This window comes from Leptospira kemamanensis, assembly GCF_004769665.1.
Lineage (GTDB): Bacteria > Spirochaetota > Leptospiria > Leptospirales > Leptospiraceae > Leptospira_A > Leptospira_A kemamanensis.
Map to the genome: position 1 here is coordinate 57,672 of NZ_RQGG01000029.1, position 57,671 is coordinate 115,342.

At 39.3% G+C, this 57,671-nt stretch carries 52 protein-coding genes and 1 tRNA gene (1 of these 53 only partly in view); 31 read left to right on the plus strand and 22 right to left on the minus strand.

Annotation, left to right across the window (positions count from 1 at the left end; genetic code table 11):
* Nucleotides 1-1,497, minus strand: the 5' portion of a protein-coding gene (nadB, locus tag EHQ59_RS09760) for an L-aspartate oxidase (RefSeq protein ID WP_135619471.1). Its footprint begins 105 nt before the window's first position; 1,497 of the gene's 1,602 nt are visible here — the first part of the coding sequence; the start codon lies at nt 1,495-1,497; its stop codon lies off the left edge, out of view.
* 51 nt (nt 1,498-1,548) lie between these two features.
* The gene (locus EHQ59_RS09765) at nt 1,549-3,390 is read right to left on the minus strand and encodes a S41 family peptidase (RefSeq protein ID WP_135619472.1); all 1,842 of its coding nucleotides are present in this window, start codon (nt 3,388-3,390) and stop codon (nt 1,549-1,551) included.
* A 112-nt stretch (nt 3,391-3,502) separates the two neighbouring features.
* Here EHQ59_RS09765 and EHQ59_RS09770 point away from each other — a divergent pair, with 112 nt between their 5' ends.
* The gene (locus EHQ59_RS09770; protein WP_135619473.1) at nt 3,503-4,507 is read left to right on the plus strand and encodes a tetratricopeptide repeat protein; all 1,005 of its coding nucleotides are present in this window, start codon (nt 3,503-3,505) and stop codon (nt 4,505-4,507) included.
* Here the strand turns inward: EHQ59_RS09770 and EHQ59_RS09775 are convergent.
* Entirely contained in the window at nt 4,476-5,255 is a 780-nt protein-coding gene (locus EHQ59_RS09775) for a pyridoxine 5'-phosphate synthase (protein ID WP_135619474.1), read from the minus strand. The two genes, EHQ59_RS09770 and EHQ59_RS09775, sit on opposite strands and share 32 nt — an antisense overlap.
* A gap of 104 nt (nt 5,256-5,359) precedes the next feature.
* On the opposite strand from EHQ59_RS09775, the gene EHQ59_RS09780 reads away from it, so the two are divergent.
* The 9 genes from EHQ59_RS09780 to EHQ59_RS09820 all read left to right on the plus strand — a co-directional run bounded on the left by EHQ59_RS09780 (nt 5,360) and on the right by EHQ59_RS09820 (nt 12,666).
* Entirely contained in the window at nt 5,360-5,863 is a 504-nt protein-coding gene (locus EHQ59_RS09780) for an FYDLN acid domain-containing protein (RefSeq protein WP_135619475.1), read from the plus strand.
* Entirely contained in the window at nt 5,860-6,750 is an 891-nt protein-coding gene (gene miaA / locus EHQ59_RS09785) for a tRNA (adenosine(37)-N6)-dimethylallyltransferase MiaA (RefSeq protein ID WP_135619476.1), read from the plus strand. Before EHQ59_RS09780 ends, miaA begins: the two co-directional genes overlap by 4 nt.
* 21 nt (nt 6,751-6,771) lie before the next feature.
* Complete coding sequence (gene hfq, locus EHQ59_RS09790) at nt 6,772-7,023, plus strand: RNA chaperone Hfq (RefSeq protein ID WP_135619477.1); 252 nt, start codon at nt 6,772-6,774, stop codon at nt 7,021-7,023.
* Nucleotides 7,024-7,075: 52 nt separating this feature from the next.
* Nucleotides 7,076-8,146, plus strand: coding sequence for a mannose-1-phosphate guanylyltransferase (locus tag EHQ59_RS09795; protein ID WP_135619478.1), 1,071 nt, complete (start codon nt 7,076-7,078; stop codon nt 8,144-8,146).
* Between the two features lie 171 nt (nt 8,147-8,317).
* On the plus strand, nt 8,318-9,055 hold the full coding sequence (locus tag EHQ59_RS09800; RefSeq protein ID WP_135619479.1) for a hypothetical protein: 738 nt from the start codon (nt 8,318-8,320) through the stop codon (nt 9,053-9,055).
* A 20-nt stretch (nt 9,056-9,075) separates the two neighbouring features.
* Nucleotides 9,076-9,552 (plus strand): chemotaxis protein CheW, encoded by a 477-nt coding sequence (locus tag EHQ59_RS09805; protein WP_135619480.1) that lies wholly within the window; start codon nt 9,076-9,078, stop codon nt 9,550-9,552.
* A gap of 127 nt (nt 9,553-9,679) precedes the next feature.
* Nucleotides 9,680-10,396 (plus strand): phosphate signaling complex PhoU family protein, encoded by a 717-nt coding sequence (locus EHQ59_RS09810; protein ID WP_208652358.1) that lies wholly within the window; start codon nt 9,680-9,682, stop codon nt 10,394-10,396.
* Between the two features lie 168 nt (nt 10,397-10,564).
* Nucleotides 10,565-12,340, plus strand: a complete 1,776-nt coding sequence (locus EHQ59_RS09815) for a methyl-accepting chemotaxis protein (protein WP_135619481.1) — start codon at nt 10,565-10,567, stop codon at nt 12,338-12,340.
* The gene (locus EHQ59_RS09820; RefSeq protein ID WP_135619482.1) at nt 12,337-12,666 is read left to right on the plus strand and encodes a hypothetical protein; all 330 of its coding nucleotides are present in this window, start codon (nt 12,337-12,339) and stop codon (nt 12,664-12,666) included. The genes EHQ59_RS09815 and EHQ59_RS09820 overlap by 4 nt, the downstream gene beginning before the upstream one ends.
* A 21-nt stretch (nt 12,667-12,687) precedes the next feature.
* Here EHQ59_RS09820 and EHQ59_RS09825 read toward each other — a convergent pair whose 3' ends face one another.
* Both EHQ59_RS09825 and EHQ59_RS09830 read right to left on the minus strand, forming a co-directional pair.
* On the minus strand, nt 12,688-14,802 hold the full coding sequence (locus EHQ59_RS09825; RefSeq protein WP_135619483.1) for an ATP-binding protein: 2,115 nt from the start codon (nt 14,800-14,802) through the stop codon (nt 12,688-12,690).
* Between the two features lie 187 nt (nt 14,803-14,989).
* Nucleotides 14,990-15,658: a hypothetical protein gene (locus EHQ59_RS09830; protein ID WP_135619484.1), complete on the minus strand. Its 669-nt coding sequence runs from the start codon at nt 15,656-15,658 to the stop codon at nt 14,990-14,992.
* A 124-nt stretch (nt 15,659-15,782) separates the two neighbouring features.
* On the opposite strand from EHQ59_RS09830, the gene EHQ59_RS09835 reads away from it, so the two are divergent.
* A complete protein-coding gene (locus tag EHQ59_RS09835) occupies nt 15,783-17,816 on the plus strand; it encodes a tetratricopeptide repeat protein (protein ID WP_135619485.1) in 2,034 nt (677 codons plus the stop codon).
* On the opposite strand, the gene EHQ59_RS09840 is transcribed toward EHQ59_RS09835, so the two are convergent.
* From EHQ59_RS09840 to pgsB, 5 genes are read right to left on the minus strand one after another with little or no spacing between them, the layout of a single operon-like run.
* The gene (locus tag EHQ59_RS09840; RefSeq protein ID WP_135619486.1) at nt 17,800-18,351 is read right to left on the minus strand and encodes an LIC_12238 family plasminogen-binding lipoprotein; all 552 of its coding nucleotides are present in this window, start codon (nt 18,349-18,351) and stop codon (nt 17,800-17,802) included. The two genes, EHQ59_RS09835 and EHQ59_RS09840, sit on opposite strands and share 17 nt — an antisense overlap.
* Nucleotides 18,352-18,403: 52 nt before the next feature.
* Complete coding sequence (locus EHQ59_RS09845; RefSeq protein WP_135619487.1) at nt 18,404-18,592, minus strand: hypothetical protein; 189 nt, start codon at nt 18,590-18,592, stop codon at nt 18,404-18,406.
* A 2-nt stretch (nt 18,593-18,594) separates the two neighbouring features.
* Nucleotides 18,595-19,725 (minus strand): poly-gamma-glutamate system protein, encoded by a 1,131-nt coding sequence (gene pgsW / locus EHQ59_RS09850; RefSeq protein ID WP_135619488.1) that lies wholly within the window; start codon nt 19,723-19,725, stop codon nt 18,595-18,597.
* On the minus strand, nt 19,725-20,189 hold the full coding sequence (gene pgsC, locus EHQ59_RS09855) for a poly-gamma-glutamate biosynthesis protein PgsC (RefSeq protein ID WP_135619489.1): 465 nt from the start codon (nt 20,187-20,189) through the stop codon (nt 19,725-19,727). The genes pgsW and pgsC overlap by 1 nt, the downstream gene beginning before the upstream one ends.
* Nucleotides 20,182-21,378, minus strand: coding sequence for a poly-gamma-glutamate synthase PgsB (gene pgsB, locus EHQ59_RS09860; protein WP_135619490.1), 1,197 nt, complete (start codon nt 21,376-21,378; stop codon nt 20,182-20,184). Before pgsB ends, pgsC begins: the two co-directional genes overlap by 8 nt.
* A gap of 84 nt (nt 21,379-21,462) precedes the next feature.
* Between pgsB and EHQ59_RS09865 the strand changes: the two genes are divergently transcribed.
* Nucleotides 21,463-23,859 (plus strand): SpoIIE family protein phosphatase, encoded by a 2,397-nt coding sequence (locus EHQ59_RS09865; RefSeq protein WP_135619491.1) that lies wholly within the window; start codon nt 21,463-21,465, stop codon nt 23,857-23,859.
* A gap of 40 nt (nt 23,860-23,899) precedes the next feature.
* On the opposite strand, the gene EHQ59_RS09870 is transcribed toward EHQ59_RS09865, so the two are convergent.
* The 5 genes from EHQ59_RS09870 to EHQ59_RS09890 form a co-directional block, all read right to left on the minus strand.
* Nucleotides 23,900-24,238 carry an STAS domain-containing protein gene (locus EHQ59_RS09870; RefSeq protein ID WP_135619492.1) on the minus strand — a complete coding sequence of 113 codons (339 nt, stop codon included), beginning with the start codon at nt 24,236-24,238 and terminating at the stop codon, nt 23,900-23,902.
* Nucleotides 24,239-24,282: 44 nt separating this feature from the next.
* The gene (locus EHQ59_RS09875; RefSeq protein ID WP_135619493.1) at nt 24,283-26,331 is read right to left on the minus strand and encodes a serine hydrolase domain-containing protein; all 2,049 of its coding nucleotides are present in this window, start codon (nt 26,329-26,331) and stop codon (nt 24,283-24,285) included.
* A gap of 14 nt (nt 26,332-26,345) precedes the next feature.
* The gene (gene gpmI / locus EHQ59_RS09880; RefSeq protein WP_135619494.1) at nt 26,346-27,998 is read right to left on the minus strand and encodes a 2,3-bisphosphoglycerate-independent phosphoglycerate mutase; all 1,653 of its coding nucleotides are present in this window, start codon (nt 27,996-27,998) and stop codon (nt 26,346-26,348) included.
* Between the two features lie 35 nt (nt 27,999-28,033).
* The gene (locus tag EHQ59_RS09885) at nt 28,034-29,149 is read right to left on the minus strand and encodes a hypothetical protein (RefSeq protein ID WP_244245476.1); all 1,116 of its coding nucleotides are present in this window, start codon (nt 29,147-29,149) and stop codon (nt 28,034-28,036) included.
* Between the two features lie 167 nt (nt 29,150-29,316).
* Nucleotides 29,317-31,395, minus strand: coding sequence for a TonB-dependent receptor plug domain-containing protein (locus tag EHQ59_RS09890; RefSeq protein ID WP_135619495.1), 2,079 nt, complete (start codon nt 31,393-31,395; stop codon nt 29,317-29,319).
* Between the two features lie 83 nt (nt 31,396-31,478).
* Between EHQ59_RS09890 and EHQ59_RS09895 the strand changes: the two genes are divergently transcribed.
* Entirely contained in the window at nt 31,479-32,480 is a 1,002-nt protein-coding gene (locus tag EHQ59_RS09895; RefSeq protein ID WP_167481396.1) for an adenosine kinase, read from the plus strand.
* A gap of 9 nt (nt 32,481-32,489) precedes the next feature.
* Here EHQ59_RS09895 and EHQ59_RS09900 read toward each other — a convergent pair whose 3' ends face one another.
* Together EHQ59_RS09900 and EHQ59_RS09905 are read right to left on the minus strand one after the other, a co-directional pair.
* A complete protein-coding gene (locus tag EHQ59_RS09900; protein WP_135619496.1) occupies nt 32,490-32,885 on the minus strand; it encodes a response regulator in 396 nt (131 codons plus the stop codon).
* Nucleotides 32,882-34,396, minus strand: a complete 1,515-nt coding sequence (locus tag EHQ59_RS09905; protein ID WP_135619497.1) for a PAS domain-containing sensor histidine kinase — start codon at nt 34,394-34,396, stop codon at nt 32,882-32,884. The genes EHQ59_RS09900 and EHQ59_RS09905 overlap by 4 nt, the downstream gene beginning before the upstream one ends.
* 32 nt (nt 34,397-34,428) lie before the next feature.
* Here EHQ59_RS09905 and EHQ59_RS09910 point away from each other — a divergent pair, with 32 nt between their 5' ends.
* Genes EHQ59_RS09910 through pheS form a run of 7 tightly spaced genes read left to right on the plus strand, consistent with a single transcriptional unit; the run spans nt 34,429 to nt 42,060 of the window.
* The gene (locus EHQ59_RS09910) at nt 34,429-35,358 is read left to right on the plus strand and encodes an ABC transporter ATP-binding protein (RefSeq protein ID WP_135619498.1); all 930 of its coding nucleotides are present in this window, start codon (nt 34,429-34,431) and stop codon (nt 35,356-35,358) included.
* On the plus strand, nt 35,355-36,086 hold the full coding sequence (locus tag EHQ59_RS09915) for an ABC transporter permease (protein WP_135619499.1): 732 nt from the start codon (nt 35,355-35,357) through the stop codon (nt 36,084-36,086). The genes EHQ59_RS09910 and EHQ59_RS09915 overlap by 4 nt, the downstream gene beginning before the upstream one ends.
* 3 nt (nt 36,087-36,089) lie before the next feature.
* Nucleotides 36,090-37,961 carry a motility-associated ABC transporter substrate-binding family protein gene (locus EHQ59_RS09920; RefSeq protein ID WP_135619500.1) on the plus strand — a complete coding sequence of 624 codons (1,872 nt, stop codon included), beginning with the start codon at nt 36,090-36,092 and terminating at the stop codon, nt 37,959-37,961.
* Nucleotides 37,958-39,031, plus strand: coding sequence for a hypothetical protein (locus EHQ59_RS09925; protein WP_135619501.1), 1,074 nt, complete (start codon nt 37,958-37,960; stop codon nt 39,029-39,031). Before EHQ59_RS09920 ends, EHQ59_RS09925 begins: the two co-directional genes overlap by 4 nt.
* A 1-nt stretch (nt 39,032) precedes the next feature.
* Complete coding sequence (locus tag EHQ59_RS09930; protein ID WP_135619502.1) at nt 39,033-39,647, plus strand: hypothetical protein; 615 nt, start codon at nt 39,033-39,035, stop codon at nt 39,645-39,647.
* Nucleotides 39,644-41,038 (plus strand): UDP-N-acetylmuramate--L-alanine ligase, encoded by a 1,395-nt coding sequence (locus EHQ59_RS09935; protein ID WP_135619503.1) that lies wholly within the window; start codon nt 39,644-39,646, stop codon nt 41,036-41,038. The genes EHQ59_RS09930 and EHQ59_RS09935 overlap by 4 nt, the downstream gene beginning before the upstream one ends.
* Nucleotides 41,035-42,060: a phenylalanine--tRNA ligase subunit alpha gene (gene pheS / locus EHQ59_RS09940; protein WP_135619504.1), complete on the plus strand. Its 1,026-nt coding sequence runs from the start codon at nt 41,035-41,037 to the stop codon at nt 42,058-42,060. Before EHQ59_RS09935 ends, pheS begins: the two co-directional genes overlap by 4 nt.
* Nucleotides 42,061-42,258: 198 nt before the next feature.
* On the opposite strand, the gene EHQ59_RS09945 is transcribed toward pheS, so the two are convergent.
* The 4 genes from EHQ59_RS09945 to EHQ59_RS09960 are packed head-to-tail and all read right to left on the minus strand — an operon-like array spanning nt 42,259 to nt 46,003.
* Nucleotides 42,259-43,788 carry a thiolase family protein gene (locus EHQ59_RS09945; RefSeq protein ID WP_135619505.1) on the minus strand — a complete coding sequence of 510 codons (1,530 nt, stop codon included), beginning with the start codon at nt 43,786-43,788 and terminating at the stop codon, nt 42,259-42,261.
* Nucleotides 43,789-43,803: 15 nt separating this feature from the next.
* On the minus strand, nt 43,804-44,598 hold the full coding sequence (locus EHQ59_RS09950) for a hypothetical protein (RefSeq protein ID WP_135619506.1): 795 nt from the start codon (nt 44,596-44,598) through the stop codon (nt 43,804-43,806).
* Entirely contained in the window at nt 44,595-45,722 is a 1,128-nt protein-coding gene (locus EHQ59_RS09955) for an LIC_10450 family protein (RefSeq protein WP_135619507.1), read from the minus strand. Before EHQ59_RS09955 ends, EHQ59_RS09950 begins: the two co-directional genes overlap by 4 nt.
* On the minus strand, nt 45,719-46,003 hold the full coding sequence (locus EHQ59_RS09960; RefSeq protein WP_135619508.1) for a hypothetical protein: 285 nt from the start codon (nt 46,001-46,003) through the stop codon (nt 45,719-45,721). The genes EHQ59_RS09955 and EHQ59_RS09960 overlap by 4 nt, the downstream gene beginning before the upstream one ends.
* 119 nt (nt 46,004-46,122) lie before the next feature.
* Between EHQ59_RS09960 and rpsT the strand changes: the two genes are divergently transcribed.
* The 8 genes from rpsT (at nt 46,123) to EHQ59_RS10000 (ending at nt 53,826) form a co-directional block, all read left to right on the plus strand.
* Nucleotides 46,123-46,398: a 30S ribosomal protein S20 gene (gene rpsT / locus EHQ59_RS09965; RefSeq protein WP_100715767.1), complete on the plus strand. Its 276-nt coding sequence runs from the start codon at nt 46,123-46,125 to the stop codon at nt 46,396-46,398.
* Nucleotides 46,399-46,502: 104 nt separating this feature from the next.
* Nucleotides 46,503-46,575: transfer RNA gene (locus EHQ59_RS09970), tRNA-Val, on the plus strand.
* A gap of 103 nt (nt 46,576-46,678) precedes the next feature.
* Complete coding sequence (gene glmM / locus EHQ59_RS09975; RefSeq protein WP_135619509.1) at nt 46,679-48,055, plus strand: phosphoglucosamine mutase; 1,377 nt, start codon at nt 46,679-46,681, stop codon at nt 48,053-48,055.
* Nucleotides 48,040-49,875 carry a glutamine--fructose-6-phosphate transaminase (isomerizing) gene (gene glmS, locus EHQ59_RS09980; protein WP_135619510.1) on the plus strand — a complete coding sequence of 612 codons (1,836 nt, stop codon included), beginning with the start codon at nt 48,040-48,042 and terminating at the stop codon, nt 49,873-49,875. Before glmM ends, glmS begins: the two co-directional genes overlap by 16 nt.
* 3 nt (nt 49,876-49,878) lie before the next feature.
* A complete protein-coding gene (locus tag EHQ59_RS09985; RefSeq protein WP_135619511.1) occupies nt 49,879-50,910 on the plus strand; it encodes a GlmU family protein in 1,032 nt (343 codons plus the stop codon).
* A 3-nt stretch (nt 50,911-50,913) separates the two neighbouring features.
* Nucleotides 50,914-51,819: an alpha/beta fold hydrolase gene (locus EHQ59_RS09990; RefSeq protein ID WP_135619512.1), complete on the plus strand. Its 906-nt coding sequence runs from the start codon at nt 50,914-50,916 to the stop codon at nt 51,817-51,819.
* Nucleotide 51,820: 1 nt separating this feature from the next.
* Nucleotides 51,821-53,422, plus strand: coding sequence for a carboxyl transferase domain-containing protein (locus EHQ59_RS09995; protein WP_135619513.1), 1,602 nt, complete (start codon nt 51,821-51,823; stop codon nt 53,420-53,422).
* 44 nt (nt 53,423-53,466) lie between these two features.
* Entirely contained in the window at nt 53,467-53,826 is a 360-nt protein-coding gene (locus EHQ59_RS10000) for an STAS domain-containing protein (protein WP_135619514.1), read from the plus strand.
* A 65-nt stretch (nt 53,827-53,891) separates the two neighbouring features.
* Here EHQ59_RS10000 and EHQ59_RS10005 read toward each other — a convergent pair whose 3' ends face one another.
* On the minus strand, nt 53,892-54,449 hold the full coding sequence (locus tag EHQ59_RS10005; protein ID WP_135619549.1) for a DJ-1 family glyoxalase III: 558 nt from the start codon (nt 54,447-54,449) through the stop codon (nt 53,892-53,894).
* A 123-nt stretch (nt 54,450-54,572) separates the two neighbouring features.
* Here EHQ59_RS10005 and EHQ59_RS10010 point away from each other — a divergent pair, with 123 nt between their 5' ends.
* Genes EHQ59_RS10010 through EHQ59_RS10020 form a run of 3 tightly spaced genes read left to right on the plus strand, consistent with a single transcriptional unit; the run spans nt 54,573 to nt 57,646 of the window.
* Nucleotides 54,573-55,724: a S1C family serine protease gene (locus EHQ59_RS10010; RefSeq protein WP_208652359.1), complete on the plus strand. Its 1,152-nt coding sequence runs from the start codon at nt 54,573-54,575 to the stop codon at nt 55,722-55,724.
* 22 nt (nt 55,725-55,746) lie between these two features.
* Nucleotides 55,747-56,751, plus strand: a complete 1,005-nt coding sequence (gene ruvB, locus EHQ59_RS10015) for a Holliday junction branch migration DNA helicase RuvB (RefSeq protein ID WP_208652360.1) — start codon at nt 55,747-55,749, stop codon at nt 56,749-56,751.
* Nucleotides 56,732-57,646 (plus strand): energy transducer TonB, encoded by a 915-nt coding sequence (locus EHQ59_RS10020; protein WP_135619517.1) that lies wholly within the window; start codon nt 56,732-56,734, stop codon nt 57,644-57,646. The genes ruvB and EHQ59_RS10020 overlap by 20 nt, the downstream gene beginning before the upstream one ends.
* Nucleotides 57,647-57,671: the final 25 nt, after the last annotated feature.

The window sequence follows — 57,671 nt, forward strand, 5'->3', positions numbered from 1 at the left end:
TCGAACAATTAACTCTGCTACCTTTACTAAATTACGAAGTTCTAATAGTCCAATAGAGACTGTGGTACGATTGTAATAATCTTTTACTTCTTCTGAGATGAGTTTTAAGCGGCGAAGGGCTCGTTCCAAACGCATATCAGACCGAACAATTCCCACATAATTACTCATAATGGTTTTGATTTCGATTAAGTCATGAGAGATGAGCACCCATTCTTCTGTATTGGTTGTGCCTTCTTTGTTCCAATCAGGAATCAAATCTGTTTCACTAGAATAACTCAATTTTCCTTGTGACCGTATGTCTTCTGCTATGCGATGAGAAAAAACTAAACATTCCAACAAACTATTCGAAGCCAGTCGATTGCCCCCGTGAACTCCCGTACAAGTGGTTTCTCCACAGGCATATAAATCAGCGATATTGGTTCTTCCCAGTAAATCAGTAGCGACTCCACCACACATATAGTGAGCCGCAGGAACTACAGGAATCGGATCGGTTGTGATATCAATCCCCAGTTTTTTGCAACGTTCGTAGATAGAAGGAAAATGGCTTATGATATCATTGGCAGGGCGATGTGTGATATCCAATAGGACATGAGGTTCCCCTCTTTTTTTCATCGTATCATCAATCGCACGAGCAACGATATCTCTTGGTGCCAGTTCCCCCATCTCATGGTAGTCTTTCATAAAAGGTCGACCACTGATTTCGCGAAGGATTCCTCCGTGGCCTCGAACTGCTTCCGAAATTAAAAAACTATTCCCTTGTTCATGAAACAAGGATGTAGGATGGAATTGATAAAATTCCATATTTTTGACAATGGCACCTGCTCGGTAAGCACTGGCTACACCATCTCCAGTTGCTATATTGGGATTGGTTGTGTGAAGGTAAACTTGACCCGCACCACCTGTTGCCAAAATCGTTTTTTTTGCAAGCACCGGGAATACTTCACCTGTTTCTGTATCTACGATATAAGCTCCGTAACAACGTAATGGCAGATTTTCTTTGTTCTTTAAATGGTGTTTGGTGATTAGATCAACACAAGCATGGTTTTCTAAAATTTGGATGTTTTTGTTGGCATGGACATGATCAAGTAACGACTGTTCAACGGCGCTTCCTGTTCTATCAAGTGAATGGATGATTCGATTTTTGCTATGACCACCTTCGCGAGCCAAATCCAATTCACCGGTTTGGTTTCTGGTAAAAGGAACACCTAAGTCTAAAAGTTCTTTGACTCGAGTGGGACCTTCTTCTACTAAAACTCGGACGGCCTCGGGATCACATAAACCTGCTCCTGATTCTAAAGTATCTTTGATATGTTCTTCAAATTTATCTTTATCATCAAAAACAGATGCAATCCCACCTTGGGCATAATTAGTATTCGATTCGTAATCAGCTTTTTTGGTAACAACAACAACGGTACCAAGTGGAGCCAATTTTAATGCGGTAAAGAGTCCACTCACTCCGCTGCCAATGATCAAAAAATCTGATTTAATTCGTGTCACATTGTATCCAATTCAATTCTATTTCAAACAACCAAAATTCAAATAGTGACTCTATTTTGAATTTAACATACCTTCAATGTAATCCAAACTACGAATCAACATGTAATCAGGTTTAATCGCATCATTGGAATGTTCTTTGAGGTAACTATCTGCTTTTCCATTTTTCTTAGCGTATTCTTTGATTGCGTTTAAGTTAAACTTAGATTTCACAACACCTTCGTGAGGGATCAGTGGTAAGTGATTCCACATATCTTCTTCTCGGTATCGGAAAGGAAAAGATCCATCAGCTTCTTCTGAAACTTCGATATCTGGAGAAACACCAACTACTTGGATGGTTTTTCCGGAAGGAGAGTAGTAGCGAGCGTTAGTGATTTTTAAAAGGTAATTTGGGTTATTGTCCAAATGTTTTAAAGTTTGTACAGTTGCTTTTCCAAACGTACGTTCTCCAAGTAGGATTCCTCTTCCATGGTGTTGGATGGCACTTGCAACAATTTCAGAAGCAGAAGCAGATTTGGAATTCATCAATATCGCTAACGGAAGTTTTGTGATGTCTTTGATTTTTGCATATTTTTCATCGTCACTTCGACCAGGAGTTCTTGTGGAAACAATCACACCCTTTTCGATGAACATATCAGCGATATCCACAGCTAAATCTAAAAATCCACCAGAGTTTCCGCGAAGGTCGAGGATCAACGCCTTTAAAGGTTTTCCATTTTCTTTGGCAGTGCGTTCCATTTCGGCATATGCTTCTGCGATTTGTGTGTCAATTGGAGGTTCGCCATTCCCTGGTTTCACAAATCCCGTAAGTTTGATATAAGCGACTTGTGGATTTTCTTTTACGAGATGGTAAGTTACGTTTTTGATCGTGATTTTATCACGAACTACTTCGATATCAATTTTACCCGTGTTTCCTTTTCTGGAAATGGTTAACACCACTTTGGTGGCCTTTGGGCCTTTGATTTTTTTGACGACTTTATCGAGTGAAAGGTTTTTGATGAGTTTTCCATCAACTGCAACGATACTATCGCCACTCCGAATTCCCGCACGAAGCGCTGGACTTCCTTCTAACGGATTTTCAACGATGACTTCACGGCTTCCACCACCAGAAAGGATGGCACCGATCCCTTCAAAGGAGCCATCACTAATTTTGGACATGGACTCTTCCCAAACTTCTTCCAAAAATACATTGGAATGTGGATCCAAAGAATTTAAATATCCATTGGCTGCGGCAACAAATACTTGTTCCATGCGGAATTCTTTTTTGTCTTCTTCCTCTTCTTCAGGAAGTTCACCATCGAGTTCCACTAGACCTTTTAGAACAGGAGTTTTGTATTTTTCTAAATTGTCATTGATGTAAGTGATGACTCGATCAAATTCTTTCCGTGAAAAATTGATTTCTTCCCAACGAGCTGAAATCACTGATTTTTTTAATTTCTCTTTTTCAATGAGTTTTTTCAGTTCTGCATCAGAGAGTTTTCTGTTTTCGTTTTTTTTCCGTTTTTCTTTTTGGATTTTTTCTACCTGCGCATAGTCAGGATCAAAAATCACAAACTTATCGGAAGGAGAGATTTTGAAAGTGGAACCTGGCCAGAGGTCTTCCTTTTCATCATACTTTTCTCTTTCTTTGAAATAACTTTCTGGATAAATATAGAGTGGGTGAGGCAAACTCAACGCCGCAAAACTAGCAGCATCGGTGTAAGCGCGGTTTACATTGATGTGTTTGTCAATGTACAATTTGTCTACTGTCCGAATGACAGTCTCAAAATCTTTATAATCAAATTTCGTTTCGGTTTTTTGCGCTTTTTTCGCTTCTGGTTCGCAGGAAATAAACCCAACTGGGAGGGCAAAACTAAGTAGTGTCAAAAAGGATAGTAGATAAACAAATCGTTTCAAGGGATCTCTCGTAAAGTGGATAGATTATCCTAAGAATTTCCGAATTTCCAGTGTAGGCAACACAAAAAAAATTGGGACAAAACTAGGACACACGTATATCATAGACGGTGGCATGCCCATATTCGTTGTCCTGATTTTTGCCCTTTCTCTCGGGTTTTGTACCTCGGAACCTGAAAAGAATCCCAATCGTGATCCTTACAGTTTGGAGACATTACTTTTTTTAGAAGAGGTGTTACTGGATGTCTGGGAAAATCCTTCGGCAAAAGAAGAAGCAATGTCTCGGCTAAGATATGTTTGCCGAACAAAAGATACCGATGATGGGTATTTATGTTATATGTGGGGACTTTTGGAATTCCAACGAGGGAATTACAATGAGAGTTACACGGGTTTTCGAAAGGCCTTGGACAAAAGTCCAAATGATACCCTATACAAGAATATGTTGCGGATCGCCGCTGAAAAGTCGGGAAACTTATCAGATTTAAAAGCCCACTCGTATGATGGAGAGGTACTTGCCACTCTTTCGGAACTACAAAAGGAATGCCAGGAAGGAAAAACGAGTGTCTATCCTAAGTTTCAATTCCTGATCGGTCGTGGAGTTTTTACCAAGGAATCATTGAAACGAGGTTCGTTTGTTTCCTGTTACCAATCCTTGGAGACTTCCGAACAAACTGCACTCTTAAAAGAAGTCAAACAAGCAAATGTCTCCTATAAAGAGAGACTGATTGCCGACCAAATGAAATCAGATCCTTTTACCAAAATTTGGGACACATCTAGTTATCATAGAGGTGACACAGGAAAGGAAATGGTGGGTGCCACATCCGGTGCCGTGACTGCAAGTGTCAGCTCTACTGCTGAGACAAATTCCCAATCCAGTTTGTCATCCAGGTCTCAAACTCTCGTGACCGATGCTTGGCGAAAAGTAAAACAAGCATCTATTTCTGGAAACGAAGCCCAAGCCAAAGAGGCGTTGAAACAATTTCTTTCCGAGGTGCAATCTTCCAAAAAAAAGGGAAAGTCAGAAGCGATGATGGCAACCGCTTTAGAAAGAGCTGCCAAACTTTTACTCGAACAAGACCCTCAGTATGTCAAAATTCGTTCCCTTGCGAAAGAACTTTGAGATAGTCTTTTACCGTTTTTTCTAAACCATCCACAAGGCTTTGCGAAATCAACCTGTGGCCAATGGAAACTTCGGCTAAATGAGGGAGTTTCGCAAACACTGACAAATTATTTGTATCTAAATCATGTCCGGCATTGACAGCTAACCCCAGTTTGTTTGCCTCCAAAGCTGCTTTTTCATATGTGGCAAAGATTTGGATTCCTTCTTTTGTCGATTGATCGTAAGCATGAGCAAAAGGTCCCGTATAGAGTTCAATTCGTTCGGCTCCTAAAGCGACAACTTGGTCATAAAAACGAAAATCAGTTTCCATAAACAAGGATACTCGAATCCCAGCTTCTCGGATGGTTTTTACGATTGGTTGTAATTGGGCAAAGGTTTTGGGATCACGAAAATCAAAACCATGATCCGAGGTGATTTCCCCAGGTTTTACTGGAACGAGTGTGGCCTGGTCCGGTTTTGCCGAAAGGACTAGTTCCAAAAAACGTTCACTAGGTTCGCCCTCGATATTGTATTCTTTTTTAGAAATTCCTAATTTAGTAATTTTTTGATTGTAAGACTTCAAAAACTCCTGTAATTCGAATACATCTTGTTTGGTGATATGCCTTTCGTCTGAACGAGGGTGAACAGTGATTCCATGAGCCCCCGAATCCAGTATGAGTTCTGATAATTGGAGGAGATTGGGAAGGTTTCCCCCACGAGAATTGCGGAGAGTGGCGATCTTATTGACATTGACACTTAATTGGGTCATAGGAAAAAAAAAACTTTTCATTAATTTTCATCCAGGAGAAAACCGTCCAATTTCAAAAAGGTTGTCCCAGAGAGGGGATTCCCAAAACTGTCAAAAGTACGTTTATGGTCGCAAAAAAAGCAGCAAAGAAGCAGGCCCCACCCAAAAAGAAGGTGGTAGCCAAAGAAAAGTCGAATAAGGACGCCAAGTCCTCTTCCCCGAAGGAAGACAAAAAAAAGGCCGTAGTTGGGTCGAAAGCCCCTTCTACCAAGGCGAAAGCTGTGCCTGCTCCGAAAACAGCCGCAGTCTCCAAGGAGAAACCTGCACCCCAAGCAAAACCTCCTGCCGTGAAGATTGATCCGAACAACCCACTCGGAAAGAAATTCAGCTGTTACTCTTGTGGAACCAAGTTTTATGATTTGAACAAACCCGAAAAAAAATGCCCAAAATGTGGGGCCGATCAGCTGGCAAAACCTGCGATCAAATCTCGCATGGCTGCCATTCGTAGTTCGGAATACGAAGTGGAAGAAGAGGAAGAACCAGTCATTGAAGATGATGAACTCTTAGAAGAAACGGAAGAATTGGAAGAGGCCGAAGATGAGGAGGTCGTTGCCGAGGAAGAGGAGTGATCCTTCCCATCCTTGGTGGACCCACCGGTTCCGGTAAAACCTCTCTTTCGCAAGTCCTCGATCCTAAACGTTTTGAAATTGTTTCTTTTGACTCACGCCAAGTCTACCGGGACCTTCCGGTAGGCACAACGGCACCCACTCCCCAAGAATCTTCCACCATACGACATTGGCTCGTCGGATTTTTAAACGCAAACGAAGCAATCAATGCCAATCAATTTTCACTTCTCGCGCGTGATGCCATTTTGGACATCCAAAGTCGTGGAAAAATTCCCTTTCTCATCGGGGGGACAGGGTTTTATTTACGTGCCTTTCTTTTAGGAATGTATCCCGTACCAAATGTACCCAAAGAAACAAAAGAATATGTTCTCACACTTCCCTTAGAAGAAGCAAGGGGCCTACTCCAATCCAAAGACCCAAAAGCAATGGAAGCCTTGAATGAACAAGATGGGTATCGCATCAAACGTGCTTTGGAGGTTGTACTCACAGGAGTTTTGTGGTCTGATGTATCCAAGGAAACTGTGGGTGGATACTTGGCAGACCATCCAGACGTGACACTCGTGGGACATTGGTTGGATTGGCCTCGTGAAATCCTCTACCAAAGGATTAATGAACGAGTGAAAGAGATCGCCACGGGTATGTTAGCGGAGACAAAAGAAGTGGTTTCCCTATACGGATCAGACTGTCCGGGCCTACGAACCTTGGGTTACAATTTTGCGCTTGCATTCTTAAATGGAATGATAGACATTAATACATTCATTGAACAGTTGGCGCAAAGTCACAGAAATTATGCGAAAAGGCAAATCACTTGGTTCAAAAAAGAATCATTCCTTTCGCCCATTTCTTATGATGCCGCTGTCCAACTGTATACAAATATAGAACAAAGATAGAGAGAACACTCGGGATTTCCAATGTCGGCAAAAAACAACATCCAAGACCAACTTCTAAACACAGCAAGAAAGGAGAAAATTGATCTCACCATCTACTTGTTAAATGGAGTGCCCTTAAAAGGAAAGGTTGTCAGTTTTGACAATTTCACCATCATTTTAGAAAACGAAAACAAACAGAATTTGGTGTACAAACACGCTATTTCTACCATCATTCCTGCAAAACCGATCAAACTTCACAGCGAGGAAACACCAAAAGAAGTCGGGGGGACGTAACTCTTTTCTAGTTTTCCTCCCTTTCCCTTTCTAAATTCTGGTTCCAAACCCTATGGCAAAATTACCTAAAGAATCCCCAGTGGTTCTCATTATGGCGGGCGGAAAGGGGGAGAGGTTTTGGCCTCGTTCCCGAACCAATTCCCCTAAACAGCTCCAAAAAGTTTATTCCAGTAAAACCCTTTTGAAAGAGACCATTGATCGGGCTCTTACGATCACGAGTTTGGATCGCATTTACATTGGAACCAATGCCACTCTCAAAGCAGAGATTCTGAAAAAAGACCCAAAATTTCCTTCTAACAATTTCATCATCGAACCCGAAGGAAAAAATACTGCCCCCATCATCGCTCTTTCTGCCCTTTATTTCCAAAAAAAATACGGAAACCCAAATCTCATCGTTCTTTCAGCAGATGCTTTTATTGATCCCATCAAAGAATTCACTAAAACCATAAACCAGGCTCTTTTTGAAACGGAAAATGGAATGGTTTTACTTGGTGTGAAACCAAACCGACCAGAAGTTGGATACGGTTATATCAGCACAGGAAAACCAACTGATGTGGGTTATACGGTAAAAGCGTTTTTTGAAAAACCAGATTTCAAAACAGCACTCAAATACATCAAAAAGAAGAATTTTTATTGGAACCCTGGGATTTTCCTTTTTCGAACGGAAACCATTCTTTCGGAACTCGAACGCCATGCTCCCCATATCCTCGGACCATTGAAAAATGGATTTCCATTTAAGAACTTTGGGGACTTAAAAACTGCATTCCAAATGCTTCCTTCGGAAGCCATTGACACTGCCATCATGGAAAAGTCGAATCGCATTCGTATGGTGGAAGCCACGTTCAATTGGGATGATGTGGGATCTTGGATGTCACTGGAACGAATTTTGCCGGGCGACAAAGAGAAAAACCATCACCAAGGAAAAGAAGTGCTTTATCATAAGGCTTCGGGGAATATTTCCTCTGTGCAAAAAGAGCTTATCGCCTTTTTGGGAGTGAAAGATCTCATCGTTGTGGAAGAACCAGATGTACTTCTTGTGACTTCACGTGAGGGAGTGGGTGATATCAAAGCGATGTTATCCAATATGCGGAAAAATAAAGTTTTACAAAAGTACCTCGACTAGAAATTTGACAGAACAGGCTTGATATAAGGAGGAAGGAATGCCTTCCGGAAAAAAGAGAAAGCGTAGAAAAATCGCAACACATAAACGTAAGAAAAAACGCAGAGCCAACAGACACAAAAAGAAGAAATAATCTTTCTTCAGTGACTTAATGTTTCCTCCGATAGGTTTGTTATGAAACAAGTCTGGAGGAAACAGAAACCCCGCACCCCCGGTTTCATCCGAGCATTTACCATGGAAACACCTCTCGGGGATGTCCTGGAGGCTGAGTTCAACTTTCACGAACGACTCGTTCGTTTAACTGTCGAAATCAAAGAAGAGAAAGGACGAATGTACGGTGCCACCGTGAAAAACGGAACTGTGCAATCGGAGAAAGACATCACTTCTGGTCGTGCCTATCCCGTTTTTCGTAAGATTTGGCCCTTTCGGGAATACTTTAGTTCCCTCCCTGACAAAGACATGTTGGTTAGCATCGGCGGAGCGTATGAAATTTACCCTCCCTTTCAACCAGAGGTTTCGGAACGACCGAGGACCTCTCGTGGATCCATGCAGTCAGTTTTATTTCCTTCGACTCGATATGATTCCATCTTTGGAATCATTCGGGAGACTCGTTTCCAACGTTGGAGAAGGGAACGGAGAGAGGCAAGAGAAGCTCGAGGATCGCTCTGGACACGTTTTAAACGTAGGATCTGGGGTGATCTGAGTGATATTTGTTTAGGCGTGGGATTTGGCTGTTTGGTGTATTATGTATACTATGATTATGTCGTATTAGGACTCTCTTTAGGAATCCTAGGGATGATCGCAGGCCTTTTGGATTTTCTTGTTAGAAAACGTTCTGTCTTAATGACAAAAGTGTTGTCATTTCTCAGTTTCGGTTCATATTTTTTCTACAACGGCTACGTCTATTTTTAGACGTAGTAGTAGAAATTGATATGGCAAAAGAAACATCCCAAGCAAACCAATTCATTCATGAGCAATACATCATATTCAATTTGGGCGATGAAGAATATGCCATCCCCATTACAATCGTCGAAGAAATTGTCAAAATCACCAACCTAATCCGTGTTCCACAATCCAAAAGTTATTTTGCTGGGATCATGGACATTCGTGGCAAAGTGGTTCGGATGATTGATCTTGCCAAACGTTTGAACATTAAAAATGTAAACGAAGGGGCAGACCGTGCCATCGTCATCAATGTATCAGGAAAATCCATCGGAGTGATTGTGGACAAAGTGTCCCATGTGGTGCATTTTCCAGCAAACCAAGTAGATCCACCACCTCCTTCCGTAAAAGGAATTTCGTCTCGTTACATCACAGGTGTTGGGAAAAAGGATAATCGTTTTATCATATTGATTGATATTGAAAAAATCCTTACGGTCGAAGAGATGACGGAACTCGCTACCGTATAACTTAGGTAAGTGGAATCGAGATCAATTTGGAAATTGTATTCATGTTTGTTTTCTCATTTGAAACTAAATTCAAATAACGAAATACGAATTCCATACGTTCCCAATTGATAGAGATAAAAACATTCACATGATCATCTCCAAATTTTATTACTTACGAAAAAACTTATACTCCATGGCGGAACTTGTATTGGAACAAGTGATTTTACTCAGTGAAGCCTTGGAAGCGGATGATTATGCCCAAGCAGAAAAGATTGTCGAACGAGATGATCTCATTGATGATTTGGAAAAGGAAAACGATAACTTATCTCAAAATGCAATTTTAGAAGCGGTGAGTAACCGTAATATCCTCGGGATGGGGGATGTAGACAATGACATCGTTTTAAAAAAAGATCCACTGCGTTTTGCTCTCTCGGCCATAAGGATTACAAGGAATATGGAACGGATGGGAGACCAAGTGGTAAACTGTGCGGATGTGTTTCGTCATAAAACCATTCGAAAAGGTCTTTTTAAAAACGAAGAACCGATGACTCTCATTTTATCTCGTGTCACTACCTTGGCAGGTATGGCGATTGAATCTCTTGTGGAAGAAAAAGAACGGTTTATGGGTAGTGTGAATTCATTAGAAGACGAACTGAATGACCTTTGTGACCAAGCCTTTCAAAAGTACCGAGCAGTGCCTGACATGGAAAAACAAGAATTTGCCGATGTCTACAGAATCATCCTCGCATTAGAGAGATTAGGTGATTATGCGGTGAATGTGGCGGAAGAACTTGTGCGTCTCAATACAGGAAAAGACATTCGCCATTTAGAAAACGTAAAATCCAAACCATCCTCATACCCATAAACGTTTCCGTTTCAGGGAATTGACGAACTTCTTTTCATAAGAAGGGTACGGAATGTATCATGCGAACAGGGAATATCCAATTTTTTGCATATTGAAACATTCCAAATCAGTCACTCTTTTTAAATTCATTTGACAATGGAAAACCTTTCCTTTTAGAATTCAGTCCCAATGAAGCCAAGTGAACTAGTATCCAAACAAAAACCAAAAGGGTTTTACCTCTCTTATTTGCTGATCACCAATTTGGATCCGTTTTTATTTTTTTCAGGGATGTTACTCATTTTTGGAATGGGGAATTTTGAATCCATTCTAAGGATTTTACTGTATTTAGCTCCTCCTATCATTGGCCTTCATGCACTTCAATTTTTTTTGAAGCACAAAGAATTTAAAAAACAAATCAATCGTCCTGAAGGAATCATTTATACAGAGAAAGAACTCGAGCTCATTCGGAACTTATCCAAAAAAGGAGCTCTCAATATTCTTTCTATGAATGTAGGTGGTCCCATTCTTACGATGATTTTGTCTTACCATTTTGGTTTGGTCAAAACCTATGGTGAGGTATTGTTTTTTTCCCTTCTTGGGGTATTACTTGCGATGGCTATCTCTTCGTTATTTTACATCTATGTAGAAAAAAAAATGTATGATGTATACAATGATCTACGATTAAAACCATTGAGTTTATTTGCCAATTTACTCTTTCCGATTTTTGCCACCTTTGTGATTGAATACTTCCTGTTTTCTTTTTATATCTATTCCCAATTTCGTTCTCATGTTGAATCCAAACAATTAGAACTCATTTGTTTTGGTTTAAGTGTTTTTATTTTGATTATGATTTCTCTTTTGTTTTACGTGCTTTATAAATTAACTGGAAATACATCCGCCACAATTCGCGATTTATCTAATATTTTAAAATCTTTTGCAGAAGGCGATTTGAGATCTCATGTTCGGATCAATGAAACAAGAAATGAAATTGGTGTGATCTCTCTTTATTTAGAAGAAACAAAAACAAAACTCAATCGCCTGCTTTCCTCTATTACAAAACATTCTTCCAAAATCCAAGAAGAAGCAAAAACCTTAGAAAGTCTTTCGAGTGATTCCGCAGAACATTCACAAGTGCAAGCGGCTTCTTTGGAAGAAGTAGCAGCTGCCTTGGAAGAGAATGGATCTTCCATTGCAGGAATTTATACGGATGCCTTGGAACAAAAAAAATTAACAGCATCCACAAACGAATCCATCGAACTTCTATTTACGATCTCTTCTAGTGTAAAAGAGATTTCTCTTCATGCAAAAGCAAAAGCTGATTCTGTAGAAGCAGAAGTCATCAAAAGTGGAAAGTCGATCACGAGTGCCATTCAGTCCATCGAAGAAGTAGATAAAAATACGTTAGAAATTGGTAAAATCTTAATTATCATCAAAGAAATCTCGGAACAAGTAAACTTACTTGCTCTCAATGCATCCATTGAAGCGGCTCGGGCTGGTGAGATGGGACTTGGTTTTGCTGTGGTTGCTTCCGAAGTAGGAAAACTGGCAGAAAGAACTGCTTCTTCTACTAAAACCATTTCGGATTTAATCAAACGTGTGTCAGCTTCTACGCAGATGTCTGTTAGCTCTGTTAAGTCAGCGAGTGAAACCTTCCAATACTTATCCGAAAGTGTCATTGAGATCATCACGAATATTGACAAGGTTAATCAAGCGAACCAAGAACAAATCTCAGAAGTAGAAGAGATTCGAAAACAATCTGAAAACATTGTGAATCGATCTTCATCCGTATCCTTTGCAACGGAAGAACAAAAAAAGGTCAATGAAGAGATGGGAACTTCTGTTCACAACCTGGCCAATGATACAGCAAAATTGTCTCTAATGTCTGAAAAAACTGCAAAATCTTCAGCCGAGTTAAATTCTCTCATTGTAGAATTAAACAAAGAATTATCTATGTTTAAATTATGATTTCTGCAACATTTATCTTTAAACAAAAATCTTCCGATATTGAATTTGAAACCTTGGACGCCTCCATAGAAAACTTTGTTACATCTCATCCTGAATATTTAGGAAAAGACCAATGGTCCAACTCGGAAAAAGGAATTATGGCAGTTGTCTATTATTTTTTATCTGAAAAAGGATTAGAAGACTTAAAGGTATTTTCTGATCATAAAACAGCAAAAATAAATCATACTAAATGGTATGAGAGTTACCAAGTAGTCATTTCTAAAGTCATTCAAACCTATGGTGATGGCAAATTGGACCATGTAACAAATACGAAATTGATTTCTTAATAAAAAATTAGAAAAGTAACATTAAAAATCGGGACTTTTTTGTTTTTTTAGAATATCCTCATACGTTCGTAAAAGGTCTTCCATATAAAACGGTTTGCTGATAAATCCATCCATTCCCACTTCTACACATCGTTCTTTGTGTTCGTTTAGTACATGTGCGGTGACGGCGATGATGATGGATTTTTTTGGTTTGGATTTTTCCAATTCTCTGATTTGTATTGTTGCTTCAAAGCCATCCATCACTGGCATTTCACAGTCCATCAAAATTAAGTCATAATGTTTTTGTTTGCATAAAGAAACGGCGACTTTTCCATTTTCTGCTAAATCAAATGGGATGTGTTGTTTTTTGAGTAATCCCCCGATTACTTTTTGGTTGAGAACATTGTCTTCTACAACTAAAAAGATTTGGTTTGTTAACTCTTCTTTGGCAAAATCTTTGGGAGAAGATGAGACATCATTTGAAGACGGCACATGGGGTATGGAAGAAGAGCTTGGAGTCAGGTTGGAATCTGAATCTCTTGGATAAGTAGTCTCTTTTGGAGACGAATTATTCGGAGGAACAGAGAGTGGCAACAAACACCAAAAGGTACTGCCAACACCTTCCACACTTTCGACTCCAATTTTTCCAGATAAGAGTGTTACAAGTCGCTCTGAAATGGCTAAACCAAGACCCGTTCCACCATACTTACGTGAGGTGGACGTATCCACTTGTGAAAATTTTTGGAAAAGGAATGGAAGTTTGTCTTTCGATATCCCGATCCCTGAATCTTTGATTTCAAACAAAAGGAAATTGTCTTTTTTACTGATGTTTAAGATGACAAAACCCATTTCCGTAAATTTGATCGCGTTTCCAATCAAGTTAAAAAGAATCTGGCGAATTCGGCTTGGATCAGAGAGAATCACCTCTGGCACATCAGAATGGATATGATACCTTAAATCTAAATGTTTGGTATTTGCTTCGATATGGAATAAATCAAAAATTTCATGTATCAAGTTTTGAAGTGGAAACGGGATGGTTTCAATGGCAAGTTTCCCTGCATCGATTTTAGAAAAATCTAAGATATCATTTAATATATTGAGGAGTGCTTTTCCAGCATCTGCAATCGTTTTGATATAGGATTTTTGTTCGGAATCTAAATTGGTTTTGAACAAAATTTGTGTGATGCCAATGACTCCATTCAGTGGTGTTCGAATTTCGTGACTCATTGAAGCTAAAAATTCCGATTTGGCACGACTTGCCATTTCCTTTTCTTCGTATAACTCTTGTAGTCTCTTTTGAGTTGTATTCAAACTACTTAAAATTGATTTTTTATCATTTGTAGAATCGATTTCGCCCGTGAATTTACCTTCGCCGAGTAAATAGATCCTTCGAAATACCTCGTCCACACTGCCTCCCATGATGGAGACAAGGGATCTATGGGTGAGATACAAACTAAATCCAAAGATGATCCCTGTTAGAATGAGAATGGTACGAAGGAAATATACTTTTTCTTTTGCGTCTTGGATTGCTTGAGTTGTCCTTTCATCCAATTGATGATACAAATCATTGATTGGTTTCATGATCTCTGCTTTACTTTTGAGATAATGATCATCAAATAAAATCCGAACTGCTTTCGGATTGGATTTCCCTGTTTTTAATTCCTCCTCTACCATTGCCATGGATTCAAATTCTATCTTTGTTAGGGCATCCGAATTTTCTTTTGATAACGAGAGAAGTTGGTAATCGGACTCAAGGAACTCAGCTTGTTTCATTGCATCATAGATACTAATCTTTTCTCCTTCTTCCGAAGGTGGTGGTAATTCCTCTGCAATCACTAAGTCCCAATACGCATAATCATAATCTTTAGGGCGTGGTCGTTTTCCATTTCGAATTTCTAAAATTCGTTCAAAATAGATTTTGTATTTGGGTTCTTTTTGAATGGCATACAATCGAACTAAATTGGTGAGTTGGTCGGAAGATTGTCGAAGTTCATTTGCAATTTGTAAGGACCTGTGTCGGTTCTCTTCGGCGGCGTCTATTTTTCGTTCGCTGGCAGTGTACAATGCAAAGGCAAAGGTGACAATGATGAATAAAATGAAGTTGGTCAATAAATAAGGAAACAAACTCCCTTTTGGCGACCAAAGTTTATCCAACATGGCGATACTCTCGTCCAAATTGAAATTGGAGTAAAGGAGAATTTTGAAACTTAGTTTAAAAATGAATTTAAGAAAAATATGCTGATTTTATGAAATGAGTGAATGTCTTGTTTGGAAACAAATTGTTGTCCCCTAGAGCAGCGCTTGAAGCAATTTAGCATTGTTGTTTCTACTAAAGTTTTTTTGGTTATGACTTTCCATCCATATAAGCTTGTAATTCTTGTTGTAATCCTTCTGGTAAACTGAGTCCCCGGGAGCGAATCCTTTCGTTGTATTTATTAAAAGACATACGGTGTTGGTTGGTATTCAAATATCCTTCGAGAGCCTCGGAAGCCCAGGGTATGATTTCTTTTACAAAATCATGATTTTCTTCCAACTGATCACAAAACGGAATGAATAAGGGGCGATTTACTGGGCGTCCAATATTACGATAAAATAATAAACAAAATAATGTTTCGTCTCCCAAAACAGATTCCGTTCGAATTTTTTCTTCTACATATTTGAGATTGATGGTATCTAAGTAATCAATGTTAAATGACTCGGGAGCTAATCTTTTAATGACGTATTTTGAGATTTCATTTTTTACGAATGTTAAATTATTGCAGTGAGATGGGCAAGAACCTTGGTCTTTGTGAAGGTCACACTCCAATAATAAAATACAGTCTACATCGGAAGTAGGATCCACAATTCCAAAATTGATGGAACCGAGTAGTTCCAATGCCACTTCGTATCCCTTTCTGGAAAGTTCTTGTGTTGCCAAACGAAAGGCTTGCATCCGTTTGAGGGCATATTTGGTATCATAGTTTCTATATTTATTTTTAAGAACGAGATACCTTTCGACTATATTTTTGGACATGGTGTTTTGCCGAATGCGTTTGGGATTGAAATTTAGTGAACGTCATTTGCCCTAGGAATACAACACCTTTTGTATTGGGAATTTTGAAATTTCGCCGATAATTTCCTATAGGTAGGAATGGAAATTGGATTCTCAGAACTTGGTCAATTTGGTTTCAAAAAAAAATAAGTCCAAGTCATTCTTCCTTTTATCATTTCTTTTCCTCCAGATTTCCCTGTGGGCAGGTGAGGAAGACCGAAGAAATCCACTTTCTGGATTGTATCTTTCTCCCTTACAAGTGATCTCCATGGAGGAGATCCGATCTCTCGATACGGAAAAAAGACTCACCATTGACGAAGATTCAGGGATCGCTCTACGCGAGGAACCTAAACCCGTTGATCCCAATGCACCCGATGTTCCCGTCATCCCTGGTGCCGATGTGCCAGTGGATCCCGGCCAAGAAACAGGTCCTAAAAATTTAGAAACTAAGATTCGTGAGGCGGAAGGTTTACTCAAAAGGTATTATAGTCAATTTATCGAAGAAAAACGCATTTGGGAAGACCGTGAGAAAGGGAATGTTTACAATTCTCGCACCGAGATGAATGACATCCGTTTGTTACTTTGGCAAAGCACTCACAAACATGCTGAGACTTTTATTGTGCGTGATTCCCCTCTTTTGTATTACTTACATACCAAACTTGCCAAACTCTATGTAGAATCAGAGAAATTTGCACCAGCTCTCAGGCATTATCTGGCGGCCTTTCGATACCATCCACTTGAGATGACGGAAGAGGGTTATCGAACGGGAGAATGGCAAAAAGAAGATGTGCTTGGGTATGATGAAACTTCCGCAAAAGAACATGAAAGGTTGTATCAAAACTGGGTAAAAGCGGAAACGAATTATAAAAAAGCAAAAGATGAAATTCACATCAAAGAAAGTAATTGGATTCGAGAAGGGAAAAAACTATCGGATTTGAAACTGCAATCCAATCAGTGGAACAATGATGTACGATTGTTAGATGATGTTCGGAAACAAACAAAAAGTGACTACGAAAAATCTTATAATGAGAGATATCTAGTGTATTTAAACAAACGAAAACAAATTGAATCCAATGACCTGTATGCATTCGCAAATGTTGTTAAAAAACTAGAAGATGATAACAAAGAAAGACTCAAAATTGTTAATAAACTAGGAACAGCAGGAAAAGGAATTTACGTTCTCTTTGATTACAAACGAAATACTGATTTTTTTGCTTACGAATTGATCTTAGAAAGAGCATTTCGAATTTGGAATGAAAATCCAAATGTTTTAAATGATATTGCAGAACAATTTAGGCAAGATGGGAAAAAAGAGAAAGCCGCTGATTTTTATGAAAAATCATTGAATGAATTTTTAAAAATCCCAAATCCAACGGACGAAGAAAAAGAAAAAATCATCAAAGCGAATTTACGTTTAGCAACGATTAATGCTGATTTAAAACGTAATATTTTAGCTGGGAATTATTATGAAACGTTTTTCAACTTAAGTCCTGATACAGCTGAAAAAACAAGAGTTTCCTATGAAATTGGAGTCTTTTTCAATCAGAAGATTGGAGATCCAGAAAGGGGTGCAAATTTTCTAATCTATTGGTTGGAAAAAAATAGCAAAGATTGGAATCCTTCTCTCACTGAAGATACAGGTCTTTCTGAAATGGAAGCCATTGCTTATTTTTATCTGAGTAAAAAAGATAAAAAATTAAAAAAATCTGAATTAGAACAAAACAAGTTAAACATTGCACTCATGCAGTGGAAAAAAATTGATGAAAAACTCATCAGTGCTGAAAAAGAAAGAGCTGATTTAATTGAGAAAAAACAATCTTTGAAAAAGGATTTAATGGTCACCACTTTAGATGATGTATTGTCACAATACAGATTGATGGATTTAAAAATTGAAGACCAAGAAGCAGTGATTCGCGTATTGGAAACCAAACGCAGCAAAATTCCACTCATCAAAATTCTGTTTCGATTGGGTGTGCTAGCAGAAGAAAATAGAGATTTTAAAAAAGCAAAAGAATATTATGAAACAGTCATCAAAGAGGGTGGGGAAACAGATATACGTGTTGCCTTAAAAGAATTAGAAAGGATTAAACGAATTTTGGAAACAGGAAATATCCAACCTCCCATTAACGAGAGTATTTGATGATTTCGTCTGTTTGATCGCCAGCTAACTCTTGTTCCAGATTTTCTTGTGTATAACCTTCATCAGGTAAAATACGAAACTTCACTTCATCGACAGTATCACCTTCATATACAATTTTGATTAGATATTCCCCTGTTCGTAACAAGGAAAATTCATCTCGAATCGCAAGGGTATCTGGTTCTACACGTTTCTTTTTGATATCAATCTCAACAAAGTCCAATTCATATCGATTGAGTGAGATATGAAAATCTGTTTCGAGCCCAGGGTTTCTTGAAAATTGATACACATAGTGAATGGTATCGGTGGGTGAAAAAATCAAATCATCCCTCATCATTTTATAATCAGTGATGGTTTGGATGTGTTGTTCTAAGATGTCCATCTCTTCCATTTTTGTCGTTGTCCAACCAAACTCACCCTTCGGAACACCACACTGAATGAATAAAAACAAAGAACATAGGAGGAGAAAACGGGTAAGGAAATTGCGGGAGAATTTGGGAAACACAAGGCAAATTGGTGCCGACGAATTCTGTCTCATCTTACTTAGAATTTCGTCCAAACTTCGAATTTTCTCTTTCTAAATTGAGGGATTATTCGATTATTTTTCCTCTATCGGAGATGTCCTTTTCCTGTGTGGGACGTGGGTTCTGTTTGTTTCGTAATTCTTCTCTTGGGTGTTTGCCAAGCTCTTCTGCGATTTTTGCTGGCAAAATCAGAATACGGCTTACGAAACGTAAAAGGAAAAAGAGTAAAATGGATAAAACAATGATTTTTGCCATGATTACCTGGAACGTAAGGTTTTGGGTAGGTAATGGTCTTCTTCGTTTTCACCCCAACCAAGCCTAGTAACACCATACAATCCAATGAGCAAAAAAAGGAAAACAGAAACATAAAGATAGGGATTGTATTCTTCTGAATAAAATACCTTTCCTTCCCCAGGTTTCGGAATTTTTTTCGGAGATAGGGGAAGTCCATACCGTTTGGCAAGGGATTCCACTTGGATGAAATTGATGACAGGTGTCTCTCGTTCTAAAAAGGATTTGATCACTGAATTTGGGATATGCACTTCTTCGGGAAGATCGGTGATCAGTCCATTTTTAAAAACTTGTTTGCCGAGACTTGTTCCGAGGATGGTTGTTCCTCCCCCAACATTGATAAAGAGTTTGATTGGTTTTCCTTGAGATAACTCATCATAATACTTCATTCGTTTTTCGATGGAGTCTTCAAAATGGATAGGATCTAAAAGTTTGACTTTGTTTCGCTTCAGAGCAAGTAACAGAAGTTCTTTGCCCTCTTTTGAAGTTCCCGCTGCTTTGTCTTGGATGCCTCCAAGGGATGCATAACTCGATCGAAAGGAAAAAATTCCAGATGATTCCAATTCCTTTTCCATATCAAGCCACAACATCTGTGGGTGATTGGCTCCGAACTGAGAAGCAGAAGCACTCGAAATGATAATGGGTTTTAGTTTTAATGTATCAAGTGCTGCAAACAAACAAATATTTAACGCAGGAAAGGAACCAGATGTGGCAACAGCAACCGTATCACCTTCTTCCACTTTTGCTTTTTTCAAAAATTGGATCATCACGGCTGCAAAATTTGGATTAATCGAAGTTTGTTTTGCAGTTAACGAACCACTATTACTTGTAACGGGTGTTAAGAATTCTCCAATGAGTCCCGAATTGGATGGATCAAACTCTTTGTAATCCGGTTTTTTGTGTTTTAATAGTTCTGGTTTTAGGATTTGGAAACCACGTTCGGCAAGTTTGGCCGCATGTAATTTTTTTTTGAAGTAAGGTTGTTCTTTTTTTACCTTACAAGATTCGATTAAGAGTAAACCAATGATCCCAAGGATGGCAAGTAAAAACAAAGCAATCCGCGAATGTTTCCAAGGTGACCAATAAATTTTTGTCATCATAAGGTTTCTAATTCATTTCCTAAAAGAAAAATCAAAAGGATCTTCACAAACACTGCTGCAAGAATCAATACAGAGGTTGTTTCCAAAACACCTTGCCTTTCATACCAAATGGCGATCAGGCCAGGAATGATAAAACCAATCCCTCTCATCTCAGACAAATAAGATAACTCAATTTCTGGTAAAATTTGATAGTTGAGTAAATATCCAAAGAAATATCCGAATAACAGAATAAAGACGATCTTTCGTTTTCCAAAAATCATTAAAAAGTTAGAAAGAATTTCTACACAGATATAGGATAAAAATGCGATAAAAAAAGTAAGGGCAATATTTTTGGGATGATTCAGAGACAAAGCAAGATAACCAGGAACCACAAGTCCAGTTCCTAAAATTCCAAATAATTCGGAGAAAACAAGGCTTATCACCAAACTCAGTCCAATCGACAAAGGAAGAATTTCATTCATACGTTTGTTCCGACCTATTTTTTAGATATAATGACAAATCCATTCCAAGTCCAACAATATTCCCAATTCCAAACACAAGTGATTGTTTTGGTAAAATCGAAAGTAATGATTCAAAGATGGCATCCAAATTCATATGTTCCCAAACATAGATAGGGACATCGATTTGCGAATACGTCTTTAGGTATTGGAACGCCAAGGATGTAGAAGAACCAATGAGTATCACTGCATCATACCCATCCCAGTTGGCAAACTCTTTTGTTAGTTGTTTGGTTCGTTCCGGTCGATCATCCCTTGTATGAAACAAAATGAATCTTTTTTTGTAAGATGGATATCGATTTAGAATAGAGTCCCAAATGAGTTTGGTGCTCTTTGGATCATTTGCTGCCATGGCATTGACATAGATAAACTCTTTTCCAAAAAAATGAATTGGTAAAACTGTAAGTGCTCCTGGATCTGGAGTGACTTTCCACATAGCTTCTAATGCTTTTTTACGATCCACACCCAAAAGTTCACATACCTTGAGGGCAATGATTACATTTTCCTTATGTTCCCAATATGGGAATTTTAGTATTTCTTCATCCGAAATGGAGTGAATTTCCTTTTCTTCGATGATCACAGGATTTGTATTTCGATTGAGACAAACATCAACTACTTCTTTATAAAATTCGTTTGGTCCAACAACAAGTGCCCCTTGGATAGGTGTAGCAGATAACAATGTCTTGGCGACATCCAGAAGATTTGGTCCCATGACTTCCAAATGGTCTTCTCGAATGTTTGTGATGACACCAATATCAGAATGTAAAATTTGCCCTTCGCTTGCCCATTGGTATCTTGGTTCCAAAGCCATACATTCTAAGACAACGATATCCGCATTGGCATCCTTTGCTTTGCGTAAGATTTTAATTTGTTCGAGAATGGATGGTTTACCAAATCGAGAAATAGAAGTTTCGGAACCATCGGGAAATATCATACGAGCCAAGGTTCCTGTTGTTTTTGCAAAAACAGAGTATCCCGAAGCCGAGAGTCCTTGTCGAATCAATCTCGTGACACTCGATTTTCCACGAGTGCCATTCACATGAATGCGGTGTTTGAATTTTTTTAACGTACGTTTGTGTAAGATGGCTTCAACAGTGTAATAAAAAACCAAAACCAATATAATGAGAAAAAATAAAGTGGCATTTGGTTTCATTTGAAAATTTCCAGATGATACGTTTCCTTCAAACGAATGTCATTTGATTGTAACGTAAAATTGCGAAGATGCACGTAGTTTTCTATGAGCATACGTTACAAATTCTTATTAATACTCAGCGTGAGTCAAATTCTTCTTGTGATCGCACTCACAACTAGTTTTGCCTATCTTTTACAATCGGTAAAAAACATCCCTCAAACCCAACGAGCAGAAGACTTATCTCGGAATTTTCAAAGAGAACTCGAGTTCAAAGAAGAAAAACTCAGACTATTATTGGAAGAAATTACATTTAATGCCAGGACAAGGGAAATCTTAGAAAAAGGTTTAAATGATCGCCAAGTTTTACAAAGAGAACTTCCTTATTTGCAGCAGATCTTAAAACGGTATGGTCTTTCCATTTTTGAATTAGGGGATCACCAAGGAAAAGTTGTGTTTCGAGTCCACAGACCAAAGGACTTTGGTGACGATAAAAAAAATCAACCCATCATTCAAAATGCACTGAGTGGTCAAGCGACGGCTGCTTTGGAAGACGGGCATAGTGGGCTTGGGTTTCGATTGGCAGCACCACTCTTTGGACGTGGCACAATCCTTATTGGTCAAGTAGTTGATGATAATTTTACCAAAACCATCTCCAAGGACAACCGGATCCATTTAGCAATTTTCCAAGAAGGAAAAGTGAAAACCGTTGGTTCCGATATGATCCGAATGGTGATGAATGATCATCCAAATTTACTCCTCGAAGAACAACGATTTCATTTTCAGGACAAACCTTATTATTTAGTCAAAATTCCCTATATCGGAAGTTCCCAATCCATCAAACAATTGGTTTTCCATGTGATAATTGATGAAAACGAAGTAGAATCTAAGACATGGAAGATTTGGTCTTTTTTTGTTGTCGCATCACTTGTATTATGTGGTGTCATCTTTTTGATTTCCTTTTTGTTCTCTAGAGATATGGTGGAAGCAATTAAACTTCTCACTTCTGCCATGGTGGACTTAGACCAATGGAAACCGGAAACATTACCAACACACAGAAGTGATGAAATCGGGCAAATGGGTAGAGTGTTTGTCGAAATGAAAGAAGAGTTGGCAGAACACCAAAACCATTTGGAAGAGATGGTCAACCAAAGGACAAGGGAGCTGAATGATACCTTGTCTGAAATGCAAAAGATGCAAGAAAAACAAGATGGTGATTATTTTTTAACATCACTTCTCATCAAACCACTCAAAGGTTCATTTGCTAAATCGGAAACGGTTTCCATAAAAATTTTTGAAAGACAAATGAAACAGTTTCAGTTTCGCAATAAACATTCAGAGATTGGTGGTGACTTGTCTGTCTCTGATTCCATTTATTTGATGGGGAAAAAATATACAGTATTTTTGAATGCTGATGCGATGGGTAAATCCATCCAAGGGGCAGGTGGTGCACTTGTGATGGGAACCGTTTTTAAATCCATCATCACACGTACACAGAAACTCCGATACATGCAAGACCGCCACCCCGAACGTTGGTTAAAGGAATGTTTCCAAGAAGTTCACAATGTATTTATCAGTTTTGATGGCCATATGTTACTCTCTGCAATTTTGGGATTGGTGGATGAGGAAACAGGGACATTGTATTATATCAATGCAGAACATCCATGGATTGTTTTATATCGGGATGGAGTGGCAAGTTTCTTAGAAAACGAACATTCTTTACGTAAGATTGGTTTTACCGAAATGAGTGGAGATGAAGTTGTCATTCAAATTTATCCCTTACGGCCTGGTGATGTTTTGATTTTGGGATCTGATGGTCGAGATGATTTGTTTGTCGGTCATTCTGGTGGCAATCGAATGATCAATGATGATGAAACTGTATTCCTTCGCCATGTCACAGAGGGTGGTGGTGATTTGGCTGAGATCTGTCGTGTGATGATGTTATTCGGTGAACTAACTGATGATTTGAGTCTCATGAGGATTTCTTTTTTAGAGGAAGTAACCTTTGCTGCCAAAGAATCCACTAAAAACAATGTATACTATAAAATGTTAGGGGAAGGGATCCAGTCATATCGAGATGGAGAATGGAACAACGCCATTTATGCTTTGGAACTTGCTTTGGAATCAGAACCAGATGATTTGTATTGTTTACGAGAACTTTCAAAGCTCCATATGAAATCAAAAGATTATGAAAAGGCGATTGTTCTCGCCAATCGATATCTACAACTGAATCCAGGCGATACAGACTTTTTATTTTACATCGCGTATGCACACAAACAAAAACGTGATTTTGTTTTGGCAACAGACTATGCGGAAAGGCTGCGTTACCGAGATCCAAAAAATTTCAATAACTTACTATTGTTAGCTGAAATACTGATGCATCGCAGGGATATTGAACGATCCAAAGAAGTATTACTTGCCTTACAAGAAATGGCACCAGAAAATCCAAAATTATTAAAACTCAAAAACTTTTGGAAAAAAATGGTTACAACATCAGTTACTTGATAGTAGTGATTGCTAACTGAAGATCAATTCGCGAATGGAATTAGGGTTCAAAGGAATGGATAGCTTCTTCTGTTGATTCAAAAATCTGGATCACAGAGGAGATTTTGGAAATTCGAAAAATTTGACGGATGGTTTTGGATACATTCACGATCCTAAGTCCTCCGCCTAATTCTGTTAGTTTGTCATTGAGTGACATGATGAGTCCAAATCCAGAAGAGTCGATAAAACTGACTCCTTCCAAATCAAAAATGAAACGATGTTCGGATTGGGACGCAGATTCTTTGATCCTTTCCTTTAAGATACCGGCATTTAACATATCTAAGTTGCCAAATAACTTAAGGACTACAATTCCGTTAGATTTAGATTCTGTATATTCCATCGAATCGCTTAGAGAATAGCCAATTTTCCAATTTGGTCAATAGTTTAATTCACAAACTTATCCCATTTTTCTTCTACGGAGATGGTTCGTAAGATCCGCCAGATCAGTTTGGATCCATTTTCGGAATTGGTCATAATGACGACTCCATACCCTTTTTCCGCATTGAAGATGGTAAGCGACTTATGTCCCTTTGTGTGCCCCCCATGGAAGAAATATTCGGTTTTTCCAGTCCGATTCAAAAAGAATCCATGAGCGACAAGGGCATGAACCGTTAAACTGGCTGCACTCATCTTGGGGGAGAGCAGGTATTCAGCAGATTCTTTGCTTAAAAAATCAGAACGACCACGTTTTGCTTTTGCAACTTCATTGAATACCAAACCGACTTCTTCTGGTGTTGTCCAAAGGCCACCTGAGGAGAGTTCCGGTGTTACGAATTTCTTTTCAGGTAAAAGATTTCCTAATTCATCGTAACCATCACAACGATCATCTGCTTCTGTTAGATTCTGTCGAAATGTACTTCGTTTCATCTGTAAAGGTTGGAATACTATTTCTTCCATCAGTTTTGGGAATGGTTTTCCCGTACGTTCTGTTAGGATTTCTTGAACGATGCTATAACCACCACCAGAATATCTGGATTTGGTGCCTGGTTTATAATACAATTTTAATCCGTTCCCTTTGGAAACATTTGTATCTTTCAAATCTTTTAGATGTTTTTTACCAGAGTTGATCGGGTCATCCCAATTTCCTTTTTCAGTGAGTCCACTTGTATGGGAGAGAAGTAAATCCAAATTGACCATACTTCTTTTTTTGTCTTTGGGAACGGACACTTTGTACTGTTTTAGTTTCCCAATCCAATTGGAATACAAATCTAGTTGTCCCGATTCTACCAAACGTAAGGTAGCAGTGGCTGTCATTGTTTTAGAAAGGGAACCTGCACGAAACAAGGTTTGTTGTGACTTTGTTCCATACATTTTTTTCCAACTTAAGGAATAGTTTTTAAAAACAGCAATTCCGAGGGATGGAACCTTTTCTTCTTTCATCAGTTCTTCAATAGAAACTTCGTTTGGAGAACTTGTCTTTTTTTTGAGGTTTAGTTTTTTAGCGGCAAAGATGATCTCAGTTAAAATAGATTTTATCGAAGAAAGGTCTCCTTTACTGGCTCCATAGGGACTCACCACGGAAATAAAAATTCTACTTTTGAGATCGTGGTAAAGGAAATTGGATATTCCCTTTTTTTTCCCATAAGACCAATAAAAATAATCACCTACATAGACTCCTTCTCCAAATGAGATAGGATCTTCGGCAATGGCATCAGCTAACACCGTTTTTTTGAGAATGGAATCCCTTGCGTCTTTCGAAATTCGTTTTGTGTTTCGAATGGATTCAACAAATAATAATAAGTCTTCCGGTGTACTTAAGATTCCACTGTTTCCTAAGAGTGGGTCATTTGTATCCACAGAAGAATGTTTCATCTCCAGTGGATCAAAAATTTCTGCTTTGATGACCGTCGCGTATGATTTGGAGGTGATGGTTTCTATGATATATGCTAAAAACAAATAATCCAATCGGCTATACTTCCAATATTCGCCTGGTGTGAAGTTTGGTTTGCTATTGGATTCGATGAATGCTTTTTTGATCTCTTCTCGTTTTAAATTTGATTTTTCAGAATCAAAGTTGGGTAAAAATTCTATGATTTTGGGTAACCCAGAAGTATGTCGTAACAAGTGTTCGATTGTTGTTTTGGAATGAGGAAACCAGGGGATGTATTTTTTTACCGGATCTTTAAGCGAAATTTTTTTCTCTTCGACTAGTTTGTGAATGAGAAAGGTTGTGAAAAGCTTAGAAGATTCGCCAAGAGGGAAGTTGTGTTTTTTAAAGAGTTGAGAACGTTTTTTCCTTTTTCCCGTCGTAATGGTTTCACGAAATAAAACGGTATCATCTTGTGAGATGAAAACAACACCTTGGAAACCTTCTTGTTTGATCCTTTTTCGAATTTTTTCTTTGGTCTCTTCTGAAAAAGAACCAATCCCATCTTCCGAACAGTGAACCAATAAAAAACTGAACAGAAGAAAGGTAAAAATCCGATGTTTCATACGAAAGGAGAAGATTAATTTCTAAGGATTAGACTAGGGTGATATCCTTCTGGTGCTTGGAATCCCAATAAATCCATCATGGTTGCAGCAACGTTTGCAAGTCCCTTTTCTTCTAATTTTGCATTCAGTTGGATTTTCCCTTTTGGGTCATAGAGTACAAATTGTACGGGATTTAGGGTGTGGCTTGTTTTCGGAACAGGTTTTCCGTCTTTTGCCGTTTGTGCATTTCCCTTTTTGTCCAATTGGTACATCTCATCCGCATTCCCATGATCTGCTGTGATACAAAGAACTGTGTTTGTTTCATCACAGATTTTTTTGATACGATCGAGACAAAGGTCCAAATACTCCAAACCTTTTACAGTGGCATCCATGTTTCCTGTATGGCCCACCATGTCCCCATTTGCATAATTTACGCGTAAAAAAGGAAACTTATGGGATGTAAGGGCAAGCACTAGGTTATCTGTAATTTCTTTGGCTTTCATTTCCGGTTTTTGGTCAAACGGAATGATGTCCGATTTCACTTCTTCATAGGTCTCGATCGTTTGGTTAAAATAACCAGAACGGTTCCCATTCCAAAAAAAGGTAACATGTCCATACTTTTGTGTTTCCGAAAGTGCGTATTGAGCAATCCCTTCGTTCGCAAAGTATTCTCCCATGGTACGGTCAATGGCTGGTGGAGCGACTAAGTATTGTTTGGGGATGAATAGATCTCCGTCATATTGCATCATTCCTGCAAATTCAACTTTAGGAAATCGTTTTCGGTTGAGGTGTGATAGGTTTTCTTCGGTAAAGGCTCTTGAAATTTCAATGGCCCTGTCCCCTCTAAAGTTAAAAAACACAACCGAATCATTGTCTAAAATTTTACCAACGGGAGTTCCATTTTTGTCACCGATCACAAATCCTGGAAGGTATTGGTCAATGACGGACGGATTTTCTGTGCGGAATGATTCAATGGCAACTTTTGCAGAAGGAAAGATTCTTCCTTCTCCTTCCACGTGATGATTCCATCCACGTTCCACCATCGACCAATCCGCATCATAACGGTCCATGGTTAATTCCATACGACCACCACCCGATGCGATTTGAATATCAACACCGGAACTTCTATGAGAATCTAAATAAGTTTCAAAAGGGATTAAATAGTCTAACGCTGATTTTTCGGGAACATCTCTTCCATCGAGTAAAAGATGGAGTCTGATTTTTTTTACATTTTCTTGGATTGCTTGGTTGATGAGGGCTTTTAAGTGATCGATATGGCTGTGTACGTTTCCATCTGAAAAAAGACCGATGAAATGAAACGTGGAAGAATGAGACGAACAATTGGTGACCATTTTTTTCCAAATGGGTCCTTGGAACAAACTTCCATTTTCTATGGATTGGGAAACAAGTTTGGCTCCTTGGTCAAAGATGCGACCCGATCCAAGAACGTTATGTCCTACTTCTGAGTTTCCCATGTCCTCATCGCTTGGCATACCCACAGCGGTTCCATGTGCTTTTAATAAAACAGTTGGATGGTTTTTCCAAAATCCTTTTAACACAGGCATATTGGCTTTTGCAACAGCATTGCCGTTTTCAAATCCTTTTTCTGTATAACCCACTCCATCTAGAACGATGAGTAAAACTTGTTTGGTAAGTGGTCCTTCTGGATGTTTTTTAAGAGTTAACATAAATTAGATTCCCCTGTCTTTTTCCATTTTGAAAATTAGGGAAGATTTTGCAACTGGAAGATATCAAATGGAGTTAGTTCAACAGAACTGGGAATTGGGTTGAGTAATGCATTGCCAATGTTCGTATCAAAAACATAAATTCCTGGTCTCGAAAAATCGGTGGAACCCACGAGTAATTTTCCTTCGTTTGTGAGTAACAACCCTGATAAACTAATTCCAATATTGCCTGGAATTTGTAAGAGAGTCCCTAGTTTTTCTCCTGTGCGTGGGCGAAACACTTGGATGGTTTTGTTGAATCCAGAATCTAAAACAGAAGCATATCCGAACTCTTCGTTTTTGATTTGAAAGGATAAAATATCACCACCAGCCACGTCTTCCGCATACAATCGATTCGGATGAAATTGTCTTGTACTCAAACGGAAGGCAATGATTCCCGCATCAATTTGGGAAAGAAAACCGACCCTGCCCACACAGGAAAAAACCAAATAGGTTTCTCCAAACAAAAATATCTTTTGGATTTTGGAACTAGGATTGCGATAAGGTAAGGTATAGATCGCTTTGATCTGATTTAAGTCCATATCTACTTCTACCAGGAAAGAATCTGAGTTAGGTGGTAGATATCCAGATACATCATTTCGATCTAATCTTTGTAATAAGACAAACAAACTCGATCCGTCTTGGATCATATAAGATGCTTCCACAGAAGCATCAGGGATTCCAGAGGTAGAAAAAGTTTCTCTGAGAGAAGTAAACGATACACCTCCCACTTTGACTCCCGAACTGCGGCTATAAATCGCAAGTTCATCTGCATTGTACAAACTGATGAAATATTTATCATTCCAAACAGCTATGTCTTGTGGATTTTTTCCTTGGCCAACACTAAACTCTTGTTCGGTGAAAAAGCCAAGTTGTGGGTTTAAAACTTGGATGGAATCACGATTGAGCCTATTGATAATAAATACTCTGTCATTGGAATAACGTCCCACGGCATCAGAATGGATGGGCACAGAAGTGGGAAACGTAGTAAAGGAATTGGGTTCAAAGGTTTTGAATCTTCCTCCACTGGCAAAGTCAGAAGTGACAACACCAACAGAAGTCGGAGATGCTGATAAAAATAAAAATTGGAATAAACTTGGTTTTTCAATTTCCAACTGACTACATTGGAACGAAAAGAAAAGGATGGGAAATATACGTAGTGCGTATATCCCGCGTAGGGCGTTGTAACTGTAATTCAAATATCGTGCAGCGAATATACGTAATGCATATATCCCGCGTTGAGGGTTGTATTTGTCTTGAAAGCTATTGGTGGTATTGGACATTAGAATCGATAACTCCCAGTCACATAATAACTTCTACCTGGTAAGGGATAGCCCACCAAATCTTCTACTCGTTTGTCTGTTAGGTTACGCACTTCAAAACCTAAAATCAATTCATTTCCCGTTTCTTTATTTTTATAAGCTGAATATTGGATATAAAGATTCCAAAATTGGCGAGCAGGTAGATAACCCAAATATTCATTGGTTCGATCTCGAAAATTGGCACCAATGTATTGGTATTCAATTCCAAATTCGGAAGTCTCATTAAAAAAGGCAAGTAAGGCACTGCCTTGACTTTTGGAACGAAGAGGGAGGTATTTACCATTTAACGCTGGTGATTCGGAGTAGTTTCTTGCATCTTGGTATGTATAATTAAAGTTAAACTTGATTCCTTTGTTCCAAATGAGATTGTGATTTGTTTCTACCCCACGAATGAAGGCCTGGTCTACGTTTTCAGGGCGCAATGTAAATTGAGAGTTTGGTAAAAACAAAATCATATCATAAATTCGTTTTTGAAAATAGGAAACATCCGATTGGATTTTCCATTGGGAATTTGGTTTTGTATGGAGATAAAAGCCAACATCACCATTCCGACTTTGTTCAGGCCTCAATTTTGTATTTCCTACAATACTTCCACGTTCCCCAAATAACTCTAAAAAACTAGGAATCCGAAAATCTTTACTAAGATTGGCAAGGGATCCAAATTCTAAATTTTCTTTTTTGATCCAAACCAGTTTGATTCCAAAACTAGGATTCGTAAAATTTTGTCTGACATAAAATACATCACTAAGTGGATCGAGAAGTTGATTTCGAACACTGGTTTCATCTTTTCCAAATCGACCGGTATACCGTTCAAAACGTACTTGTGGAACTAAAAACAATCGGTTGGAAAACAAACGGATTTCATCTTGGAAGGTAAAACTTTGGGTATCCCTTCTTTTTTTTGGTTCTTTTCTCTCCGTTTCATGATTGGCTCGTTTTTCGTAACGAGTAAAAAATTCTTGTTCGGTTTGGATGGAAGCTCGAAGGATTTGATGATACTCGAGCAAATACAATGTGGGAGAGATTTGAAATCCATATTGATTTGTTTTTGTAAATGCATTAGGAGTTCCAAAACTGAATTCTGATTTGGGGTCAAACAAATCATCTTTCGCAAAATTCCCATAGGTTTTGGTTTCTAAAGTCAAATTTGTAAATAAAAACTCATTGGTTTCTGTGGTGAGAGCGGAAGATAGTTTACTAAACACTCTGCCAACAGAACTGGTTTGTCTATTCCCAGGACCAGGTAACCCTTGTTTTCTGTGGATATAATCGTTTAAAAAGTTGATTTTGGTTTTGTCCAACACAAAGGAAAGATTGCCTGTGAATCCAGTTTTCCGAAACTGAGCATTCTTTCGTTCGTCGATGGTATCATCATAGGTATTAAATAATACGGTTCCTTTGTTATTTAAGTAAGCAAAGTTTTGATCGGAAGTTTCATGTAGTGCCTGAACAAAATAAGATCCACTTGTGAATTGATCCATATGGGTAACGGTAGCTTTTGCGGTTTTAAAACTACCACCCATCAAATTCACGCGAGTGATTGGTTTTTCAATTTTGATTTTGGAAACTAAGTTGATGCTACCACCAATGGCCGATCCAGAAAAGCCCGCTGGTGTTCCTGATTTGTAAATTTCAATTTTTTCTAAATTGTCAAAAGGCAAATCCGCTAAATTGATTTCTCCACCTAACGAATTGTTGATGGGGACTCCATTCCAGTAAATTTTCGATTGGTTGGGGTTTGTTCCTCTTAGTGAAAGTGTGGAGTAAGACCCAAGTCCACCAAATTGGCGGACTCTCACACCAGCTTCGCGACTTAATACATCAGGTAGGCTCGTATAGCGAGTGTTTGATTGCTCTAAATTGATTTCTTTTTGAAAGCCAGTTGGATTTTTGCTAAAATTTGTATTTTTGGAGGTGGAATCTACATTGGCTTTGATTTCGACCGCATCTCCTTCCTTGGCAGACGAGGCCTGAGCGAATACCATTTGGGGGCCGAGAAGGAAACAGAGGAATAAAATGGATTTGGATTGGGAAATCATGAAGGCGTTTTTTCTCGGTACCTTGCCAAACTGGAATAGGAAAATTGAGTGTCAATTCCCTAAAGGAAAAAAGCATTGGTATCATGAGACATTACGACGTATTCGGCGTAGGGAACGCCCTGGTAGATATCATTGCCTTTATTGCTCCCAATTTTTTACAAAAACAAAATATTACCAAAGGTGTGATGACCTTAGTGGACGAAACAAGACAAGGCCAAATCCTTGCTGACCTTCACGATGAGAAAAAGGAATTACGCTCTGGTGGAAGTGCCGCAAACACCATGATCGCCATTGCCAATTCTGGTGGAACTTGCTGTTATACGGGAAAGGTCACTCATGATACTTATGGTGAATTTTATAAAAAAGATATGGAAGAGGCCGGAGTTTTATTTGAAACCACTCCTGACAAAAACGGACACACTGGCACATGTGTTGTCCTCACCACTCCTGATGCAGAACGTACCATGTTAACCAATCTTGCGATTTCGACATCACTTGGTCCCAATGACATCGATGTGGAAAACTTAAAAAAAAGTAAGTACGTGTATGTAGAAGGATATTTGTGGGATGGAGATTCCACAAAAAAAGCAAGTGAGCTCACAATGAAACTTGCGAAGGAAAACAAAATCAAAGTTTCCTTTACCTATAGCGATCCATTTTGTGTCAATCGTTCCAGAGACGAATTCATTCACCTAACAAAAGAATATGTGGATGTAGTTTTTTGCAATTCTGAAGAAGGACTTGCTTTAAGTGGAAAAAACACTGCAGAAGAAGCGGTAAAATATATCTCCACACTTTGTCCTTTGGTGTTTATGACTGCAGGAAAAGATGGAGCCTACGTGGCTGAAAATGGAAAAATTACATTAGTTCCTGGATTTCCGGTGAAACCAATTGATACCACGGGAGCAGGGGATGCTTTTGCTGCGGGAGTATTGTATGGACTCACACAAGGATATTCGGCACAAAAATCAGCAAGATGGGGAAACTACGTGGCTTCTCGCATTGTTTGTGAAGTAGGACCAAGGCTATCTGTAAAACTTATGGGACGCCAAGAAGAAATTTTAGCTGGGTTCCAAGACAAATAAATCTTAAGATTATTTTTTATGAAAATCCGACCATAAGGTTTGGATTTTTTCTGAAATTTCAAGTGGGGCAAAGGGTTTTTCAATCACACCGATGCCCCCTCTTTTTTGGTATTCCAAAATTTCATTCTTTAACACACGTGATGTGATAAAAGCAACTGGGATCTCTTTGGTTTCCGGAAAAATTTTTAATTCTTCAATGAGTTCCATCCCATTCATACCAGGCATCAGTACATCAAGTAAAATTAAATCTGGTTGTAAGATGATTGCTTTTTGTAAACCCTCAGGACCCGTTTTAGCAAAACTTACCTCATAACTGGAGTTAAATGCCAAAGCAATTCGTAAGATCTCCACAATATCTTCTTCATCTTCTACGATTAAAACATGTTGTAAAGGAGGGAGGGTCATTGATTCATCCCAACTGGAATTTGGCCTGGTTTCACAGCAGGTAATTCGATGGTAAATACAGTGCCTGAATCGTCAGAAAAAAAGTAAATCTTACCATTCATGGCTTCCACAAACCCTTTGGTAATGGAAAGTCCAAGCCCCGAACCTCCCACTAGTTTGTCTTTAGGAGGAGCTCCTTGTGCAAATCGGTGAAAAAGCCTTGGTGCAAAATTGGGATCGATGCCAGGCCCATTGTCTTTGATGAGAATTTTTGCCTTTGTTTCCTCTGTTTGCACAGAGATAGTCACTTCCGAAAACTTTGGAGTGTATTTGACCGCGTTGGAAATCAAATTCGTGATACAGTGATTCAATCGATCTTCGTCGACATAAACACTTGTTTGTGGGAAATTAGAGTCAAAATTCAAAAGGACATGGTATTGTTCGGCAAAAGTACGCATTCCATCTACGGATGTTTGTAGGATTTCTCCCAGTTGGTAGGTTCTAAATTTGAAATTGATATTGCCAGAATCCAAAGCTTCAATGTCGAGTAAGTCGGTGACAAAACGAACAAGTCTTTGTGTGTTTTTCCGACAAATATTCAGAAGGGACTTGGTTTGGTTAGAAACTTCACCTGCAACTCCTGCGAGTAATAAATCAATAGAGCCCTTAATGGAAGTTAGGGGAGTTCGGAGTTCATGGCTCACTAAACTAATGAATTCATTTTTTAATGCTTCTGCTTTTTTCCGTTCGGTGATATTTCTGATAATGGCAAGTGCATCTACTTCACCGGTTTTTGTAAACCTTGCTTCAAAACATTTTTCCCCATCGGAATCTTGAAGGGAGTACTCAACCGTTTTAGTTTCACCCAAATCAATCACATGTTCCAAAATGGATTGGATTTCCTCTAACTTATTGTGTGGGAAAATTTCTTTGATGTTCGAGTAACGAAGGTTTGTGTCTTTGTTTTTACAATCCCAACCAGTGAAATGAGGGAACTCTTTATGATTGATGGTTTGTCCATTTCTGTGGATTCCATACAGGGAATCAGGCAAAGCATTCAGGATGGTTTTGTTTTTCGTGATGATTTGGCTAAATTCGTCTTTTGCATTTTTTTCCTGAGTGACTTCTGTGGCAATGATGATGGTGAAATTTTCCTGCGGGAACACTTGCATATCATACCAACCCATCTCCTCAAAAAATGTTTCTTCCGAACGAAAGGTTTTTTTCCCTTCAATTGCTGCCACCAATTGATTCCCAAATTCGATGGTTTTTAAAACTGGAAATAAATTCCAAATGTTTTGTCCTAACATTTCTTCTGCGGGTTTTCCTGCCATTTCCACCCCTTTGGCATTGACATAGGTGTAATTTCCATCCATGTCTAAGACAAAAACCGCATTCGTCCGAGTTTCTAGGATTTTGTCAAAGTATTGTGGGACAAAATTATGCCAATTTTCGCCTAGAAGTTGCTTTGCATCAAAAAAGCTCGCTTCATCCTTGAAAAAGCTTTTGATTTTTTCCAGAAATTCATTCATAGGTGCAGGTATACGAAAACTAAACCAAAGTTATGATACAAGTCAGCAATTTATCCAAATTTTACGGTGAAAAACGAGCCATCTCAGGTCTCAATTTTAAATTAGAAAAAGGTGAAATTGTGGGTCTTCTTGGCCTGAACGGCGCAGGAAAAACCACAACGATCCGAATCCTCACGGGGTATTTGATCCCTAGTGCGGGAGATGCTTCCATTGATGGAAAGTCCATTTTTGATTTTCCGTTGGAAGCAAAACAAAAGATCGGATACCTTCCGGAAACACCTCCTCTCTATGAGGATATGACAATATCCGAATACCTTCAATTTGTTGGTAGAATCAAAAAAATTGAAGATGCTAAACTCACATCGGAAATAGAGAAGGTCATTGAAAAAACAAATCTAGGTCACGTGAAAGACAAACTCATTGGAACTTTATCCCTTGGGTATCGCAAACGGGTGGGAATTGCACAAGCCATCCTCGGAGATCCTGAAATTGTGATTATGGATGAACCTATCTCGGGCCTTGATCCAAAACAAATCGTGGAAATCCGAAGCCTGATCCGAAGTTTGGCGGGCAACCATACAGTTCTCATTTCGAGCCATATCCTCACGGAGATTTACAAAACTTGTGATAAATTTTTGTTCCTCCACAAAGGAAGTTTGAAACAAGAACTTTCTCTTTCCAGGCTAGAGGAAGAGATGAACCGACTTGCAGGTTGGGAAGTAGGACTTTCTGGTAAACCAAAACTTGAGTTAATTCAGTTTATGAATTCGGTGTTAGTCGAATCGGAAACAGTTACCGAAATGGGAACAAATAAAGAGGAAGAAATGTTTATGGTGCGCACATCAAATCCAAAACAATTCAAAGAATCTTTGTTTTCAAAGGCATTGTCATCTGGGATTCAAATTGAATCCTTAAAAAAACAAGAAGTATCTCTCGAACAGATTTTTATGGAGAAAATATGAACTGGCAAACGGCTGTTTGGATCTATAAAAAAGAATTACGATTATTTTTTGGAACATACATGGGGCCACTTGTGTTAGGTGGAACCGCATTTTTAAATGCACTTTTTGTGATGATTCTCAATTTTAATGGTACGGCCAATTACGAAATTGCGACTTACATCACCTTTATTTCGTTTATGACAACCATCCTCATAGCGATGGTTATCATTTCCATGGGTTCCATCGTGGAAGAAAAAAATAAAGGGACTTTAGAGTTACTCTTTACTTCGCCCATTACGGATTTGGAGATTGTTTTCGGTAAATTTATGTTTGGTGTGACCGTTTGTGGGATCATCACAGTGTTTATCAATGGTTTATTTCCACTGCTATTGTATACGTTTTGGAAAGCCCCGTTTTATATGGTGGCTTCTGGAAGTATAGGAGTGTTTTTACTTGGGATTTTCACTTTCACCATTGGGATGTTTGGATCAAGTCTCGGAAAAAACCAAATGATCTCTCTACTCATTTCGGTGTTAATCATTTTAACATTATGGGTGGTGGGATATTTTTCTCATTTGTTCCAAGCAACCACAAGAAAGGTGTTATTCCACTTACATATATTTTCTCACTTTGCCGCGTTTGCCAAAGGTGTCCTACCTTTGACAGGGATTGTATTTTTCTTAAGTGGAACTTTCTTATTTTTATACTTAACCGTTAAGGTCTTGGAATCCAGGAGATGGAGAGGATAGATCATGTTATTATCAGCTGATAGAGTTTTACCATTTGTAAGTTTAGTTTCCCTTTTCGCCTATTTCTTGTTTGATGGAATGATGGTGGATCCAAAAAGAAAGATCCTCTTTTTGGGGGTTGTGTTTTTGTTTTTGGCTTCCGACACCATAGTTCGAGCCTTTTCCAAAGGGATACGAAAAGAAGATCAAAATCGTTATATCGCCGCCGTTTTTGGAATCGCAGCTTTTTTGTTATCTGTATTACGCGACTTTTTAGATTTAAAACCAATTGCTGGGATGAATGAAGAAGTGAGTGCGATTCCCAGAGTCAGAGAATTTCTTTTGTTATGTGTGGTTCTTTTTTCATTGGTTTTCCTATTACAAATCATCCTTCTTGAGATTGGGAAATCATCTCTGGAAGCTCAAAGTAATTTGGCAAAATCCAAAAGTTCCTTATTACAAAATGCAGTTTTGGGTTTTTTGTTTGTATTACCCATCCTAGTTGCGGTTAATTATTTTGCGATCAAACGGAATTACAATTTTGATTTGAGTAGCCAAGGAAAGTTTTCCCTTTCTCAAATTTCAAGAAACCTAATCAAACCCATCACTCAAGATGTGACAATTACCGCTTTTTACCCAAGACCACTCGAAGCAGATGGTCCTGCTAACGGTGATAAACTCACTGCGTTTGCATTAACGCGTGTGAGACCAGATATCGAAATTTTACTCGATCAAATTAAGTCTGAAAATTCTCATATCACGGTTCAATTCATCAATGCAGATGTGGAAATTGATTTGTTAAAAGAATTTGGACAAGTCTCCAATGGAACCATCTTTGTTCGTTCCAAAAAACAATCGTCATTAACCAATTCCACTCCTTTTGCAGAAGAAAGAGTGATTGCGAAAGAACCAAAGGATTTGGAAGAATTAGAACGTAAGTTAGTTGCTGCTCTTCTCAATGTTACAACCGAACAAAAAAAAGTATATTTCACGGTTGCCAATGGGGAACGATATGGTATGGCATTTCGGGCACTTCCCAACGAACAAGTAAACCGTTTTGTTTCTTCTTTGCAGTTCCTAAATTTTAAAGTGGCAGAGCTTGGGTTTGCGCAAGGTTGGCCTTCTAAACTTCCAGAAGATGCCGATATGCTTGTGATTCTTGGTCCAACCGTTCCTTTTTCTAAAGAAGCAAGAGAAGAACTGAACAAATATGTTTTAGAAAAAAACGGTAAAATTCTCATCACCATGGAACCAAAGGGGAGTGAAGATTTTAGTTGGTTATTACAACCAGCAGGTTTAAAATTTAGTTCCTCTCCACTCATCGAACGAGAAGAAAAACCAGGATTCATTGTTGCCAAACGATTCCCTGAAAATCGACTCACAGATCTTTTACAAAAAAAAGATATGGGAATTTTATTTCCTTACAGCGGTTATTTGGACACCGATCCTAAAGCACCAACACCTTTTGTTTGGAAATCAGAAACTTTATTGGAATCTGGATACGATGCTTACCAAGACCTAAACAAAAATGGGAAGATGGATCCAAATGAAAAAAAGGAAAGTAAAATCCTTTCTGCTGTTTTATCTCCTATGTCACTCACTGGAGAGAAAACTGGAAAAATCATCTTACATACGGGAACAAGTTGGGTTACAGATCAGTTCATTCCATATGTGATGAACTCTCAATTTTCAACTGTTTCCATCACAGGTTTATTCCAAGACAATATTGTGGCCGAAATCCCTTTAAAGAAGGAAGAGGTGGATACCATTACTCTATCCGACAATCAAAAGTTAGTCGCTTGGGCAATTGGTGTTTTTTTGTTCCCAGGATTCATTTTAGCAGTTGGTTCTTACTTTGTGTATGCCAGACGTAAACATTCTATGTTAGAAGTATGAAACAAAAATTAGGTTTAGTATTTGTCGCATTTTTGGGATTGTTCCTCTTGTTTTATTTTATGGAGGATCATCCGGAAAATATTTCGGAAACCAATTATTGGAAAGAAGATTGGAAATCCATTCGATATAACCCACCAACATCTGATTGGTGTGGGAACTTAGTTCCCAGTTTTGCAGAATCATCGATGGTCTTTCGGAAACTTTCACGCGCATGGAATGAACCTGCGTTGTATACCGTGACAACGGAAAAAAACGGAAACGTATTGGTTTATGAAGGAAACTATAATGTCAAAAATAGTTTTTCAGAACTCAGTGTTCTCAAAACAAAACTCATTGAAGCTTCAACTGATGAAATCAAAAAAACGTATTGTTTGAGTGAGTTTTCTCCTTCTTTAACCGTTTCTCAAGAGAATGGAAAAGAAATTCAGTTTTCATTCGATAAACAGTTGTTATTTGGAAAAAAAATTGGTGCGGATGATGGAAGAATTGCTGTTTCCATTGGCAATGAAATCATTGCGCCCTACCAATACATCATCGAAAAATTCAGGACACCCGTTACCAATTTTCGAGAAAAAATGTATGTAGCAGTCACCGAAGGTTTCATTCAGGAACTTAAATTTTCTGGCCAAGGGATCCTTGTGCAGGTAGAAAACCGAGCTAAAAAAAACCAATACAATGTATATGTAAACAATTGGAGTCGTAGCACAGGGGAGAGGATCGTATTACCACCTGATGTTGGAAATCAGTGGGAGTCTGTCGTCAAAGGTTTAAAAGTAGAATTTTATCCTGACGAAACGGGCGCACCTTCCTTTCCCACTCTTTCGGATAAAGTAAGTCCAGAGGCAATTTTGGATGTCAACATCTCCAATGGAACGAAAATCAAATTGTCTTTTTTTCCCAGTTGGGATTCACCTCTTGGAAAATGGCGGCCTGTGCTTCGGCAATTTCCTTCCCATTTTGATGAGTCGATCACTTGGATGAAAGAGGAATCCTTCCAAAATTTAGTGAATGCGGTCATGAAAGTGAAAAGTGCTTCCCGATACGAGCGCCCCAACCAGAAAATCCAATAAGGTGCAAAAAGTTTCAACCATCGTCCAAAGGACCGGTCTCATCCGCGATTTGTTTATTTCTCCCATGTCTGCCTTTGAATCCTACTTTCACAAAGCGGACTTGGGTGGGCGTGATTTGTGGTTATGCCATCTCCAACTGATGTTACTGGCGCCACTTGCCAAGTTTTTTGGTAACTGCATTCAGATATTGATTTTCAAAGTAACGTTCGTGGAAGAGGAAACAAAACTCACTTACACACAGGGAGTAGGAACGGTTTTCTTTTTTTATTTGGGATTTTATTTTGTCGTTCGGCTTGTGGATAGTTTTCGAATGTATCACCAAATGCGTGATCGCACAAAAGATTGGGAGGGACCGGAACCTCATGTTTTTATCATTTCATTTTTGGCGTTTACAGCAACTTCCATCTTTTGGATTTTTCCTGCACCTATCCCCTTATTTATGTTAGCTGTTGGTTTTCTTTATTCTTTACATTTATCGTATTTTTATTTGTCCATTCGCAGAGCATGGACAAGTTTTGATTTTTTATTTTTTCTGATGAAAGTAGTGTTATTTTTTTTGGTTCTACTTTCGATTCCTTTATTCCTTTATAACCTGGTTAGGACGGTACTCTTTTGAAGATATTTTTGGTAGGAATTGGCGGAATTGCTATGGGCAATTTGGCTTATATGCTCAAACAACAAGGCCATGATGTGTCGGGTTCAGACCAAAACTTATACCCTCCGATGTCTGATAAATTGGTAGAATGGGGTCTCTCACCTAAGTCTGGTTATCGTAAAGAAAATGTGAAAGGAGCAGACCTTGTCATCATTGGAAATGCCATCTCTCGTGGAAATCCAGAAGTAGAAGAAGTATTAAACACAGGCATTGAATACATGAGTATGGCAGAAGCCATTGGTCATTTTTTTCTGAAAGGGAAAAAACCAATTGTGATTTCTGGAACTCATGGAAAAACCACTACCACCTTTCTTACCCATTGGATTTTAGAATCCATTGGATTAAAACCTGGTCTTTTTGTGGGTGGGATCCGAAAAGATGGATTTCCTGGATTTGCTTTGGGGGAAGGAGACTATTTTGTGATTGAAGGGGATGAATACGATTCTGCCTTCTTTGATAAAAGTTCCAAGTTTTTGCACTATCGCCCTTATTACCTTGTGATGAACGCTCTTGACTTTGACCATGCAGACATCTTTGCCAATTTGGATGCGATTAAAGTCATGTTCAAACGATTGTTAAACTTAGTTCCTGGTCGTGGGAAAGTTTTTTATTGGAAAGGATCCAAAAATTTAAATGATATCACAAAAGATTACCAACATGCACCTGTTGAAACCTTTGAATTAGGGGATAAAAATTCTATTTTTAAATATGAAAAAGGAATTTTATCGGAGATTCGTACCAAATCCAAATTAAAACCATCTCTCATTGGGTCACATAACTATCGCAATGTGGAAGTAGCTGTACGTGTTTGTTTGGAAATTGCTCCGCAAAAACGAAAAGAAATTTTAGAAGCAGTGGAAACATTCCCAGGTGTCAAACGTAGACAAGAAAACTTATATGTATCCGAAACCAGTTTACTTGTGGAAGACTTTGCCCATCACCCAGTTGCCATCCAAGAAACCATCAAAGCCCATAAAGAAGCTTACCCAGGTTATAAAATCATTTCCCTATTTGAACCAAGAAGTGCCACATCTCATCGTAATGTCTTTCAAGGTGATTTTGCCAAATGTTTCAAAGGAAGTGATGTGAGTATTGTCACAGAAGTCTACCAAGTGGACAAAGTAGGTAAGTCCCTTCGTTTGAATGTGAAAAAATTGGTAAAGGACATCAAAACCAATACCAAAAAAGAATCCATCTACGCACCAACACCTAAAGACATTCCTTCCCTTTTAAAAAAGATCTTACCTAAATACAAAAAAGATAAACTCATCATCCTTGCCATGTCGAATGGTGCGTTTGGTGGAATTTATTCTGAATTAAAATCCTTAATCGAAACACGAGAATCACTATGAGTTTATCCCAAGAAATTGAATCTTTAGTCAAAGAAGCTGAATCTGTATTAAGTTCTGTCAATACCGAACAAGAGTTAGATACAGAGAAAAATCAGTTCCTCGGTAAAAAAGGAAAACTCACTTCAGTCCTGAAGGGTCTTGCTTCCCTTTCGGTGGAAGAAAAAAAGACAGTAGGAAAACAAGCAAACGAAGCCCAAACAAGACTCGAAGCCTTCGTCGAAACCAAACGAATTTCTCTCAAAGAAAGTTTTTACGAAAACCAATTGGGGAAAGAATTTTTTGATACACTCCGTCCTCTTCCGAAAAAAGAAAGAGGGAGTTTGCATCCCATCTCCCAAATCCAATACGAAATCGAAGATATTTTTACATCGATGGGTTTTTCTGTGATGGATGGACCAGAAGTGGAAACCGATGAAAACAATTTTGGTGCCTTAAATTTTACCGAAGACCATCCTGCTCGCGACATGCAAGATACATTTTATACGGTAGATGGCAATTTGTTACGTACCCATACCTCGGCCATCCAAGTGCGAGCCCTTCGAAAACTGAAACCCCCCTTTCGGATCATTGCCCCTGGTCGTGTGTTCCGGTACGAAGAAGTGGACGCCTCTCATGAAAATACCTTTTACCAAGTGGAAGGAATGGTTGTGGGAGAAAATATTTCAGTTGCCCATTTGATTTATACGATGGAGACACTTCTCTCTCGTGTTTTCCGTAAGGAAATCAAAACAAGACTTCGCCCCGGTTACTTTCCGTTTGTCGAACCTGGGTTTGAGTTGGATATCAATTGTCTTGTATGCAGTGGAGATGGGTGTAGTGTTTGCAAACAATCGGGTTGGCTCGAACTCCTTCCTTGTGGGCTTGTGCATCCGAATGTGTTAGAAGCTGCTGGTCTTGATTCTAAAACATGGACTGGTTTTGCATTTGGACTTGGCCTCGACCGATTGGTGATGATGCGTTACGGAATCCATGACATTCGCTATTTCCAATCAGGGAATTTACGGTTTTTGAAACAGTTTTAAATACGGAGTTTCGATTTAAGCGAAACGAAAGGTTATCGATGTAAGCCAATTGCAACCGATTCAAACGGATGTTATCAGTTTGCATCCGATCAAACCAAATGCAATCAATTTGAGTCCGATTGATTTGGATGGAATCCGATTCTTCCCTTCTAAAGCCAGTGATGAATTTCAACCATCACTGGTTTCCTTTAGCGTTTGTTATACCACCACTACTGCCTGGATTTTTCCATCAATCCTTTGGAATTCCACTTTGGTTTTACCAAGTTCCAATCCCTCTTTGGATACAATCTCCCTTCCTTCTTTGTCATAGAGATTGGTGAGGACCATTTCTCCATTCTCTTTGGTGGAACAAACGATGAGATACGGTGGTTTTTTTTCTCCCCCAGGATTGAAGTAAATCGTAGTCGCAGAAAGAATCGTAGCTTTTTCCATTTCCTTTGGGTTCGGCACATTGACTTCCAATGGTTTTAACAACATCGGTTCTTTTGGTGTTCTCTCCACTTTGTCTTTGGCAAAGAGAATCACAGAATTGATGCTATCAATTCCACCATTTCCTCCCAGTAAACTCACCTTAGGTGGTTCTCTCAAAATATTGGGAATGGGATCTACGGCAAGGCCATATTGGCTGGCAATGTCCACAAGTCCTGTTGCCCCAGAGATTGCCATCGCCGCTTGGTAATTCAAAATCCCACCACTTAAATTGATCGGGATCTCTTTTGATCCATTGGAGATTTTTCCGCCTCGGAGAGCTGTGGCTGTTTCTTTTGGAGACACTCCAAAATATAAGGAAGCTTCATGGATGACCATCCCTGTAAAACAATCATAAATCCAAGCATATTCGATCTCGGAGCGATTGATTCCACTGGATGCAACCGCTCTCTCACAAGCAAGACCTGCTGGGCTTTTTAGATCCTTTTTTTGGATGAGGTATTCGGCATGGGCGCTATGACCCGATCCAATCACATAGATGTGTTTGGCATCAGACTTAATGACCTTGTTGTCGATTAACTTTTGTTTCATGACTTCAGAGGTGATGAGAGTGGCAAATCCATGATCCGTGACAATGGCAATCATCGGTGTGCTGTAAACACCCGAAAGTGGTTTTTTTAACTGTTTCTCCACCATTGGCTTTTGGTATTGGAAGGCACGGGGATTCGTTTCTGCTAATGTTCGAAAATGTTTGGTAATCTCCTCCAAATCTTCATTTGTCACACCGGTATCAACCATCATTCGCTCACATAACAACGAATAGAGCCCGATGAGAGTGGCTCCGTAAGGCATTTCCCAGTCTTTATGGCATACGGTTGCCGTGAGACGTTTTAAATCGGAAACTTGTTTGAAAACGGATTTGGGAATATCGGCCGCTGCCACAAGCACCACAGCATAGGGATTGGCTTTCACAATGGTATGGGCCGATTGGATGGCACCACCCACACTGGCCCCTCCCAGGTCTACGGTATGGCAAGCAAGACCACCAAATCCTAAATCGTTAGCATCTTTGATGGTGAACCCATATCCCTCTCTGTCGAGGGACTGCGCTTCAACTGATACAAAATCAGTGAGGAAGGGTTTAATTGTTTCTCTGTCGGTTCCTAAGAATCCAAACAGTTTGTCCACAGAGCGAAAGAGTAAGGAATGGTATTTCTCGAGGGGAGTTAGGTTTTTGTAAACTTCCGCATCAAATTCTGATTCAATGGTGTCGCTGACACCAAGTAAAATAGGGTCCATGAAGCCACATTTGAACTAACCTTCGATATTCATCAACGCATTCATTCGAAAATCTTGTATGATTTGTTTGCAGCGTTCAGTGATTCGGTTCAAACTTTCTCCAAACTTTTTGCCATTGTAAGCATTAAAGGAATTAGGATATTCCTTTTCGTTCACCTGCACAATCATGTCTGGATTAATTCTGTTTTTGGCGGTTAAGTCTTGGACTGCGACAATGATATTTTTTAGAGCAATACAACCATCTTTTAAAAGGTTTTGTGATGCTTTTTCGATAACAATAGCATTCCCATTGGCATCTAACAAGGTTTTGATGAACTCTTGCATCTTCATCGATGGAAGGCCACGTCGTGTGAGTCCAATTCGTTCCACTTGTAAAACAGCATCTTGTAAGTAAGAATACTCTGGTGTTCCCTTAAAAATATAAATGAGAACAGGCAGTTCCATTTCCGTAAAATCCAACATGGCTCCGTAAAAATAACGAGTTTCTACTTTCGCCAAAGGATGAAAGTCTACCTTTTTATAATTAGCCAACTTTTCAATCGACTCATCCATAATGCGGTTGAGAGTTTGTGCTTTGGCAGCTTCTTTTTTTGCAGCAAGTTCTTGGAATTTTGATTTGAGTTGTTCGAGGAAGGTCACTTCTTCTGTGAGAAATTTTGTGATGTTCCCACGTAATTTTAAAACTTGGATGTACCTTTGTTCAAACCCTGTTTGGTCAAATGCCTTAGGATTGAGTTTTCCGTGTTCTTTATATTCTGATCGAATTTTTTCTAAAATTGCTTTTGTTTCTGCTTCCGACAGTTCTTTCATTTCGATTGTTTCCAGTGTTCAATTTCCAAAATGGTTTTATCTAAGTCTTGTGCAAAATAAAGAGAGGCATTCTTCGCATCCACAAACATCAATTGGTTCGCATATTGAAGTTGTTTCACTTGAATGTCATTTTTGAGATTCAATATATTCAATAACTGCAAACTCAATTTTTTGAGATCTTTGATGATTGTATCTGTATGCCTTTGCATTTCAAACAAATGTAGGTTTTTCAGCTTTTCCTTGTCTGATTCAATTAACTTCATCTCTTCACGTTTTTCCACAGGTGCTTTGGAAATGTAATATGTAATTGGACGAGGATAAGAGGTCATTTCTTTATGCAGATCGATCATTTTATCAATAGCTTCAAACACCGTTGCATCAATTTCTCTGGAAAAATTTCCCACAATGTTTTTGTTTTCAGAAGGATCGCCGGTGAGTTCAAAAATCCGAGAGGATTGTAAGTTTCGAATGATGGCCGTGATTCTTTCTCTATAGGTCGCAATGATCTTTAAAAAATCATCAATGCGTTGTTGGGCCGTTTTTTCCCCGGTTCCTTCTTCGAACCTTGTGTTGGCCGTGATTTGATTTGGGTCTTCTTCCTCAGGTGTAGGTGGTTCTGGAGTATTTAAGAGCCCTTCGTGAGAAAGAGTTTCTGCTGGTTTCGGAGGTTCCTCTCCCTCAAAGATATCCAAATCCACATCTTCTCGCATCAGGTTTTCCTCTTCCACGGGGGAGAGTTTTTCTTTGGCGATTTCCAGTGGTTTGGAAACTTTCTCTGGAGGAGTGGTTTTCGGTTCCGGGCTAGAAATTAATTTCCCTAAAATGGGGTTGGCTCTCAGGTCTTCCGAAATGATGGGTGGTGGAGTCGGAGTGGCAATGACTTCTGCGAGAGAATCGTTTGTCGTTTCGATTTCTTTCGGATGGTGAGGAAGGATTTCAAAATGATTCCCTACAAGTTTTAAAATCTCAATCCTACGAATTTCTTTGTTGAATCTCAGGGCATAACGATTGTTATCTTTATCAATATAACGCTGTTGGATCTGCGAAATGGAAAGTTTTAAAGGATCGATGTCTGTGATCGAATCAATTTTAATATAATGGTATTTTGATTTTTCAGGTGTCACAGTCGCAAAATTTCCAACAAAGCTTCTGTGAAAGCATATGAGAGTAATACGTTCGGGTCAACTTCCTTCTCCCGAGAAATGAGGCTTAAGGTAAAAAAATCATACCGAGAGAGTTCCAAACGTTCGTAGTGGCCAAACTCGCCTTGTGGGTATTGTCCGGGTTCCATTCCTTCCAATTTGAGAGACAAAATAGCCATTTTCACCACAAGGCCGATGTCTAGGTGGCGTTCGGTCAAGATTTTGTAGAGTTCGGAATCGATCCAGATCAGTGCTGAAAACATAGTCCCTCCTGCGGAAGGGGTCAGCAAACCTGGTTTTGGTACTCATTTTTTTCTCTTTCGCCTTGACCGGCAGAGTGGTACTCAAAAGATAAGTAAAAATTCCTCATAGGGGACATTCCTTGGCTAATTTAAAATCATCTAAAAAAGACATCCGTAGAACCGCTCGTAGAAAAGAGCGAAATGGCGAAGATCGTAGTGAATTACGCACTTACGCTCGCCTTCTTATCAAAGCCATTAAATCTGGCGACAAAACGGAAGCATTATCTGTTTTTTCAAAACTTTCATCGAAATTGGATAGAGCTGCGAAAACAAAACTCATCCACAAAAAAAATGCAGATCGTAAAAAATCTCGTATGGCTCTTCGCATCAATTCTATCGAAGCAAAAGCCGCCTAACATTCGCTTTTAGCACCTTGGAATGAGGCCACCACCGTGTGGCCTTTTTTATTTCTATTTCTCATTTACAGAAATCCCACACATAGTTTACTGGTCATAACAACGGGCGATTAGCTCAGCTGGGAGAGCAGCTGCCTTACAAGCAGCGGGTCGGCAGTTCAATCCTGTCATCGCCCAAACCGTTTGCCTTCATTCCTTTTTTATTTCCTCTTCACAATCAGTTCGCACAAAGCAAAAAGATAGACTTACAGTGCGAATCCAAGAGCCTTGATCGTATTGTATGCATTTTACTAAAGAGTATGATCTGTCCTCCCTTATGATTTCAATCTCCGGTGTTCGGGGAAAAATAGCACAAGGATTTGGATTGGAAGAGGCACTCGCTTTCTCTAAGTCCTTTGCTACCATGATGAATGGTGGAACGGTTGTCATTGGTCGAGACTCAAGACCGAGTGGTCCTTACTTAGAATCTCTTCTCACCTCCGCATTGTTAGCTTCCGGAAGTTCTGTTTTAACCTTGGGTCTTGTTCCCACTCCTACAACAAAAGCTGTTGTGAATTTGGCAAAAGCAAGTGGTGGGATTATGATCTCCGCTTCACACAATCCAATGGAGTGGAACGCATTTAAATTTATTTCTAAAAAAGGATTTTTTTTCTCTGCTGAAGAGAATCAAAAATTGCTTTCGATTTTACAATCGGGAAGTTTCACCAAAGAACAAATTGCACCGAAGGGATACATTGATTCAGGAGAAGATTATATTGATCTTCATTTGTCTTCTGTTCTGAAACGAGTGAATGTTGCCAAAATCAAAAAGAAAAAATTTACCGTGTTTGTAGATGCAGTTGGTGGAGCTGGATCATATGTTGTTCCTAAGTTTTTACAGATGTTAGGTTGCAAAGTTATCTCTCATAATTGTAATCCAGATGGAACTTTCCCTCGTCCTCCAGAACCAACAGCCGCTGCCTTAAAAACAGTAGAGCCATATTTCAAAAAATCGAAAGCAAATATCGGATTTGCCCTTGATCCTGATGCAGACAGGTTAGTTTTGTTCACTCCGAAACGTGGTGCCATCTCAGAAGAATACACACTTCCTCTGGCTCTTACCAATGTTCTCTCTTCTTCCAAAAAGAAATCCAAAGTTGTTGTCAACTTATCTACCAGTTTCTTAAACGAAGAGGTAGCTTCCCGGTTTGGTGGAGAAGTGATTCGTAGCAAAGTGGGAGAAGCAAACGTAGTTGAAGAAATGATTAAAACCAAAGCTGTGTTTGGTGGCGAAGGAAACGGTGGTGTGATTGATCCAAACATTCCTTCGTTTGGACGTGATACTCTTTCTGGGATTGCTCATATCTTAAACTTGATGGCAGAAACTGGTAAGTCCATTGATGAACTGATGGATGAGTTACCAAACTTATATATGGACAAACAGTCTTTTCCTTTGGCGAAAGGAATGTCCTTAGAAACTTTATATGAAAAATTTCAATCTGAGTTTTCACCCAAACTCATTTCAGAGAAGGATGGGTTGTGGATGTATGTGTCCGATTCTTGGATTCACATCAGGCCTTCCAATACAGAACCAATCTTTCGTGTCATTACAGAAACAAAATCCCAAAGTGATTTGGAATCTACCTTAAAGAGGGTAAAACAATGTGTGGAATCGTAGGTTATTTAGGCAAAAGAGAAGCTCTCCCTGTTATCATCAAAGGACTCAAACGATTAGAATACCGTGGGTATGATAGTGCCGGCGTAGCACTGTTAAACGGTGGTTTGGAGATCGTTAAAAAAAAGGGAAAAGTTGCTGATTTAGAAGCAGAAATTGGAACTAGAAAATTACAAGCAAGCCTTGGAATTGGTCACACGCGTTGGGCGACTCATGGGGAACCAAACGATCGTAATGCTCATCCACATACAAGTTCTGATGGAACGTTAGCCATCATCCACAATGGTATCATAGAAAATTATGGTTCCATCAAAAAAGAATTAGAAAGTAACGGCCATCAATTCAAATCCGATACTGATTCTGAAGTACTGATTCATTTAATCGAAGAAATCAAAAAACAAAACAAATGTTCCATCGAAGAAGCTGTGCGCCTTGCCTTAAATGAAGTAGTTGGTGCTTATGCCATCGTTGTTCTTTCTAAAGACAACGAAAGGAGCATGATCGCTGCTAGAAAAGGATCACCTCTTGTGATTGGAATTGGTGAAGATGAATACTTTGTCGCATCGGATGCAACACCTATCATTGAATATACTAATAATGTTACCTATTTAAATGACCAAGAGATGGCCATCATCAAAGATGGAAGTCTTGTTGTTAAAAACTTAGAGAACGTTACCAAAACTCCTTTCATTCAAAAATTAGAAATGGATTTGGAAGACATAGAGAAAGGTGGATACCCACACTTTATGTTAAAGGAAATTTTTGAACAACCAAAGTCCATTCGTGATGCGATGAGAGGACGTTTGGTTTCACGCGAACACCATTTGTTCTTAAGTGGCATTGACCAATACTTAAATCGATTTTTAAATGCAGATCGTTTGATTTTGGTTGGTTGTGGAACGTCGTGGCATGCGGGTCTCATTGGAGAATATCTATTTGAAGACCTAGCAAGGATTCCAACAGAAGTGGAATATGCTTCTGAATTTCGTTATCGCAATCCCATCGTCACAGAACGAGATGTGGTCATTGCAGTTTCACAGTCAGGAGAAACAGCGGACACTCTTGCTGCCATTGAACTTGCAAAGTCAAAGGGTGCATTGATTTTCGGCGTTTGTAATGTGGTGGGTTCTTCTATCGCACGTGCTTCTCATGCAGGCGCTTACTTACACGCAGGTCCAGAAATTGGTGTGGCATCTACCAAAGCCTTTACATCCCAAGTTTCCATTTTAACGATGATGGCTCTTTACTTAGGATTAAAACGAGGTTCCATTTCGTTATCGGATTACCAAACTCTTCTATTAGAACTTGATTCGATTCCAGATAAGGTCGCCAAAATTCTCACAAAAGATGAACAGATTCGAAATATTGCAGAACATTTTTACCGAGCGTCTAACTTCCTTTATTTGGGGCGTGGGTTTAACTTTCCAGTTGCTTTGGAAGGTGCATTAAAGTTAAAAGAAATTTCTTATATCCATGCAGAAGGTTATCCTGCTGCCGAAATGAAACATGGTCCCATTGCTCTCATTGATGCTGATATGCCAGTTGTTTTTATCGCAACAAAAGATAGTTCGTATGAAAAAGTAATCTCCAATATCCAAGAAGTGAAAGCAAGGAAAGGAAAAGTCATTGCTGTTGTGACCGAAGGTGATACGGAAATCAAAGGAATGGCTGATTATACATTTGAGATTCCGAAAACTGCGGATGCACTTGTTCCATTACTTGCGGTGATCCCTTTACAATTATTATCTTACCACATAGCAATTCTTAGGGGATGTAATGTGGACCAACCGAGGAATTTAGCAAAATCTGTGACCGTGGAGTGATTTGTGAATCTCTTATTAGATGATTCAAAACGAAATCCTGCGTTAGAACCATTGTCTAGGTTTCATTCTTTTTTTGAATGGAATTTAGGGGGACTTTCGCTCCTTGAAAAATTAGAAAGAAAATACCCTGGCGCCAAAATCTTTTACAAAGGACCAAATCCAGATTTTGAAACCTTAATTTTCAATCGATACCCACATGTGTTACCAGCTACACTTGAATCTTATGATTCTATTTATAGTGCTGATTCTTTTTTACCATGGGAACTCCTTGGAACAGTTACTTCCATCATTGAAGATACTTTAACCATTGAAAAGGAATGGAAACGGTTTCGTCAAAAGTACAAAGCCAAACAATCAGGATTTCACATCGTTGGAAAAGACAAACATCTTTATATCCATGCTGGTGCCACTGTATACCCTGGAGTGGTATTTGATACGACACATGGTCCCATCCTGATTGAAGATGGTGTCAAAATCTCTTCCTTTAGTTTTTTAGAAGGCCCACTCTTTGTTGGGAAAAATAGCCAAATCGACAATGCTCGGATCACTGGTGGAACGCTCATTGGAAACCAATGTAGAATTGGTGGCGAAGTCGAAAATTCTATCATTTTAGATTACACGAACAAACACCATGAAGGTTTTTTAGGGCATAGTTTTGTATCTACATGGGTGAACTTAGGTGCCTTATCAACTACTAGTGATCTCAAAAATAATTATGGTATCGTAAAATTGAAAGTAGGTGATTCGGTTGTCAATACGGGAACCATTAAGTTTGGATCCATCATTGGCCCATTTACCAAGTTAGCGATTGGTGTGATGTCGAATACAGGAACTGTTTTTGATATCGCAAGTAATATTGTGGAATCAAGAATCCAAGGCTATGTTCCAGCCTTTACTTGGATCAAACCTGGAGGAAGGTATCGTCTCGAAGAGTTTTTGTTTGATACTAAAAAAATCATGGCTCGACGGAGTATGAATTTATTTGAATTCGAAGATCATTACTTAAGAAAACTCTATGGAAAGTGTACGGAGTGAAACATGACACCTAGTTTACAGTCACATATCAATTCCGGAAAATCTGTTGAAATTGATGGGCTCAGTTTTTTTTATTTAGAGGAAGGAAAAGGGGATGAAATCATTCTCTTATTACCTGGCTTTTTGACAACTTCGTATAACTACCGTAAACTGGTTGAGCTATTATCTACTCATTACCGAGTGATCGCTTTGGATTTTTTAGGAACTGGATTTAGTAGCCGTCCTGACGGACCTTTGTCTCACAGATTACAAGCACATTACCTCTCTCCCTTTTTGGAGAAAGTTGTAGGTGATAAAAAAGTACATGTGGTTGCTTTTGATTATGCTTTGCCAATTTTATGTTTTACCTTTAAGGAACATGCAAACCAATTCAAATCCTTATCAATCTTATGTGGGTTTATGAACTTACCTAAGTTTCGTTTTTATTTCCCATTACATTTTTTACGTTTGCCAATCATTGGTGAAATTTTTTCTTTTTTGTTTCGCCCACCTCTACTTCGATTTTTTTACAAATGGTTTCTCGTGAAAAAAACACATCATTTCACAAGTGAATGGGAAAAAACCATGTATCACTTGTTATTTGAAGGAAAAAACCGCAAAAACACATTGGAATTCATTAGAAATGTAGATCGTTCCACCCATGCCTTACGCGAAATTGAAGAAGGTGCCAAAAATTTTGTAGGCCTCAGACAAATTTATATTGGAGAAGAAGACTATCGTATTTCTCCCAAACAAACTGAATACATGAAGGAAACACTTCGTACAAGTAGTCTTATTTTTTTGCCTTGTAAACATTTAGCGATGGAAGAATGTCCAACTGTCGTTTATGAAAAACTCCATTACTTCGTAGATAGTTTTTCTCATAAAAAAACCAAAACCTTCCACTTTAACAAACAAAACAAGGAATAATATGGAACGACTGATCTCTAAAATTAATCCCCTTTCTTCTGATTTTATTGCTAATCGAACTAAATATTTAGAAACCTTGGTTCCTTTTCGGAAAACCATCGAACAAGTAAAGTTAGGTGGTGGAAAAAAGGCTCTTGAAAAACACAAAGCAAGAGGGAAATTAACTGCTCGAGAACGAATCGCAGAGCTCATTGATTCAGAAACTGAATTTATGGAAATCTGTGGTCTTGCCGCAGAAGCAGTGTATCCGGATCCAGTTCCGTCGGCTGGAATCATCACAGGCATCGGAAAAGTAGAAGGGATTGATTGTATGATTGTTGCCAATGATGCAACTGTCAAGGGTGGAACTTATTATCCCCTCACCGTCAAAAAACATATCCGTGCCCAAGAAATTGCTGAAAACAATTCCTTACCTTGTATTTATTTGGTGGATTCAGGCGGAGCATTTTTGCCGATGCAAGATGAAGTATTTCCTGACAAAGATCATTTTGGAAGGATTTTCTTTAATCAAGCAAGGATGAGTGCAAAAGGTATCTCTCAAATAGCAGTAGTTATGGGGTCTTGTACTGCAGGTGGTGCTTATATCCCGGCTATGTCCGATGAATCAGTGATTGTGAAAGGAAATGGAACTATTTTTTTAGGTGGCCCTCCTCTTGTGAAAGCAGCTACAGGTGAAGTGGTGACTGGAGAGGAATTGGGTGGTGCTGATGTGCATTGCCGTGTATCGGGTGTTACAGATCATTATGCAGAAGATGATTATCATGCACTTGAGATCACACGTTCTATTATCAAAAATTTAAATGCAAAAGAAGTAACGCAAGCTAGAGTGACTGAAGAACCACTTTATCCTGCGGAAGAAATTTATGGAATCATCGAAAGAGATTCCCGTAAATCTTATGATCCACGAGAAATCATTTCGCGTTTGGTTGATGGATCCCGTTTTCATGAATTTAAAAAACTTTATGCAACTACCATTGTAACTGGTTTTGCTGAAGTTTTTGGATTTCCAGTGGGAATCATTGCCAATCATGGAGTATTGTTTTCTGAGTCGGCCCTTAAGGCATCACATTTCATTGAACTTTGTGACCAAAGACGGATTCCCCTGCTTTTCCTACAAAACATCACAGGGTTTATGGTGGGGAAAAAATACGAGAACAATGGGATTGCACGTGACGGAGCGAAAATGGTAAATGCAGTTTCTACCACGACCGTTCCTAAGTTAACGGTTGTTACTGGTGGTTCCTATGGGGCTGGCAATTATGGAATGTGTGGTCGTGCTTTTGCTCCTGAATTTTTATGGATGTGGCCCAATGCAAAGATCTCTGTAATGGGTGGAGAACAAGCTGCGAATGTTTTATGGACAGTCAAAAAAGACCAAAAAGAAGCAGCTGGTGAGCAGTTCCATCCCGATGAGGAAAACAGTTTTAAAAAACCAATTTTGGAAGATTATGAGAAAAAATCTTCTGCCGTTTATAGTTCGGCTCGCCTTTGGGATGATGGAATCATAGATCCTGCCGATACGAGAAATGTTCTAGGAAGAGCCTTATCCATTTTAAGTCGAAGAAAAGAAGAAAGAAAACCGTTCGGTGTCTTTCGAATGTAATTTTTTTCCTTTTCATTTCCTATTCAGGTGCAAACGTAAATCAAATGATCATCCGCGAAACGTCATCCGAACAAGTAGTCGTCATCACAATTGAAGGTGAAGTCGATTTGTACAATGCAAAAGAACTCAAGGATATGTTGGATGACAAAATGCGCAAACACCAATACGAGATCGTGGTGAATTTAGAAAAGGTTCCTTTTATGGATAGCTCCGGGATTGGAACCTTAGTGACTGCGATGTACAAACTTAAAAAATACCATGGGAATTTGAAAGTTTGTAGTGTGCATGGTTCTGTTGCCAAAGTGTTTAAGATGACGGGTATGGAAAGCCACTTAGAAGTTTTTGAAACAGAAGAGATGGCGGTGCAGTCTCTGATCAGTGAAAGAAATTCCCAATCGGAATGATTGCCGGTCCTAGGATCTCATTTCAATTCTACAAGTAGACTCAATTGAATTTCGGAAGTGAACGACTAGGGGAGTAACAATCCTTGTTTCACTCGCTCCATCACTTCTTTTCCTTCGAATAATTCTAAAAGATACAAAGCAAATTCAAAAGCAGATCCTGGACCAACACTCGTATGAATATGGTTATGCGATTCGATTCGTTTGCCTGTAAATTTGCCTCCTGCACCAGGGGCCAAGTCTTCAGTAGAAGGAAAGCTTGTATAGGGATCATCTCCAGAAAGTAAATTGAATTTTCGTAACACTGCAGGTGCCGCACAGATGGCCGCTATGGTTTTTTTAAAAGAATGGAAAGAATCTAAAATGGATTGGATCTCTGGTTCCGCCATCAGGTTTTTGGTTCCGTTCAGTCCCCCTGGCAAGAGGATGGCATCGTATTCCTTTGCCTGGATTTCGGAAAACGTTTTGTCAGCGAGGTGAATCGTATGACGAGAAGCAATGATGGGTTCTTTGGATTTACCAATGGAAACCACCTCAACATTGCCTCGGCGTAAGACATCAATGAGGATGATGGCTTCCATTTCTTCAAAGCCAGGACAAAGGGGAATCAAAACCTTAGTTGCCATACTAAGACTTGTTTGGCTTGTTACAAATTGTTCAAGTTTTTTTGTAAAAAAACGATCCAAAGAATTGGGAACTTTCCCCCCGTTTCGAGGGTCTGATATGATAGGAGAGAGTGTTCATTGTCTATGACTGAGAAAAAAACGAATCCTTTACGATACATTGCCATCGCGTTTAGTTTTTTATTATTGGGAACCTTTTTGTCTCCCATTTTAACTTGTGGAAATTCATCTGAAAACCCTTTACAACTCAAAGCCGACGGTGGTGAAAAATTATCACCTGCACAAACGCAAGCTGTTGCCTTAGAAGATGCTTTCCAAGAAGTATTTGATCGAGTGTCACCGAGTGTGGTTTCCATCGCCACCGAAGGTACGGTCAATGTGCCTTTACATCCCTTTGAATATTTTTTTGGACCACCGCAAAACCAAAGACGAGGATCACGCCAACAAAAACTTTCTGGACTTGGATCAGGGATTGTCTTAAACGAAGAAGGTTATATCATGACGAACCACCATGTTGTGCAAAACATGGATAAGTTTACTGTGAAGTTGAAAAACAAAAGTGAGTATGAAGCAAAACTCATTGGTTCTGATTCCACAGCAGATATCGCCTTATTAAAAATCAGTGCACCCAAAGGAAGCCTCACTCCAAGCATCATAGGTGATTCGAGCAAAGTGCGTGTAGGAAACTGGGCCATTGCCATCGGTGCTCCTCTTGGACTCGAACAGTCGTTTACCGTTGGTGTGGTGTCTGCCATCCAAAGGGGAGGACTTGATAAGTCTGGCCTTGCTTACATCCAAACTGATGCGGCCATCAACCAAGGGAATAGTGGAGGACCACTTCTCAATATCAGAGGAGAGGTGATTGGAATCAACCGAATGATTGTGAGCCAATCCGGTGGTTCGGATGGAATTGGATTTGCCATTCCGATCAATGAAGCAAGACGAGTGGTGGAAGAATTAAAAACAAATGGAAAAGTCGCTCGTGCTTGGATTGGGGCAGGTGTGGATTATATCAGCGAAAGAGACATTGCCCAATTTGGATTAAAAAACAACCAAGGTGCCATCATCCACCAAATTGTAAAAGGTTCTCCAGCAGACAAAGCAGGACTCCAACTCATGGATGTGATCATCGAAATCGAAGGAAAACCAGTGCGAACCCCCGATGAACTTGTTGGTTACATCGTGAATACGAAAATCGGCAAACGAATTGAGCTAAAAATCATTCGAAATAAAAATGAAATCTTGACGTCCATCACTCCAGAGAAGAAACCCAATTGAGGTGAGTTTACGAGAAGATTGGATGCAAGCGGGCGAAGAAGAACCAAACCTTCGCCCCAAAAAACTGTCTGAGTTCATCGGACAAAAAGAGGTATTGGCCAATCTCTCGGTCTATGTCGAAGCGGCACGCAAACGAAAAAGCCCACTCGACCATGTGCTCATTTCGGGCCCACCAGGCCTTGGCAAAACCACTTTGGCCAATATCATCGCCAATGAGCTGGCAGTGGCCTTCACACCCACATCGGCACCTGCCATTTCAAAGGGAGCAGACCTCGTAAGGTTTCTCACCTTACTCAAAACCAATGAAGTTCTTTTCATAGATGAGATCCATGGGTTTATCAAAAAACAGGAAGAGTTATTGTATCCTGCCATGGAGAACTTTTTTGTCGATCTCGTGGTAGGGGAAGGTGTGACGGCCAATGCTCTGCAAATCCAACTCCAACCCTTTACCCTAGTGGGTGCAACCACAAGGTCTGGGCTTGTGAGCGATCCACTCAAATCCCGATTTGGGATCCATCTCAAATTGGATTTTTATACGGATGAAGAAATGCAAATCATCGTGGACCGATCAGCCAAATTACTTGGTGTGGATTTGGGAGAAGGGGTTGCCATGGAAGTGGGCAAACGCAGTCGTAAAACTCCAAGGATTGCCAACCACCTTTTGAAGCGAGTGCGTGATTTTGCCGAAGTCAATAATGAAACTTCTGTTAGTCTAAAGACCTGCCGTTATGCATTTGATCGGATGGGTGTGGACCATTTGGGACTCGATGCGGTTGACAGACAAATTTTAGATATCCTCATCTCTCGGTATGGGGGGGGTCCTGTGGGCATCAAACCCATTGCTGTGGTTCTCGGAGAAGAAGAACGAACCATCGAGGACACCTACGAACCATTTCTTGTGCGAGTGGGCCTCATTGATCGCACCCCACAAGGCCGTGTGGCTACGAAAAAAGCTTACGAACATTTGGGACTTCCGTATCTTGGAAATACGGGAGAAAATCGTGAAAATGGCCCCACTCTCTTTTGATTTCCGATTACCCGAAAAAGAAGAAGGGGAGAAACGTCTTTTTTTCGCCTTCACCTTTGTCATTTTAATCTCCTCCTTTTTTTTGGCTCACCTCATCACGCGGAATATGTTGTGGAAGATGTGGGCAGAAGAACAGGCACAAGATTCGCTCGCTCCAGCGGAAAAAGAAAAAATTTACGAAGTCTTAGTAGAACAACAGTTCATCAATCCTGATAAAAAGGATGAATACAAAGCATTGTCCAACAAAGACTCGTCAGGTGGTGGTGGGGTCACTGAAAAACAAGGATTCCATACTCTCACACAGTTTCATGAATTTGTGATGGGAAGTTCTGCCTCTACACCGAGTAAAGCGCAACCCAAGTCGGAAGAAACAAAAGAAGATGATATTTTTGAATTTGGAATTTTTAAAGCAGATCCCAAAACCAATTCGAATGCACAGGAGAGTCCTAACCAGTCAGCAAGTGCAGGTCAGATGACAAAAATTCCTGTTAACTATCGTTTCCAACAAGACTTTTTATTTCGCTGGGACGGAGCAAAAGCTCTCACCATTCCTACCAAAGAACTCGCAGGTTATTATTACTTCAAAAACATGTTAAAACGCATTGAGGAATCCTTTGCCCCTCCTGGTGGCGGAAACTATGCATACCGAGATATGGCTGGTATTGTCGCAAGAGAAGGAATCAAATCAGGGGAAACCAAAGTTTTATTTATGTTAAGCGAACAAGGCCAAGTTCTCGATGTGCGTCTTGTTTCTTCCCAAGGACAAATGGTGGTCGACCAAGCTTGTATGGATTCCATTCGAGGTCAAAATTTTGGTCCCGTTCCCGAAGAAGTAAAGGCCAAAGGTTTGATCTTTGGCATCAATTTTATCTTCCCTGGCATGTATTACCGTTAAAACCTTCCTTTCGTTTTTACCCACC

Bases quoted from the DNA above. Each gene is read 5' to 3' on its own strand.
- EHQ59_RS09770 (WP_135619473.1), top strand. From the start codon at position 3,503: ATGCCCATATTCGTTGTCCTGATTTTTGCCCTTTCTCTCGGGTTTTGT.
- EHQ59_RS09775 (WP_135619474.1), bottom strand. From the start codon at position 5,255: ATGACCCAATTAAGTGTCAATGTCAATAAGATCGCCACTCTCCGCAAT.
- EHQ59_RS09780 (WP_135619475.1), top strand. From the start codon at position 5,360: ATGGTCGCAAAAAAAGCAGCAAAGAAGCAGGCCCCACCCAAAAAGAAG.
- hfq (WP_135619477.1), top strand. From the start codon at position 6,772: ATGTCGGCAAAAAACAACATCCAAGACCAACTTCTAAACACAGCAAGA.
- EHQ59_RS09795 (WP_135619478.1), top strand. From the start codon at position 7,076: ATGGCAAAATTACCTAAAGAATCCCCAGTGGTTCTCATTATGGCGGGC.
- EHQ59_RS09800 (WP_135619479.1), top strand. From the start codon at position 8,318: ATGAAACAAGTCTGGAGGAAACAGAAACCCCGCACCCCCGGTTTCATC.
- EHQ59_RS09805 (WP_135619480.1), top strand. From the start codon at position 9,076: ATGGCAAAAGAAACATCCCAAGCAAACCAATTCATTCATGAGCAATAC.
- EHQ59_RS09810 (WP_208652358.1), top strand. From the start codon at position 9,680: ATGATCATCTCCAAATTTTATTACTTACGAAAAAACTTATACTCCATG.
- EHQ59_RS09815 (WP_135619481.1), top strand. From the start codon at position 10,565: ATGAAGCCAAGTGAACTAGTATCCAAACAAAAACCAAAAGGGTTTTAC.
- EHQ59_RS09820 (WP_135619482.1), top strand. From the start codon at position 12,337: ATGATTTCTGCAACATTTATCTTTAAACAAAAATCTTCCGATATTGAA.
- EHQ59_RS09825 (WP_135619483.1), bottom strand. From the start codon at position 14,802: ATGTTGGATAAACTTTGGTCGCCAAAAGGGAGTTTGTTTCCTTATTTA.
- EHQ59_RS09830 (WP_135619484.1), bottom strand. From the start codon at position 15,658: ATGTCCAAAAATATAGTCGAAAGGTATCTCGTTCTTAAAAATAAATAT.
- EHQ59_RS09840 (WP_135619486.1), bottom strand. From the start codon at position 18,351: ATGAGACAGAATTCGTCGGCACCAATTTGCCTTGTGTTTCCCAAATTC.
- EHQ59_RS09845 (WP_135619487.1), bottom strand. From the start codon at position 18,592: ATGGCAAAAATCATTGTTTTATCCATTTTACTCTTTTTCCTTTTACGT.
- pgsW (WP_135619488.1), bottom strand. From the start codon at position 19,725: ATGACAAAAATTTATTGGTCACCTTGGAAACATTCGCGGATTGCTTTG.
- pgsC (WP_135619489.1), bottom strand. From the start codon at position 20,189: ATGAATGAAATTCTTCCTTTGTCGATTGGACTGAGTTTGGTGATAAGC.
- pgsB (WP_135619490.1), bottom strand. From the start codon at position 21,378: ATGAAACCAAATGCCACTTTATTTTTTCTCATTATATTGGTTTTGGTT.
- EHQ59_RS09865 (WP_135619491.1), top strand. From the start codon at position 21,463: ATGAGCATACGTTACAAATTCTTATTAATACTCAGCGTGAGTCAAATT.
- EHQ59_RS09870 (WP_135619492.1), bottom strand. From the start codon at position 24,238: ATGGAATATACAGAATCTAAATCTAACGGAATTGTAGTCCTTAAGTTA.
- EHQ59_RS09875 (WP_135619493.1), bottom strand. From the start codon at position 26,331: ATGAAACATCGGATTTTTACCTTTCTTCTGTTCAGTTTTTTATTGGTT.
- gpmI (WP_135619494.1), bottom strand. From the start codon at position 27,998: ATGTTAACTCTTAAAAAACATCCAGAAGGACCACTTACCAAACAAGTT.
- EHQ59_RS09890 (WP_135619495.1), bottom strand. From the start codon at position 31,395: ATGATTTCCCAATCCAAATCCATTTTATTCCTCTGTTTCCTTCTCGGC.
- EHQ59_RS09895 (WP_167481396.1), top strand. From the start codon at position 31,479: ATGAGACATTACGACGTATTCGGCGTAGGGAACGCCCTGGTAGATATC.
- EHQ59_RS09900 (WP_135619496.1), bottom strand. From the start codon at position 32,885: ATGACCCTCCCTCCTTTACAACATGTTTTAATCGTAGAAGATGAAGAA.
- EHQ59_RS09905 (WP_135619497.1), bottom strand. From the start codon at position 34,396: ATGAATGAATTTCTGGAAAAAATCAAAAGCTTTTTCAAGGATGAAGCG.
- EHQ59_RS09910 (WP_135619498.1), top strand. From the start codon at position 34,429: ATGATACAAGTCAGCAATTTATCCAAATTTTACGGTGAAAAACGAGCC.
- EHQ59_RS09915 (WP_135619499.1), top strand. From the start codon at position 35,355: ATGAACTGGCAAACGGCTGTTTGGATCTATAAAAAAGAATTACGATTA.
- EHQ59_RS09920 (WP_135619500.1), top strand. From the start codon at position 36,090: ATGTTATTATCAGCTGATAGAGTTTTACCATTTGTAAGTTTAGTTTCC.
- EHQ59_RS09925 (WP_135619501.1), top strand. From the start codon at position 37,958: ATGAAACAAAAATTAGGTTTAGTATTTGTCGCATTTTTGGGATTGTTC.
- pheS (WP_135619504.1), top strand. From the start codon at position 41,035: ATGAGTTTATCCCAAGAAATTGAATCTTTAGTCAAAGAAGCTGAATCT.
- EHQ59_RS09945 (WP_135619505.1), bottom strand. From the start codon at position 43,788: ATGGACCCTATTTTACTTGGTGTCAGCGACACCATTGAATCAGAATTT.
- EHQ59_RS09950 (WP_135619506.1), bottom strand. From the start codon at position 44,598: ATGAAAGAACTGTCGGAAGCAGAAACAAAAGCAATTTTAGAAAAAATT.
- EHQ59_RS09960 (WP_135619508.1), bottom strand. From the start codon at position 46,003: ATGTTTTCAGCACTGATCTGGATCGATTCCGAACTCTACAAAATCTTG.
- glmM (WP_135619509.1), top strand. From the start codon at position 46,679: ATGCATTTTACTAAAGAGTATGATCTGTCCTCCCTTATGATTTCAATC.
- glmS (WP_135619510.1), top strand. From the start codon at position 48,040: ATGTGTGGAATCGTAGGTTATTTAGGCAAAAGAGAAGCTCTCCCTGTT.
- EHQ59_RS09990 (WP_135619512.1), top strand. From the start codon at position 50,914: ATGACACCTAGTTTACAGTCACATATCAATTCCGGAAAATCTGTTGAA.
- EHQ59_RS09995 (WP_135619513.1), top strand. From the start codon at position 51,821: ATGGAACGACTGATCTCTAAAATTAATCCCCTTTCTTCTGATTTTATT.
- EHQ59_RS10000 (WP_135619514.1), top strand. From the start codon at position 53,467: ATGATCATCCGCGAAACGTCATCCGAACAAGTAGTCGTCATCACAATT.
- EHQ59_RS10005 (WP_135619549.1), bottom strand. From the start codon at position 54,449: ATGGCAACTAAGGTTTTGATTCCCCTTTGTCCTGGCTTTGAAGAAATG.
- EHQ59_RS10010 (WP_208652359.1), top strand. From the start codon at position 54,573: ATGACTGAGAAAAAAACGAATCCTTTACGATACATTGCCATCGCGTTT.
- ruvB (WP_208652360.1), top strand. From the start codon at position 55,747: ATGCAAGCGGGCGAAGAAGAACCAAACCTTCGCCCCAAAAAACTGTCT.
- EHQ59_RS10020 (WP_135619517.1), top strand. From the start codon at position 56,732: ATGGCCCCACTCTCTTTTGATTTCCGATTACCCGAAAAAGAAGAAGGG.